We start from the raw sequence: 57,671 nt of genomic DNA on the forward strand, positions 1-57,671 counted from the left end.
AATTCTGGAGAGGTTTATCAGTGTACAGAATTAACTAATAAACAGCTTAAGATTCTTAATATGACAGGGGTTGAGAGACCTTCGAGGTTTCCAAATATTAAAGAAAAAACCTAGTAACATGCTTAAAAGTACTCTAATCCTTCGTAAACACTGCTATAATAAGTGTTTGCGTGGGGTCTGTTTACCTAGTAAGTGTCGAACTCGGGTTAAAGTGATATTTTTAGCTACTTGTTGAGAGGTAATTATATCCTGAATGTCGAAGTAGTATATAGCAAGGGGGTGTTTTGATAATGGTAAAAATCCCTATCGATAGACTAGAAGAAGTAGGTGGCTATTACGAAAATCTATTAGTAGAATCCTTAAGTGAGATTGAAAGAGTTAAGGATGTTACCGAAAAGGAAGAGCAAGAAGATAGTCCAGCCCGAAAATACTTAGATAAAGTTTCTATTTCCGAGATTGGGAAGGAGATCAGTAGTTTATATCAGCGTTTAGAAAAGCTGGGTAATGAAGAAGCCTTGCTGGGGTTTAAGCAACTGGTGGTAGATTTGGCTCAGGATGTAGATAAAAAGGAAACGGTTAATTTCTTAAAAACAGCTAAAAAATTAGCAACAGAAGATATCCAGAGTTATGAATATTTATTTGTTTTAGCTAATCGATTATATGCTGCTGACTATAATACTCGCGCTTGGTTAAGTACACTTAATAACTTAACAGTAGCAGAACAAAAGCAGTTTATGCAGCTTAGTGACTGGATTATTAGTGCTGAAGATGATGAACTGGAGGCTAGACTATGGGAAAGTTTTATGGATACTACTAAATTAGCCTTGCGAGCTGATCAGCAAGAGCGGAACTTATTGAAGCAGTTATTTACTGAGTTAAGAAGTCAGTTAAGCCTATTTGAAATGGAAGGTTTTTTAGAGAACTTTAGAGAGGAGATTTCAAGTTGAGGAGGACAATTTAATATGTTATCAGGATAAGTGGCTGGTCAAAGTTGAACAAAGACCAGCCGTTTTTTATTTATTCCCAAATATGCTTTTCAAACTCCAGTTTTTCACCTGGAGAGCTAATTAAAAAATGCTTTTCCTGTTCGGCAGTGCTTAATTCAGTAAAGCAGATTAGCTTTTCTAGAAGCTCCGTCTTTCCAGCAATTACTTTATAGTCTACTCCGCTTCCTCGTTCTTCATTTAATAGTTGATCAGTAAAGTTATATTTTGCTTCAGCATACTGGTGATGAATAGGAGCTAGATTATCATTATCGATTAAAGTAATGCTTTGATAACCCTTTAAGCATTCAAAACTGATATACTTAGCCGTTTCTTCAGGATAGGTTTTTTGGTGTTGATAGCGTTCTTTTTGGTGCCAGCTAACTCTAGTTGAATTTTCTTGTTGTTGATGTTCTAAAAATTTGTTTAACCAAACTTCAGTATTATCGGTTAAAAACAGATGCTCTTTAAAGACATCGCCACCACAGTCGATCCAACCTCGGCTGAGATAAAAGGTATTGCTATTTTCAATATTTCCCTGAGCTTCTTGATCTCCTAACAGAAGGGGGATACAGTCGTGAACAAAGGGAATTACCAAAGTGGCTCTTTTAGTGCTTAGACCTTCTACACCGCCGCTACAAAATCCATAACCTAAAAGTAGATAATCATAGTTTTTTTGAGCTTCTAATTCGTCTATTTTAGCTTGGATTACGGCTCTCATTTCTTCCTGGTTGGGCAAGTCGTGAATGCCTTGGGGTAGGAACTCAATATTTATTTCTTTATCTGCACTTAGAGTTAATATTTCCTCGTATAGTACTTCGCAAGCAATAATCGCTTCCATTTTTACCCTCCTGTTATATAGCTATTGATAGTTGAATAATTAATATCGGTCTAATGTTTCAGAGGATAGATGATAAAGGATAGATTAAGGTCAAAAGATAAAGTTCAAGATCTGTTTGACACAGACTAAAATCTGACTAAGTTCTGACTAGACATTAAAACATAAGTTCAAAAAATTATTTAAAAGTTTTTATTCAACCCAGGGCTTCACCGCAAGGGTACTAGCTCCGCGTCGCTTCTTCAAGGATTAATATCCTTTCAGGGCGCACCACAAGGGTACTAGCACCTAAAGGTATTAACTTCGTGTCACTTCGCGTCACTTTTTCAAGGATTAGCATCCCCAGAGTAATGACTAGCTAAAGTTCTAGCGTCGTTTCAGGGTATGTGGCTCCAACAGATTTTAAAGGTTTTAAGGTTTTGTCAGATTTTTGTCAGAACTTAGTCACCCCAAGGGCACTTCCCAGAGTAATGACTAGCCAAAATAATGGCGTCGCTACGGGGCGCTGTGTCAAATAAGTTTTAATGTCTTGAACTTATTTATCCTCTATCCTCTGTCCTTTATCATTTGAACTTTATAACAATTAAGCTTAACTCAATGCTCATAATAACATTATTACTTAAAAGGCAGTAAAGTTCCTTCTTAAATTAACAGTTTAAAGCAGTTTACATAGGATGGTAGTAAGGAGGAGGACTTAATGAGTGAAAAGTTTGAAATTGAAACTGATAGCTTGACTGAATTAGAAAGAAAGTTTCATCAGGTGTTAATGGTGAATGAACTCTTTGCTGGCAAAGGAGCTTATGAATTACAGCATGCTAAATTAGGCCAGAGTGGTTATAGTTTTGGCCCGATTCAATGGGATTTAAGCCAACGAACTGAGGCTAGAAGAAACTTTAAACGAATTCTATTAACTGTAGGTAGTTTTTCTAAAAATGAATTAGGGGAGATAATGAGTAAGGTTAAAAGGAGTGGAGCTAAGCTTAATAAAGAACAAATTAAAAAGATAAACGAAGCTTTAAGTAGTCCGCGGGGTAAGCAGATAATTGAGGAATTATACTTAAAGGAGTTAAAAAAGAATATTAATAGGATTGAAGAGGTAATAGAGGAAGTAGCTAAAGCTGAGTATCGTGACTTTTTGGATTCAACAGTAGCTAAACTTTTTTTATTGGACTATCATAATCAGTTCGATATTTCATCGGGAGGAGAGATGGAGAAGTTTTTAGCTGGGGAAGAAGTAACTATTGGCAAGGGAAGAAGGGTACAGGTAGAAGAAAGCTTAGGTTTAGGGGATTTGCTTAATTTTTATTTTAATACCTACTATGGTCAAAAACAGCCCCAGGACTTAATTAGACGCTTTAATAATGTCTTAGCCCAGGTAGAAGTTGAAAATTTAAAGTTGGCTGAGGATGATTTTAAACAGATTGCTAGGGTATTAAGTGATCAGCGAGAGTTAATTTTTGCTGCTGGTACTGAGCGAGCTTTAGCTTCCTTAATGCGAAGAGCTACTCGCTGGGCTTAGTGGTTAATTTTGATTTATTTGGGAAGGAGGATTATAGTTTTTGTAGTATTAGTATAAGTAAGCTAAGCTAAAATTTAAAAATGAATTATATAGAAATGGAGGTTGATTAAATTGAAAGAAAAAAAAGAGCTAGAAGTTACTCAATTGAAGGCTGATTGTCAGCTGGATAGTTTTGATTTTGAAACTACTGAAGAGATAGATCCCTTTGTTGATGAGTTAATTGGTCAGGATAGAGCTGTTAAAGCGATGGATTTAGGCTTGAGAATGGAGCAAGAAGGTTATAATGTATTTATTTCTGGAGCTACAGGAACTGGGCGGACTACTTATGCTAAGACTTTAGCTGAAAAGAAGTCTAAGACTCAGGAGGTACCTGATGACTTATGTTATGTTTATAACTTCAATGATTCTCAGCAACCAAAGGCCTTACAGTTACCAGCAGGAACTGGAGTTCATCTACAGAAGGATATGGAGCAGTTAATTAAGGAGTTGCGGGCAGAGATTCCGGAAGCTTTTGTAGGAGAGGAGTATGAAGAAAAGAAGAAGCAGATAATGAACGATTATCAGCAGCAGTCTACTGAGATAATGAATAAATTTAAAGAAGATATTAAAGAACGAGGATTTGTATTGCAGAATACGGCCCACGGATTATTGCCGGTTCCTATTAACGAAGCAGAGGAGCCTATAGATCAGGATGAATTTAAGGAGTTAGCTGAAGATAAAAAGAAAGCTATTCAAGAGGAAAGCCAAAAGATTCAGAATGAATTAGAACAGATAATGAATAAGATTCGTAATTTAAAGTCTAAGGCTCAAGAAAAGTTGGAAAGTGAGGAAAAAAAGATAGCTTTAGCGGTTATTCAGCCAATTATAGCTAATTTAGAGAATAAGTACTATGATTGTGAGCAGATTTTAGATTATTTACAAGAAGTACAGCAAGATATTATTGAGAACTTAAGTGAGTTTAAAAAGCAGCGCAAAGAAGAGCAGTCCCAAAAGATGGCTCTTTTGCAGAAAAAGAAAGATCCTGAATCCTTTTTTATTCGTTATCAGGTTAATTTATTAGTTGATAATCAGGATACTGAAGGAGCACCGGTAGTTTGTGAATCCAATCCTAGCTACTATAATCTCTTTGGTAAAATTGAAGGCAAGAGTGAACTAGGTACTATCACTACTGATTTTACTATGATTAAGCCGGGAGCTATTCATAAGGCTAACGGTGGCTATCTAATTATGAGAGCTAAGGACTTATTTACTAAAATATTTTCTTGGGAAACCTTAAAAAGAACGCTGATTAATCAAGAAGTGGTAGTCGAAAATATTGGTGAACAGTATCGAACTGTGCCTATTGCTAGTTTGAAGCCGGAAGCTATTCCTCTAGATTTAAAGGTGATTATGATTGGTAATCCGATAATTTATCAACTGCTTTATCATTATGATGAGGACTTTAAAAAATTATTTAAGATCAAGGCTGATTTTGATGTGGAAATGAAACGGGATCAGGAGAATCTACAGAAATTTGCTTCTTTTGTAACTTCGATTAGCCAACGAGAGGGGATTAGACACTTTACTTGTTCGGCTGTAGGCAGGATAGTAGAGTATAGTAGTCGTTTAACTGGAGATAGAACTAAGATATCTACTAAGTTTAATGAAATTATGGAGCTGCTTTTTGAATCCGAGGCTTGGGCTGAGGATGATAAAGAGTATATTGAGCAGGAAGATGTAGTTAAAGCAATTCAAGAAAAAGAACTTCGTTCTAACTTAGTAGAAGAAAAGTTACAAGAGATGATCGATAGAGGAAATATCTTAGTAGATGTAGCTGGGCAGGTCGAAGGGCAGATTAATGGTTTAGCAGTTTATCAAACGGGACAGTACTCTTTTGGGCGTCCAGTTAGGATTACGGCTCAGACCTTTGTAGGTAAAAAAGGAGTTATTAATATAGAAAGAGAGGTTAAGATGAGCGGTAAGATACATAATAAAGGAGTAATGATCTTATCAGGCTTTTTGGGCGGTAAGTATGCTCAGGAGAGACCTTTGAGCCTTTCAGCTTCCTTAGCTTTTGAACAGAACTATGGTGGTATTGATGGCGATAGCGCTTCCTGTGCTGAACTGATAGCCTTGTTATCCGCTATTTCTGGTCTTCCTGTTGAACAAGGATTAGCAATTACCGGTTCAATGAATCAAAAAGGGGAAGTTCAACCGATTGGAGGAGTTAATGAAAAAATAGAAGGCTTTTATGAAGTCTGTAAGCTTAAAAAACTGACGGGAGAACAAGGAGTAATAATCCCGGCTCAGAATGAGGATAATTTAATGTTAAAGGATGAAGTGGTGGAGGCTGTTGAAGCAGGTGACTTTCATATCTATTCAGTAGAGAAGATAGACGAAGCGATAGAGATTATGTTGGCTACTGAAGCTGAGGAAGTACATCAGCAAATTAGAGAGAGATTGGATGAGTTAGCTACTAAGGCTGCTGAATTTGCTAAAGGAAATCAGGAGAATGAAAAAGAGTAATAAATTCAAATTCTAAGCAGGATTTAGCAGGGAAAATATTGAAGGTAATTTATGTAAGGAATAATTATCATTTTCTGGTTTAACAGCAGATTCTATACTTAATATTTTGAGTTCTATCAAAACAAGGATTGAAATGAGGGTAAAGTCATTTAATTTTATTATTCCATCAAAATAAGGCTGTCCTGCAGGTTGCTTAAAGATATAATAAAAAAGCTGAACTGTAATTAGGGCCCGGTTAAGCTGGGCTTTTATTATTGATAGTTTTAGACTGCTGACTATATAGTCAGCAGTCTATTTATAAACCAAATTACTTATTTGGAATCCATTTCTATAATTTCTTTAGCTAAGACTAAGTATTCTTTAGCTGCTCTAATTGTATTATCGAATAAGTTAATAGGCAGCTCTTCAGTTTGGGCTTCGGGTATTTTAACGGTTTTATGAATTGCAGTTTTAAATACCTTATCGCCGAAGGTTTCGGCTAGTTCTTCCTTAAATAGATTTTCCTCTTCTCTTTTACTTTCTACTCTAGTTAATAGAGCTCCTTTGAGGTTTAAGTCCGGATTAACTCTTTTTCGAATTAACTCTATTACCTTCATTAACTGTTCTAAGCCTTCCACTAAACTTTTCTTAGCAAAAATAGAAGGTTCAACAGGAATAATTACGTCGTTGCAAGCTACAAGAGCATTAATAGTTAGTAAGCCCAGGCTAGGATGGCAGTCTATAATAACATAATCATAGTCCAAATTTTCACTTTCTTTTAACGATTCCTTGAGTAATGTTTCTCGACTGAGTTCTCCAATTAGTTCTACTTCGGCAGTAGCTAGGCTGATATTTGAGGGAACTATATTGAGATTATCAACTTTGGTGGGGTAGATTGCTTTAGTTAGAGGTAGTTTATTAACTAAGATATCATAAATAGTGTTTTCAGGTTGCTTATTGAAGCCTAAGCTTTTAGCAAGGTTGGCTTGCGGATCCATATCGATAACTAAAACTTTCTGGCCTAGTTCTACTAATGAAGAGGCTAAATTGACAGCAGTGGTAGTCTTAGCTACTCCGCCTATTTGGTTGACAATAGATATTATATTCATAATTCTTTTTCCTCCTTTGCTGATAAATTTACTGCTAATGTTCTATTTCTATATTTAAAATCAAACTCCTTTTAAAATTACTTTTTTTGATTTAGTAGGTATTTTAGCTTTTGTACTGAAGTATAGATTAAGAGTTTATATATCAATATTGTTATGAAGGAAGGAGTATAGCCGATGAACTTAGCTGCCTTAGGAATTAAAGCCTTAGCTGGAGGCTTAACCGGATATGCCACTAATACCTTTGCAATTAAGATGCTTTTTGAGAAAGTAGGTCCACTAGGAGGAGTAATTTTAGAGACTCGAAAAGAGTTTACCGAAAATACTAGCCAACTGGTAGAAAGAGATATAATTAATCATCGTACTATAGAAAAGGAGTTAAAGAAAAAAGAATTTAGAACTGTTTTCATCCAAATTATTGAAGATATCTTAAATGAATATTTAGCTGCTAATACCGAAGATACTGCTTTGGCTAAACTTCCGGCGATGGAGCAGTCGCTTAGTAACTTTTTTACTTTTTATGAAGAAGAGCAAGAGGAGTTTATAGCTAAGCTTTTAAAAAGTATAACCCCTCATTTAGCACTTGAGGACTTAATAGGAGCAGAGCAACTTGAACACTTAGCAGAAAGATTTATTCATTTTGCTTTGGAAGTGGTAAAGGAGAACAATATTATTGAAGAGCTGTTGACTGCTTTATATTATGAAAATCAGGAGCAGCAGTTAAATGACTTTATTCCTCAGTCGGTATTTGAAGAGCTAGCTAAAAATTTTGAGGTAGCTACTGAGGACTTTCATTTAAATTTGAAAGAGGACTTTGAAGCTGAAATCGACTCTACAATAGACAGGCTTTATCGAGAGTTAGAAATAAAGGATATTTTAAAACAGGTTGAAGGTAGCTTGAAGAAAAAGTCTTTAGCAGAGCTTTTAGGAAAAGAGAGTACGGCCCAGTTAGCTAATCAGTTTTTAGAGCGAGTGCTTAAGTTTTTGCAGTCAGCTGAGGGAAGAGAGCTAATAGTTAGCTTTTTAGAAGAAGTAGTGGACTTATTGAAAGGGATTGAACTTTCTATTTTAGAACTGCTCAGTACTGATTTGCGCCAGAATTTAGAGAGCTTTATGGAAAATAAACTACCGGGAATTATAGAGGATATAATTAGCTGGATTAAAAGTAATCAATTGCAGATAGAGGATTTAATTGATGAAGCTGTTAAGGAGGCTTTAAGCGGAGAATCACCGCAACTGTTGGACTGGCTCCGGCAAAAAGGTAAAAAAATTCTTTATGAGGTAGTTTATAGCGGTAATTTAGCTAAAAAAGAAGGATTAGTAGCTAAAATAATTCAGGGAATCAGAGAGGAAACAGATATTCAATTATTAAGCAAAGAGGTAACAGAGCAGCTGGTAGCTTATATCAGCACAAAGGAGATTGGGGAGATAGTAAGCGATTTAGAGGCTAAAGGTCTGCTTAAAGTAACAGAGCTGAGTAAGGTTTTGATGAGAAATTTAGCTCGCTATCTTAAAGAGGCTGATTTGAGTGTTTTTGATAATTTATTTACAGTGGCAGTAGGTCAAATTATAGAGCTAGATTTACTTGAGCATTTTGAGGAGCAGTTAAAAGAGTTTTTAGTTGATAAGTTTAAGAATGATTTTTTATTTACCGCTAATACTACTGATATTTTACAACAGAAAATAAGAACTAAGGTGTTATCTGTTGGCAAATATAGTTGGGCTGAATTGATAGATGAAGAGTCTTTAAATAATTACACAGAGTTTGCTCAACAGAGAAGTTGGAGAGTGCTTAAAGAGGAGCGGGCCCGATTAGTAGCTAAGACTACAGAGTTTAGTAAAGATTTATTGACTAAGAAAAAGTTAGCTGAACTTATAAACAGAGACATCGAAGCTAGTTTAATTAATAGTTTAGGCGAAGTATCTACTTATCATTTACAGAAATACTTGAACAAAGCAGAACAGAAAGAGATTAGTTCTTTTTATTTTTGGTTGAGCAGCCAAGAGAATCTTCCTCAAAATTTAACTGAGATAATGTTAGAGTTAATAAATAGAAATTTAGGAACTATAATAGAGGGGAGGATTGAAGAAGTAGTTGCTGATAATTTATCTAAACTGCCCGATGCTGAACTACAGAAGATGGTGGAGAACTTTATGGGCCAAGAATTGCAGCCAATTACTCTTTTTGGAGCCGGCTTAGGAACTGTAGCTGCTGTTTTAGTTGAGCTAGGACAGAGTTATTTAGGTCTAAATCACAGCTTAAGCTTGCCACTTTCACTTTTCACCTATGGATTAGTGGGTTATTTAACTAATGTAATTGCTCTGAAGATGATATTTAAGCCTTATTCTGCCAAGCGGTTACTAGGAGTTCAAATTCCTTTTACTCCAGGGGTAGTAAGCAAGCAAAAACCTAGATTTGCTAAGTCTATGAGCTGCTTTGTAGAAGAAAAACTGTTAAATAAAGAGGCAGTAGAAGAGATATTCAAAACTAAGCGCCAGTTGATAACAAGCAACTTAACAGAAACTCTTGCTAATGATGATTATCAATTAATTGTAGACTTTTTAAATGCAAATAGTGATTTTATTTCCCAGGAAATTTTGAAGCTATTGTTAAGGCTTGTCGAAAGTAATCAGCAGTACTTAGTAGAAAACTTAACTGTTCAATTGAGCAAATATGACTTAACAGAGCTTGATTTTAAATTTTGGGAAAGTAAAGTATCTAAGCAGCTACATACTTCTTTGAGCGGTCTAGAAGCTGTATTAATCGATAAATTAGAATCTTTACTTAATAGTTCTGCTTCTTTAAAAAGTATACTGCCTGATTTAGTTTTGGAGGCCTTTGCTGAGGAAATGGAACAGCAGATAGTTGAAAAAATAGCAGAACTGCTGAACTTACTTAACGATAAGCAGGGATTAAAAAAGCTAATTGGTAGCTGGGAAGAACACTTTGATATTATAATGGAACAGAGTTTGGAGCAGTTGATTTCGGCAAAGCAAAAGCAGGCTTTCAAAATAGGAATTAAAGATTATTTGTTTGAGCAACTTAACTCAACTGAAGCTAGACAGAGAATATTGGACTTAGTTGAAAATAAGCTGTTTAAGCAAGTAAATCCAGAGCAGAAGTTGGGTGATCTATTTGACGGGGTATTAATGGAGAGTTTAACCCAGGAATCTGATTATCTAATTAAGGCTATTTTAGCCAAAGGTGAAGGTTATCTGGCTGAAAATAGAGCAGAGATTAAAAGATTAATCGTACAGGAAGCTAAACAGGAGTTAGCTAAGGAAAAAAGTAGTGGTTTAGGAGGCTTTTTAAAGGGCACCTTTAAGGAATTAACCTTTAAAGGTTTAGATGTCTACAGTTCTATGCAAGAGGTAGTGGATATCTTTATCGATACTAAGTTACCGGGATTTGTGGAGGATAAAGAACGAGAGCTAATAGCTATTTTTAATAAATCATTAAATAACTTTGCTGAAACTAGGCTGAAAGAATTAGGTCTGGATCTAAATCAGGAGGGAATAAGAGAAATTGTAGATCGTTTAGTAATTGAACCGAAACTGATTCACAACTTAGAAATACTGGTGGATAGAGTGTTAGATTCAGTATTTAAAGTAAAGCTTAAGTCACTGTTGGAGATTGTTTCTGTAGATAGTATTTTTGCTGTGTTAGCTATTTTTTCTCAGGAATTGGAGTTATTGCAGTATGAATTAGCAAATAACTTAGTTCAGAAGGAATCTTTGGTAAAAAAAGATATCAGTAATCTATTGAAGAATATATTTGAAAAAGAGCTACTGAGCTTGCCGTTAGCCCAGCTGACAAGAGGCATATCTAGCCAGGAGTTATCTCAGCTAGTTAAACAGTTTTTAGCTGCTCCGGCCTTCAATGATAGTTTGGAGCTTTTAGTGAGCCAGTTACTCAATAAGCTCAAGGAACAGAAAATTGATAGTTTGGTGAATTTGGACTACTTTAAGAGTGACCTACAGCAGACTATAGATACTTTATTGCGTACTCAACAGTTTAGAGAAGATTTGAGGATGAATTTAGAGCAGCTGATAACTATAATTATTAAAAATATAAATGATATTTTGGAGCTGGAAACCAAGGAATTTGTTTTAGATATTTTAATTAATAGCAGCTTAGATGGAGTGGAGAATAACTTTTTGTCTTTAATGAATTCTGTTAATATTAGAGAAGTTACCGAAGAACAGATAAGTAATATGGACCCTAGTGAGATTGAAGAACTATTTAATTCTTTTGCTAAGAAATACTTTCGGAAACTAGAACTTTATGGCTGGATGGGGAGTTTAGTGGGATTAGTTGCTGAGTCAGCAATGTTATTATTTTAAATAGATAAGGAGAATACATAATAAAAGGAAAAGCATATTTATTTGTAATTTTGGAGGAATAGCTTTAGTTGTTTCAGCAATTATTTTAATTAATTTTGTAGATAATAAGTGACTATTTTAAGGAGAAAGAAGTAACTATCCTTCTAGCTTCTTTTAATCTTTTTTCATATTTATCTTCAGCTGCCATGAATATAATTACAAAAGGTTTACCTTCTTGTTGAGCAACTATTAAATGCCCTTTCATTTCTCCAGCATTTAAATCTATACCTTGAAAGTCTACTTCATAAGCTGCTTCTTCGTTGAGAATGATTTTTTCTTGAGTCTCAATTGTTATTTCCAAATAGTTTTCTTTGATTATAGTTAAAAAATTATTTTTAATTCCTTCTAAAGAGCCATAAGGTTCATCTCTAGGTAAAAATAGGGCTATAGCTACTTCGGAATCATCAATTGGAGAGATTGCAATTTCATTGTTATTTTCGCGAATTATTTCCCAGGTTGAAGGGAGTTCTATTGCAAAGTTACTTCGGGAGTGTTTATTCCATTCTGTTTTAGGCTCTTTTTCTTCAGAACCATTAAAACAGGCAGTAATAGTGAATAGTAAAATTAATAATATACATATATATAAGAATTTTTTAGTCTTAAACATAACTAATCCTCCCTGAAATTAAAGGTTTTAATTATTTAACTGAGCTAATTTTATAGATGATCTAAGTAATTTTCTTCTGTGCTAGCGTTTTCAAAGTCGGTACTTTGGTAGGAAATTTTAAAATTGATATTATAGTTTCTGCCATTTAATCTGGAAGTGATTTCTACGTCATTAGTAGCCCATTTACTCCAAAATTCTAAATGTCCTAAAGAAATGGCTAAACCATGGCTAGGTGGTTCATTTTCGAATAAGTTATTATGCCAGACTGTCTTATCCTCTGTAGGCGGGCCGTACTTTTCTGATAATAGATTTACTAACTTACTGTAGTCATCGATATAGTTATTAGGATTAGTATAATTATTGTTAAATCTATATTCTGCAGCAGCTAATTGATTTTCATAAAAGAAGTAAATCAGAGTAGTAGGTAGCCCAGCTACTTCAGTTTCATAGACTAAAACTTCATTCTCTTCAGCTAAAAGTTCAGCTTCTTCATTTTCTAGTACTTCTTCTAGAGTCATCTCCCAATTCACATTTCTAAAGTCTGTTATTTCCGCTTCCTGTTCTAGATCTATATTAGCTATAGCGGAGGAAGAGATTAAAATTAAAATTATAAGTAATAATCCTGATTTTTTAAGCTTGGACATTATAGACACTCCTATTTGCTTTTGTACTTTAGTATTGATAATATATTATCATATTCTTGAATGAAATACAATTAAATAAAGTTATTCAAAAGCAAAAGAAGCCAACAGTGATCTGGGCTCCGGCTACTGCAGATCTTTAAGGAACCTACAACAATCTCTCGACTGCTATAGATCCGGTTCAGACCTACAGTAACCTTTGCTTGCAGATGATAGAAGAAATCTGGGGACTAATGATAATCTCTCGACTACCATTAACCCGGTCAGCTCCTATCACCTGCTTAGCTCGATCAACCTAGACTCTTTGCCGAGCCTACAGTAGCCTCTTCGGGCTAAACTGCAGACTCTTAGAGAGCCTAGACTGATCTGCGCGCCAGCCATTACAGATCATTGACTGACCTGTAACAGCCTTTGCTCGATCGCTATAGATCCCGTTGGAACCTATAACGATCTGCTCGCGACCACTGTTGACCTCTTTCGTTTATTATAGTGTCCAGTTAGCTAAGTTTTATACATGAAAAATGAATTTTTTTGAATTCATGTGTAGCTAGTTATAGAATCTTATTATAGAAAAGGGGGTTTTTATGATTTTTATGAAGATAGATAAAGTTTATCAAAAGGAACTAGATAATCAGGATGAAGTGATTTATGAATTTGATAATGGGAATAAAATAATTATGCACAGTGATGATAATGTTAAAAAACTTAATATTGATAAATGGGAAGAAATTAACTTTATTCCTGAGAATTTCAAAGAAATTCAAAGAGAGCTTAATTTAGCAGAAAAAAAGGAGTTAAAAAGATTTTTAACTCAGCGGGATCAAGACTCTCAAAAAGATAACTCAATTTGGAGTAGAATAAAGAGTTATGGGCAAAGTATTTTTAAACGATTTAAAAAATAGACTTTTTACTTATGAAAAGCAAGTTGAGAGGTGCTAATAATGAGCTTAGCTGAAGAGATTAAAAGATATGCTAAAGGTATTGGTATAGATGAAGTGAAAATTACTACCGCTGCTTCTTTTCCAGAGTTAAAGCAGTTTTTAGAGGAAGTAGATAGCAGGGGTTATTTAAGCCGTTTTGTTAATCGCGATTTTGAGTTAATTACCGATCCTCAAAAGGTATTAGCTACAGCTAAATCGGTAATTGTCTGTGCTATTTCTTACTATGTTGAAGAAAATAATCACTTAGATGACCAGCCTAGAGGAAAGTTAGCTAGATTTGCTAGAATTAAAGATTATCATGATCTTTTAGGTGAAAAGTTGGATAGGTTAGTGGAGTTTTTGAGTAGTAAAGCTAAGGGTTTAGAGGTTAAAAGTTTTGTGGATACAGGGCCCGCAGTAGATCGAGCTTTAGCTAGAAGAGCTGGTCTTGGGTGGCAGGGTAAGAACTGTAGTATTATTCATCCAGAGTATGGTTCTTGGATTTCTATTGGCGGAATAATTAGCAATTTAGAATTAGAAGCTGATGCCCCTTTAGCTGAAAAGTGTGGAGATTGTCGCCGTTGCATTGAAGCTTGTCCTACTGGTGCTTTAAAGGATGCTTATACTTTAGATGCTAGTAGATGTTTGGGTTATCTTACTTTAAGTAAGGGTTATATACCAGAAAACTATCGTCGGCAAATGGGGGATAGAGTTTGGGGCTGTGATAGTTGTCAGGAGGTTTGTCCTTATAATCAACAGGCAAAGGAGAGCCGGGGGAGAGATTTTCAACTTCAGCACTTAGAAACTTATCCTGAGCTGAAAGATTTATTAAAGTTAAGTAATCAAGAGTTTGCAGAAAAGTTTGCTGAGACAGCTATGGATTGGCGAGGAAAGCGGCCACTTAAGCGTAATGCAGCTATAGCCTTGGGTAATTTTAAGGAGCAGGGGTCTATTCCGATTTTAACTAAGGCTTTAGATGATCCTCAGGCTGTGGTACGAGGACATGTGGCTTGGGCCCTAGGAGAGCTAGGAGTTGCTCGGGTAGTCAATTCTTTAGAACAACGCTTAGCAGTGGAAAAGGATAAGCAGGTACAAAAGGAACTAAAGAAAAGTATTAAAAGGCTTAGTTAATATTTAAAAGTTTGACTTTAGACTATAAGCATTAACTGATAACACTTTTTATAAGGGATAAGTTAATGTCGAGGGGTCTTAAATAGATAATTCTGAACATTGTAAAGATAACAACTTTTTTACAGAAAGAGGATATTAATATCAAGATAGATAATAATATTAAGTAGTTAACAAGTTATTTTCATCACAAAACTTATTTTGATGGAGGTGATATTTTTTATTTCCGTTTTGTGAAAATGATTACAAAAAAATTGTGAGGTGAGTTAAAAATTGAAAAGACGCCAATTTTTAAAGTTGATGGGTGGAGTAGGGGCTTTAAGCATAGCTGCAAGTGCAGGCTGTCTGCCTAGGCGCGGAGTTGAAGCACCAGCAGAGTTTCCAGAGGCTTCAGAGTACGGAGGACAAGAAGTGGAGGCCACAGTTGATTCTCAGACTGGTGAGGTAACTGTTAATCCCGATATTGTAATGCGCCATAGTGCTTGTGTAGGCTGTTATAGCTCTTGTGGAAATAGAGTTAAAATTAATAAGAAAACTGGAGAAATAATGCGAGTTTTAGGGAATCCTTATAGTCCTAATAATGCTGAACCTCATCTTCCTTATGAAGCTTCTTTAGAAGAAGGTTATTTAGCTTTTAGTACTTATCAAGATAAAGGGCATAAAGGGAGAGCTACCATCTGTGCTCGTGGAAGTGGAACTTTAGAATCACATTATGATCCAATGAGGATTCTTGTGCCTTTAAAAAGAACAGGAGGTCGAGGTGAAGGTAAGTGGAAGCCGATTACCTGGGAAGAAGCAGTGAATGAGACAGTAGAAGGTGGAAAGTTATTTACTGAGGCCGGGGAAGAGCAAATAGTAGAAGGGTTTCGTCAAATTAGAGACTTGAAAAGTTCTTTAGATCCTGAGCAACCTAAGTTTGGCCCTAAAGCTAATCAATTAATCTTTAATGGTGGTCGTGGTGATGGTAGAACAGCCTTTGCAACTCGTTTTATGGCAGCTTTTGGTTCTGTTAATTACTATAGCCATGCTTATTCCTGAGGTGGAGCTAAAACACCCGCGTCGCGGGTGGCGACTAATGGAAATATAGGTAAACCAGATATAAATAATTCCAAGTTTATTCTTTATTTAGGCTCTTATCCAGGTCATGCTGGTAAGCCAATGCAGGCTATTGCTCGTCAAGCAGCTATCGCTAGTACTGATGGCGATCTTAAATTTGCCGTGGTAGATCCGGTGATGGCTGGAGGTGCTGTTTCTCCTTTGGTTGATAATGGAAAATGGATACCAATTAAGCCGGCTACCGATGGAGCCTTTGTAATGGCTATGGTACGGTGGATTATTGAACATCAGAGATATAATGCTGATTTCTTAAGTTCGCCTAACTTAGAAGCTGCACAAAATAAGGGCTTCAATAGTTGGAGTAATGCAGCTCATTTAATAATTACAGATCCCGAGCATCCTAACTATCGTAAGTTGTTGAGAGCAGAAGATCTTGGTTTGGATGCACCAACGGGTGAGGATAACTTTATAGTTATAGATGAAGCTGGTAAAACTCTGCTTTATACAGAGTGCAGTACCGGTGATTTATTATTTGAAGGTAGTGTTGAAGATAAAGATGGTAATTCTATCAGTGTAGAGACTGGATTTGTAGCTTTAAAGAAGAGTGCTTTTAGTTATAAGCTTGAGACTTACTCTCAAGAATGTGGAGTACCAGTGGAAACTATTATTGAGTTAGCTAGGGAGTTTACTTCTTACGGGACTAAGGTAGCTACTGAAGGTCTGGGAGGAACTGCTGCTGCTAATGGAGTAGCGGCTGGCTTATCTCATTATGTACTCTGTGCTTTAGTAGGTGCTGATAATAAAAAGGGTGGGATTATCGCTCGGAGAATAAGTTTCAGTAAGTTTGGGCCCGGCCCGCGTTATAAAGTAAATGTAATTCCAGATGCTCCTGAAAGAAAGGGGATGGGAATTAGTCGGACTGGTATGAACTATGAGGATACGCATGAATATCAAGAAAAGATAGCTCAAGGTGAAGATCCTTATCCTGCTGAAATGCCTTGGCATCCAGTAGGTAATGTGAATGCTGATAACCAGGCTTTATTTTCTATGATTAATCGTTATCCTTATCAAGCTAAGATTTTAATCAATTGGATGGCTAATCCTTTGTTAGCTTTTCCGTCAGCTGATCAAGAAAAAGTAATCGCCGAATTAAAGAAAACAGAGAACTTACCGCTTTTTATTTCTATAGATGCTTTTATGGCTGAGACTACTTCATTAGCTGACTATGTAATTCCTGATACTACTGGCTATGAAAACTGGGGTATACCCAATATTGAAGGAAATTTCTCGGGAAGAGGTGATTCAGTTAGATGGCCGGTAGTCAAGCCTGCTACAGCGGAAATTGATGATAACCGTTATGCTTGTTTTGAGAATTTCATAATCGATGTAGCTAAAGAAATAGGAGTACCTGGATATGGTGAAGAAGGTATTTTGGATGCAAATGATAACTTATTACCTTTAGAAACTCCAGAGGATTACTTTTTAAGAGCCATAACCAATGTAGCTTATGATCAAGATCCTGTTCCTGATATTGACGATGAAGAGGCTAAGTTACAAGATTTAGTAGGAGCTAAGGCTAATTGGAAGCCTGTTGATGATATTTTGCAAGCAGACGAATGGGCTAAAGCAGCTTATGTTCTTTCACGCGGTGGACGTTTTGAGGAATACGGAGCAGGCTATGATGGAGATAATCGAATAGATGGTTATTTTGGTTGTATTAGTATCTACTCCGAATGGATGGCTAGCTCTAAGAATTCTTATAATGGTGAGTTCTTTCCAGGGGTAATTACTTGGGAGCCTGAAAAGTTTATTGATGGAACTCCAATTAGTGACTATTTTCCAATAGAAGAATGGCCTTTTAAATTAGCGAACTATAAAGCTAAGTTTAGAAGTGTAACTATGATGCCTAATAGTCCTACTCTTCAGGATTTAGGTGAAACCAACTATATTGAGATTAATCCTGAAGATGCTCAAAATCTTGGTTTTAATGATGGCGACGAAGTGAAACTGGTCTCAGCTACTGGCGGTGAGGTTACTGGTACTTTAGTAGTTAGAGCAGGAGTAGCTAAAGGTACTATTGCTTCTACTTTTGGCTATGGGCACTGGCAGTATGGAGCTGAGTCTTATTGGATAGATAATGAAAAGATTGCAGGTGATTCAGCTAGAGGAACTGGAATTAATGCTACAGGAATCGGTCTTTTCGATCCTACAGTAGATCAGCTCTTCGGTTTTAGTGAATCAGTTACTGGCACGCCAAGTCGAAATGGAGGAGCCTTCCGTTTAGAAAAACTCTAATTATTCCTTAGCTCCCTATTTTGGGAGCTGAGGTTTTAAAAACTGAAATTTATAATAGGTTGGGATGTGATTAATATGGGAGAACAGGAATTAGCTTTACTTAAAAATAGACTTCAAGTTTATGAGTTTTTTGCTAGCAGTTTATTAAATAAACCAACTGTTGAGTTATTAGAGACTTTGCAACAAGAAAATGACTTCTTTGCTTCTTTAACTGAAAAGGAGTTAGTACAACCGAAGTTATATGATCTAGAAGTATTTATTCAAGAATATTATGATCGTTTTTTTGTTCCTACTTCCGGTCTTTATGTACCTCCTTATGAATCTGCTATTAGAGGTCGTAAGGAGCAAGAAGGTGAACTTCGTTTTGGAGGTTTGAATGGAAGAGAAACTCATCATGTAAGTAGTTGTTATCAAGCTGTTTCCTTTCAACCTCAAAAGCTTAACATGTTTGCTCCTTTAGGTGATATTAGACTGGCTGACCATTTAGCTTTAGAGTTGGCTTTTCTAAATTATTTATGCCAAGGTGAAGTTATGGCTTATAAACAAGCTCAAGAAAAACAAGTCCATAATTGGCAACAATTACAGGAAGAGTTTTTAACAGAACATTTGAATTGTTGGTTGCTTGATTATACTGAATTAGTTAAGAAAAAGGGAAGTGGCTTATATAGCTATTTAATGCAATTAATTAGTGCTTGGGTAGAAATAGATTTAGCTTTCTTGGTTGAGAGCAATAAATAAGGAGAGGTGATTAAAATTGACAACTGCTGAAAAACGTTATGCAATGGTAATAGACCTAAGACGTTGTATAGGCTGTCATGCTTGTAGTGCTGCTTGTAAGATGGAAAACTCAGTACCGGAAGGAGCTTTTAGATCTTTGGTTAAGGAGTGGGATAAAGGGGTTTATCCTGAGGTAAGTAGAGTTAAACTACCTATTCTTTGTAATCATTGTGCAGACACGCCATGTATCTCTGACTGTCCTACTGAGGCTACTTATGCAGTAAGCGGAGGAGCAATTGTAGTAAATGAAGAGGACTGTATAGGTTGTGGTATTTGTATTGAACAGTGTCCTTATGAGGCTAGATATATAAATCAAGAGACTAAAAAGGCTGAAAAATGTACTTTTTGTATCCATCGGGTAGAGAAGGGATTAATGCCATCTTGTGTTAGTTCTTGTATTAGTCATGCTAGATTTTTTGGTGACTTAAATAATCCTGATAGCGAAGTAAGCAAATTATTAGCTGAACAGGACTGTCAAGTTTTGAAGGCAGACTTGGATTTGGGGTCTCAAGTTTATTATATAGGTCTTAAAAAGGCTATGGAAGGAAATAGGTTGACGGAAGTAATACCAGGTTAAAGTTAAGGAACTTTTAAAAGGTTGCTGATTTGTTAGTATTCAGCAACCTTTTTATTATGTAAAGATTATAGAATTAAAAAATAAAAGAAGCCAACAGTGATCTGGGCTCCGGCTACTGCAGATCTTTAAGGAACCCACAACAATCTCTCGACTGCTATAGATCCGGTTCAGACCTACAGTAGCCTTTGCTTGCAGATGATAGAAGAAATTTGGGGACTAATGATAATCTCCCGACTACCATTAATCCGGGCAGCTCCTATCACCTGCTTAGCTCGATCAACCTAGACCCTTTGCCGAGCCTACAGTAGCCTCTTTGGGCTAAACTGCAGACTCTTAGAGAGCCTAGACTGATCTGCGCGCCGGCTCTTACAGATCATTGACTGACCTGTAAGAGCCTTTGCCCGATCGATATAGATCCCTACTGGAACCTATACCGATCTGCTCGCGACCACCGTTGACCTCTTTCGTTTATTATAGTGTGCAATTAAGCTGCTTTTATACATTAAATGATAGATTTTTTATTTTTCAAGCTGGAACTATTGTAAAAATATATCTAATTACGGAAAGGTTTGAATGAAATTATCTAGAATAGATAAGATATAGATACCTAGAAGGAGGAAGGATTGATGGTAGAAGTAAAGCTTAGCTTAGGAGCTAAAGAAGCTGTTTTAGAAATAGAAAAGGAAACTAAACTTTTAGAGATATTACAGAAAAATAACTTTGAAATAGATGCTGACTGTGGAGGTGCTGGTAGGTGTGGAAACTGTAAAGTAGTAGTCCAGGGAGAGCTATCGCCGCTAAAAAGCAAAGAGCGAGACTTATTATCAGAACTGGAGTTAGAGCAAGGGGTTCGTTTAGCCTGCTTAACTGAGGTGGAAGGTGCAGTTGAAATAGAGCATCTCTTAGGTAATAGGACTAGCTTACAGATTTTAGATGAAGGAACTGAAGGTGAGTTAGCTTTAAAGCCGCAAGTACAAAAGCAGTACTTAGAGTTAATAGAGCCCAGTTTAGCAGATCAGGTTTCTGACTGGACTAGAGTTCTTAGAGAATTAAAGCAAAAGCCGGAGATTGAATTGGAACTGTTAAAACAGCTACCAACTATTTTGAGAGAGGCTGATTATCAGCTAACGGTGGTGCAATTAGCAGGACAGGTGATTGCTTTAGAGGCAGGAGATACTACTGCTGATATTTATGGGCTGGCCTTTGATATCGGTACTACTACCGTAGTCGGTTACTTATTAGATTTAAGTACCGGGGCTCAGTTGGGGAAGGCGGCCTTAAATAATCAACAGATGTCCTACGGAGCCGATGCTATTTCTCGGGTTAACTATACTTTGGCCGAGGAAAAAGGGGCTATCAAGTTACAGGAAAAGATAATTGAAACTATTAATCGGATTATTTCTCAATTGCTTAGCGAGCACCAAGTAAATAAAGAGCGAGTTTATGAACTAACCTTTGTAGGTAATACTATTATGAACCACTTATTATTAGGTTTAGAGACGGAGTATATAGCCAAATCTCCTTATGTTTCAGTAATTAATGAAGCTCAGTTGATTCCCGCTCATAAGCTAGGTATAGAGTTGGGAAGTAGTAGTTACTTAAGCTACCTACCTAATGTAGCTAGTTATGTAGGCTCTGATATAGTAGCTGGGGTTTTAATTTCAGAGATGGCTGAGAGCTCGGAGTTGAAATTATTAATAGATTTAGGTACTAATAGTGAGATTGTATTAGGTAATCAGGAACGGATAATTGCTTGTGCTGCGGCAGCGGGCCCGGCTTTTGAAGGAGCAGAGATCGAGTTTGGAATGCGGGGGACTGAAGGAGCTATTGAGAAATTGAGGATTACAGAAGCAGGGGTAAAGATAGAAGTGATTGGTCAACAGGCTCCCAAGGGAATCTGTGGTTCGGGAATTGTAGATTTATTGGCTGAACTATTGAAGAATGGCTTAATCGATAAAACAGGTAGACTTTTGGCTGCCCAAGATTTGGACGATGATGTAGCTGAGAGTATTAAAGAGTTGATTATAGAAGAAGATAAGAGTAGAAAGCTGATCTTAGTTGAAGCTGAGCAGAGTGCTAGTGGCGAAGCAATCACCGTTAGTCAGAAGGATATTCGAGCTATTCAGCTGGCCCAAGGAGCCATTAGAGCCGGTATTAAAATTTTAATGAAAGAGTTAGGAGTAGAGATTGCAGATATAAAAGAGGTATTGATTGCTGGTGGTTTTGGTAATTATATTGATCATCAACAAGCGGTGGAATTTGGACTTCTGCCCGCTGCTGACGAAATTGAGTATCGGGGGATTGGTAATGCGGCTGGTAGTGGAGCTAAAGCAGCAGTTTTGACTACCGATAAGCGTAAAGCGGCGGAAAAAATTGCTCAAAAAATAGAGTATTTTGAACTATCAGGACGAGCAGATTTTCAGACTGAGTTTACTGAGGCGATGACCTTTAAAAAGTTTGAATAAATATTTTAAGGGTGATATAAAATTACAGGGAGGTAGCTTCTTAGAAATGGTACTCGAAGGCGATGATATGTGTTTTGCTTGTGGAGCTAAGAATCCTATTGGTTTACAACTGGATTTTGAAACTGAAGAAGAAGTGGTTAAGGCTGAATTTATTCCCCAAGAAGTTCATCAAGGCTTTGATGGGATTATGCACGGCGGCTTGACTTCCACTTTATTGGATGAGGTGATGGCTAATACTCTTTATTTAAAAGAAGTTAAAGCTGTAACTGCTAAGTTAGAGCTTAAGTTTCGTCAGCCAGTGCCTATTGGTGAAAAATTAATAGTTAAAGGCTGGATAGAAAAAGAGAAGCGAAAAACGGTTTATACTGCTGCTGAATTGTTGAATACAGCAGGTGAAAAGTATGCCGAGGCAGAAGCAGTATTTATGAAACAAGTTGATTGAATAGTCCTAGAGAGTATAGATTAATTAATAATAGGGCACCCTATTATTAAAAGATGGGTGTTTTTTAGTTGTATTTAGGAGGAGGAAGATTAAATGAGTGCTAGAAAAAAGATACTTGATTTTATGAGGAATGAAGCTTATAAGCCTTTAAAGGCTGAAGAACTATTATCAGCTTTTGAGATTGAGCGAGAAGAAAAACAGCTTTTTTTAGAGATTGTCGATGAGTTAGAGGCTGAGGGGAAGATAGTACAGACCCGGAGAGGCAGATATGGGTTACCTGAAAAGATGAACTTAGTTGTAGGTAGACTACAAAGACATAGTAAAGGTTTTGGTTTTTTGCTTCCAGATGACTTAGAAAAGGAAGATGTCTATATCAGTGCTGAAGATGTGAATGGGGCTATGCATAATGATCGGATTATTGCCAGACTTAAAGGAACTAAGGATGGTAAAAAGCTGGCTGGAGAGATTATTAGAATCTTAGAAAGAGCTAATCAGCAAATTGTAGGTAATTTCGAAGATAGCAAACATTTTGGTTTTGTAATTCCCGATGATAGTCGAATCTATCACGATATCTTTGTACCTAAGGATGAAATTAATGGAGCTAAGCAGGACCAGAAGGTAATTGTAGAGATTACTCGTTGGCCAGCAGAGCGGAGAAATCCTGAAGGTAAGATCGTAGAGGTTCTTGGTGATCAAGGAGATCCGGGAGTAGATATTGAAGGAATTATTCGTCAATTGGGGCTTCCCCAGGAATTCCCAGCCGAGGTGAAGGATTATGTAGCCCAAATTTCAACGGAAATTCCCCAGTCAGAAGTCGAGCAAAGACAGGATTTCAGGGAACTAAAGATGGCAACTATTGATGGTGAAGATGCTAAAGACTTTGATGATGCTGTATCTATAGAGAAAATAGCTGAGGATAAGCTTAGATTGGGAGTTCATATTGCTGATGTGTCTTATTATGTAAAAGAGGAGAGTATTTTAGATTTAGAGGCTCGTTCTCGAGCTACTAGTATTTACTTAGTGGATCGGGTAATTCCTATGTTGCCGGAAAAGTTATCAAATAATCTCTGTAGTTTACGCGCTGGTGAGGATAGATTAGCTATGACAGTGATGATGACTTATAATTTGGAGACTGGCGAGTTAGTGGATTATGGGTTTTACGAAAGTATTATCAATGTTGATCATCGTTTGACCTATGATAAGGTTAATCAAATATTAGTCAATGATGACCAGCAATTAAAAGAGGAGTATAGTGACTTTATATCTGAAATAGAACTAATGGAGGAACTATGCCAGCTTTTAGGTAAAGAAAGACGCGAAATAGGAAGTATTGATTTTGACTTTCCGGAATCTAAAATAAAACTGGACGAGCAGGGTAAACCAGTAGAAATCGAGATACGAGAACGCAATGTTGCCGAAAGATTAATTGAAGAGTTTATGATAGCTACTAATCAGGTGGTAGCTGAGGAGATGTTCTGGCGGGATGTTCCTTTTATTTATCGAGTTCATGACTATCCTGATCAGAGCGATTTAGAGGAATTAAATGAGTTTATCCATAATTTTGGTTATCATATTAAGGGAGTGACAGAGGAAACTCATCCTAAAGCCCTCCAGACTGTGTTAGAAAAGGTTAAAGGCGAGCCGGAAGAGAGAATAATTAATACTGTGCTCTTGCGTTCAATGAAGCAGGCTCATTATGCTACTCAGAATATCGGTCACTTTGGTTTAGCAGCTGAATACTATTCTCACTTTACTTCTCCAATTAGACGTTATCCTGATTTAGTTATTCACCGAATTATGAAAGAAGTATTAACTGAGGGTTTTTTAAAGGAAGAAAAAAGAGAAAAGTTAGAAGAAGAACTGCCAGAAATAACTGAACACTGTTCTATTAATGAGCGCAAAGCTGCCGATGCTGAACTGGAGTCTAAGGATTTGAAAAAGGTAGAGTATATGGAAGGTAAAGAAGGGGAGACCTATACTGGAATCATTAGTGGAATGATGTCCTTTGGTTTCTTTGTAGAACTGCCAAATACTATAGAAGGCTTAGTGCACGTAAGTAATTTAACCGATGACTACTATATATACCACGAAGAGCAGCAAGCCTTCATTGGGGAAAGGACTAAAAATATTTATCGTTTAGGTGATGAAGTAGAGATAGAGGTTGATCGAGTTAATATTGTTGATAGACAGATAGATTTTATACTCAGCAATGGATAGGATAATTAAACTATAAAACTGGCTATTTTTTGTAAAATGTGATATAATATAACTACTCGGGAAGGAGTATAGGTTTTAAAATGATTTGCTAATTCCCTTGACATTGAAAATATAGATGTTATAATATCATGTGCACTGGTTAGTAGGGAGTGAATAAATATTGAGCGAAGGGATTAAGATAGTTGCTAGAAATAGAAAGGCAAGGCATGAATATCATATTGAAGAGACTTATGAGGCGGGAATAGTACTACAAGGAACTGAAGTTAAGTCTATTCGCCAAGGGAAAGCCAATCTCAAGGATAGCTTTGCTATAGTTGAAAATGGAGAAGTGTTTTTGCATAACCTCCATATTGCTCCTTATAAACAGGGAAATCGTTATAATCATGAGCCTGAACGAGTGCGTAAGTTGCTTTTGCACAAGCGACAGATTAAAAGCTTAATTGGCTTGACTAAAGAAAAGGGTTATACTTTAATTCCTTTAAAGCTTTACTTTAAGCGAGGTTTGGTTAAAGTTGAATTAGCTTTGGCTAAAGGTAAGAATCTTTATGATAAACGACAGGATATCAAAGAAAGAACTGCGCAAAGGGAGATTGAGCGAGCTTTTAAGGATAAGCAATTGAATAGATATTAATGGGGGTGTATTGGGACTCGACTTGGGAGTTGACTCCAGGACAGCGGACCGAGGACTCCTTTCACTCGTAAAACACTGGAACCTAAAATTATCTGCAAACGATAATAGTTACGCACTAGCTGCTGCATAGAGCACAGCTACGCTTAAGTAGTCCCTGTCTGTGGGATTGCTTAAGTGTCATATAAAGCAGGCTACTCATTCTCTGAAGCCTGTAGGAGAATGGGGAATTTTGCAGGCTAGTAGTTTTGAATCCAGCTTCTGGGAGTCAAAACTACGATTTTAAAGCAGGAGCTACGTTCGTAGAACCCTGAGGGGAGACTCTTAAGGACGGCGGTTCGAATCCGCCCACCTCCACCAAATATAAATTTTTATTTGCAATTTAGTTAGGAATATGTTAAAGTATTAGATGTGGAATTAATAATTGAATAAATTTTTGATGCACGGGTGTAGCTCAATTGGCAGAGCACTGGACTCCAAATCCAGGTGCTGCGGGTTCAAATCCTGCCACCCGTGCCATTTATATTACTGATATATCAGAGGTTGAGAGGGTTTTTAGATTTTAAGCGGGAAAGGGATTTAAACTGAATCCTGCCATAATCCTGCCATTTAGATGAAAATTCATATAGTTGCTTTTTAATTTCTGTATTGTAGGCCATATTATCTTACTTGATAATGTGGTGTTTTTTTATGAAATAATTGATAAAGAAGTAAGCAAGGAAAAAAAGAGGGTCAGCTAATGCTGGCCCTCTTTTTTTATCTCTCTAGTAAATTTTTAAATTTTTCAGCTGCTTCTTTCTGCATTGTAGGGATGACGTGAGAATAAGTGTTAAGGGTTGTACTTATATCAGAATGACCTAGACGCTCCTGAACTACTTTAGGATGAACTTCAGCCTGCAACATCAAAGTAGCATGGGTGTGTCTTAAGCTGTGAAAAGTAAATTGCTCTAATCCGGCTTTTTTTGCTACTCGATTAAATCTGTCAGAAGCAACTTTAGGATAAAATTTATTTCCATTATTTTTACCGAATACTAGATTATAATTGTCGATATAGTCTGATCCTAGTAGCAATTTATATTCATTTTGCTGCTTTTTACGATTCTTAAGTATTTCAATAACATCTTCAGTAATGTCTACCCCTCTAATACTGGAACTACTTTTAGGTTTTTTGAAAATAGCTCCTTTTTCTTGGCTGATTATTAATGCTTGTCGTACTCTAACTATTTTATTTTCAAACTCTACATCAGACCAACGCAATCCCATAATTTCCCCACGTCTCATACCTGTATTAACGGCAAAGTAGATTAAATCATAAATCCAGCCTTCAGCACAGTTTAATAGCTTGTGTAGCTGTTCTTTATTTAATGCTTCTATTTCTGTATCCCGTTTACTAGGCGGTGTAACAAATTCTAAAGGATTGTGGGAAATTATCTTCCACTTACGGCCGTATTTTAAAGCTTGAGATAAAACTCTATAATGCTGGAGTAAAGTAGTACTGGACAAGCCTCCTTTAACTCCATCAGCTCGTCCAGTCTTTCTCTTTTTAGAGATATATGACTTGATATGCCTTCCCTGAAGTTCATTTGCTTTTAGTGCGCCTAAAGAAGGGATGAGGTGAACATCTATAATCGTTTTATATCCTTCATAAGTAGTTGGACTTAATTCAATCTCTGCGTAATCTTCATACCATTCTAAGAGCAAGTTAGCAATAGTATATTTATTGGGATCTACAATTATCTCCTGTTTGTGTTTGAGTTCCATTTCTGCGGCCCACTTTTTACCGTCTTTTACTCGGTCAAAAGTTTTTGATTTTCTAATTCGTTTACCAGTAGCTGGATTTTTACCTATATCAACGAAAAATTCATAAGTTCCTGCATTGGTTTGACGATAGGTTGCCATGCTCTCACTTCCTTCTAAATATTAATAGTATTTTTTATGGTTTCTTAATTATTAGAGATATGAAATATTTTGCTATTTTTCAAGTCAGTTATCACCTTCTTATAAATCAAATCTAACTTCGATTGCCTTTCCAATGATTTCAACTTCATTTTGTTTAAGAACTAAAGGTTTATATTCTGGATTATCTGTTTGTAATATTAAATTATTATTGTTAATACTATACACTCTTCTTACAATTGCTTTATTAGATTTAGTCGGGATTACAATTAACATATCTCCATCTTCAAATTCTGATTGTTTACGAACTAAAACTAAATCGTCTTTTTGGATTCTATTATTCATCATAGAATTATCCTGTATTTTCAAAAAGAAGAATTGACCATCTTTTACTTTTTCATATGATACTTTTTTGTATCCTACTGTATTTTGTTGATCAAATATGGGGGAGTTTTTTAATATTAATTTTAATACAGGAATAATTTCAAACTCTTTTTGCTTGTTTACTGTTAAGCTTCCTGTTACTTCTGATTGTTCATTTAACATGCCCTTTAAATTTGTGAGGTCAATATATCCTGCTTTTTGCATTAATAATTCATAAGAAACATTCAAGGGTTCTGCTACTTTTTCCATAGTTTTTGGTTTTAATTTTCTTTGATTTCTTTCTATCTTAGAAAGATGCGAAGTGCTAACTCCAGTTTGTTCTTGTAATTCAGTTAAGGTTAATCCAGCTTCTTTTCTTAGTTTTTTTAAATATTCTCCTATATTTTCTTCCATTTGGCTACCCTCCTATTTTATTTATTAACTATAGTATATATTATTTTGATATTAATGTCAATAGTCAAAAGGATAAATTAGATATTACAACAAAAATAAAACTTGACATAAATGACAAAAGTCTATATAATTATCCTAGAAAGAATAAAAAGGTGAGGTGTAAAATGTGAAAACAAATTTTAAAAGTAAAGAATTTAAAAGAATCATGAATGAAAAGGGTTTGAATGAAGCCCAAATGGCTGATAAGTTAGGAGTTGACGTTTCTTACATCTATAGACTTTTAAATGGGGAGAGACAACCAGGGCGAAAGTTTATATTAGCGGCTGTTGATAAGCTAGATCTATCTGTTGCTGACTTATTTGAGTCATCAATTGAAGAAAATTAATTTTGGGGGTAATTATAATGAAAGAAGATATTAGTAATAGTTCTTTTGAAAATTTAATTGAGAAGAGTCGGCAAGAATTCCCCTTTTCATTGAAAGTAAAGGATTTAAAAAGACTTCTGCCTCACGGGGAGACTAAGATTTATGAAATGTTAGAACGTGAAGTTATACCAGCAAAAAAAATAGGGGGAAGGTGGGTTGTTTCTAGAGATAGATTTTTAGCGTGGTATTATGGGAGCGGTGAGTAAGTTCTGGATATAAAAAATCCCCTGTTAACGGCAGGGGGAGGGGTTGATAAATATAATAAAACTTAACTATATTATATCAGTTCAAAAGTATAGAAGCAAGCTTAGATTGGATTCAAAGATAGTTGGCGGAGTAGGTGATAGTTAAAGTGAATGTTTTTGAGATAGTTAAACAAGAGATAGATATAGTAGAGGTTTTTAATAAATATTGTAGTGGGGAGTTGGAGAAAGTTGGTCGCAGTTTACGAGCCAGCTCCTGTCCTTTTTGCGGTAGTGGTGATGGTTTTACAATTAATACAGAGGGTAATTATTATAAATGTTTTAGCCGTAAACCAGGTGGTTGTAATGGTACTGGCGGAAGTGTGATAAATTTAGTGATGAAAGTTGAAGGAATTATGGAACGCATAGAAGCTGTTAAGACTTTAGCGGTAGATTTTAATTTAGATGTGGATTTTGATAGTGAGCAGATAGAAAATTGGAAAAGAAAACGGGAGAATGAACAAAAAAGATTGCAGTTAATAGAGGAGTTTATAAATAAAGCTCAGCAAAGACTAACTTCTGAACATAGAGAAAAGCTTTTAGCACGGGGATTAAATGCTGAAATAATTGACAAGTATAGGTTTGGATATTGTCCTGAATTTAATCGAGAGCGATTAAGGCAATTAAAAGAAGATCAGCCGGGTAAGTATCAACAGTATAAAAAGATAGGCTTAATTAGTGGAAAAGGAAATTTTCTGGGTAATGATAGGATAGTAATTCCTATTTGGCAGCACAGTAGACCAGTTTACTACATACTTTGGGACTGGAACGGTACTGAAGCTAAAGACTTTAAATATCTTAATCCGGCTGGCTTAGATATACCTGATTTTATTTGCTATCAGAATGGTAACTCAGAGCTTTGGGTAGTAGAAGGTGTTTTTGATTTTTTCAGCATGATAGCAGCTAATAAAAGTGTAGCTGTTGCCTTTGGGGTGAATAATACGAGTGGAATTATTGATAGGTTGCAGAAGATTAAGGATAAGTTGGTTTATGTAGCCTTTGATAATGACGAAGCAGGACAGGCTGGAGCAGCTAAGATAGTGAAGACAGTAGGAAGAGCAGAAAAGATAGATCTGCCAGCTAAAAAAGATATAAATGACTTATTGCAAGAATGTAATGGTAACATTGATTCCTTTAACCGAAAATTAGCAGGTTTAAAATGGCCTGATCCGTTACCATTTACTAATTATAAAGTAGAGGAATTAGCTCCAGCTGTATTACCCGAGTGGTTAAGGGACTTTGTAGAAAGTGTAGCTGAGTTTACTCAAACACCGGTAAGTATGGCTATTATGTTAGTTTTATCAGCTCTAGGGACTGCTTTAGCTAATAAAGGAGAAGTTGAGATTAAGAGAGGGTACACGGAGCCACTAAATATTTGGACTTGCTCAGTTTTACCTACAGGTAGCCGGAAGAGTCCAGTATTTAGTAAGGTAACTGAGCCTATTGAAGAGTATGAGAAGCGGAAAACAGAAGAAATTGCACCTGAGAAGGAAAGTGCTGAAAGAAGGAAAGATCTTTTAAAGGAAAGGATTAAGAATTTAGAAAAGCAGGTAGTTAATACAGACGATGAAGGGCAGAGAATAAATATTTTTAATAATATAGATAATTTAGCAGATGAAGTTAGGGACTTTGAAGTGCCTAGCATACCGATATTATTTGCAGATGATGTTACTACAGAAAGCTTAGCTCAATTAATGGCTAATAATTTTGGTAGATTCGCAGTTTTAAGTCCAGAAGGAGATATATTTAAGATAATGGGCGGATTGTATAGTAGAAAGGTTAATCTTAATAACTATAAGAAGGGCTGGACTGGTAAAGAAACAATTAAAGAAGGAAGAATGGGCCGTAAAGGAGTGAGAATTAGCAAGCCTGCTTTGACTATGGGCTTGACGGTACAACCTACAACAATTAGGGATTTAGAGAGCAAAAATATATTTAGAGGTGAAGGATTACTGGCTCGCTTTCTCTACATTATGCCTGATAGTTTAATAGGGAATAGGAAGTCTGTATTTGATGTAGCTGAGTTAGATAAGTTAGCAGAGAGTAGATATAAGAAAGGAATGCAAGCTCTACTTAATAGCAAACCTGAAAAAGAAGAAGGTGAAGAATGGGAACAACATAAAATTAAACTAAGCACTGAAGCTAAAACACTATTACATAAATTTAGCATTGAAGTTGAAAAAGAACTTAGAGAAGATGGCAGGCTTTATAATATAAGAGATTGGGGTAATAAGCTTACAGGTAATGTAGTAAGAATAGCTGGATTATTACATTTAGCCGCTCAAGTAGACGCTAAAAAGGGGGAAGTTAAAGAACTATGGGATAAACCTTTAAGTGGTGAAGCAATGCTGGCAGCAGTTAGTTTAGGCAGAAAATTAATGCAGCACGCTTTAAAGGTATTTAGCTTATTAGATGTAGATCCGGAGATTGAATTAGCTAGGTATGTATTGAAAAGGATTAAAGATGGAAAGGAAAAAGAGGCAGTTGGAGAATTGCCAAAAAATAAAGATGAACTAGATAGAGCTGCTCTATATAAGCTAACTAGAGATAAGAAAGATATTAAAAAACCTGATGACTTAGAAAAGCCATTAAAATTATTAACGGAACTAAATTATATCAGACTTCAAGAAAGAAAAGGGAGGCTTACAGATCTGATAAAATTAAATCCTAAGTCTAGCACACTTAACGCACTTAGCGCACTTAAGGGAAAAGAAACAGAAATTATAGAAGTATAATATACAGTATAGTGGCGCATTTTTAAAAAATAGTTTATAAGCAAAGTGCGTAAAGTGCGTTAAATGCGTATATATTTAGGCTGAAAATAAGGCGGTGATTACAATTAAAGCTCAGCAGATTATTCAACAGGCAGATAGTAAAGGGATAAAACTCCAACTTAATAACGGCAATATCAAGTGTGAAGCTCCCAAAGAATTTATAACACAGGAATTTATATCTGCTTTAAAAGAAAATAAAGCTGAGGTTATAGAGGTATTGAAGCAGCTACAAGATCCGCGGTCAGACTTAGAGGAAGATTCTAAGTTGTGGGCCTTATTACTAAAAACAGCTTACGCTTATGATGAAATGACTCACGGTACCTTGCACGGCTTTAGATGTGGTGGTGCAAAATTGGAGCTGGAAAAGGGGAGATTAGAGTTAAAGCCTAGATATGGCCCAGATACTGATTACAGCTGGCAGACTGAAAAGGGATGGTTTAGAGATCGCAAAGAATGGTTACTACCTTTAGCTGAGGAGATTAAAGAAGTATTCACCAAGACTAGTAAGGAGTTGAAGCAAAATGTTAGCAGTACAGAACAAACTACCTTACCGCTATATGAAAACAGAACTTAGGCAACTACTTAAGTCTATGACTATATTGGTAGATACTCAGGAACAAAAAAATAAACATATTACACTTTATTTAAGTAAGCATAATACTCCTTTTAAGAGCAAGAAGTTAGAGTTTGGAGATTATTCAATGATGTTACCAGCTAACGAAGAATTGGGGATAATTAGGGATATTTATTTTGACAATCAAATTGCAATAGAACGTAAATCTAATTTAGAAGAGCTAAGCAATAATCTGACCCAGGGAAGAACTCAGTTTGAAAATGAGCTAATCCGGGCCAGCAACTCAAAACTTATTCTTTTAATTGAAGATGCCCGAGCTTATGAAAAAATACTAAATCATAACTATAACACTAAGTACAAACCTAAAAGCTTTCTGGGTAGTCTTATGGCTTTTCAAGCTAGATATGACATAGATATTCAATTTCTGAACTCCAGTTATTCCGGTAATTTTATCAGGTGGACTTTTTATTATTGGCTTAGAGAGTTTTTGAAATAGCTTGTCTAGGTTAAAAATGCTAAAGATCAGGAGGTGATTAGCTTGTCCAAATATAATTGGAATGAGATAAAAGCAAAGTACGAAACTGGAAATTATAGTATGGAGCAATTAGCAAATAACTATGGTTTTAACAGAGATTATGGTTATCAAAAAGCAAATAAAGAGAATTGGAAAAAAGGAAAAACTAAGAAAAAACTAAGGAAAAAAACTACTAAAAAGATTTTAGATCAGGAAGCAGACCGGGAAGTGAAACTTAGGAATATATATAATGATGTATTAAATAGTATTCGTGATGAATTGGTAGAGGAGTTATTTAGTGAAAACTGTAGCTTTGATAGATTGAAGCAGCTTAAAATTAGTAGTGAAACTTTAAGGAATTGCCGGAAAGAGCAGTGGGAAGTTAACGAAGTTAAGGAAGTTGCGAAGAAAGTCAAACAAGAAATTGAAGTTGATAATGGACTTGCAGGTGATAAATCAGCGAAAGAAATACTTGCGGAGAAGTTAGGACAAATGGGCGAAAGACAAAATAACAGTATTAGTTAATACACTAATCTTAATTTTATAATAAAAGCCAGATTTTAAATAAAATTGGCCTGCATTATTTTTAGATCAGATCTTATTTACAACCTGCTAAAAAAGTAAAACTTCTTAATATTTTTCTTTGAAAAGCTCTAAAACACTTTGAAATACTAAAGTCCGGCCAGATCCTTGATCGGACTTCTTTCATTATGTTTTATGATAATACCATCCATTTTATTTTTTAGTATAATAGCTTGTCTAATATAATATCAGCATATTATATAATAAATAAAAAAATGAAAAATATTTGTTATTTTTGCCTCTGTATAAAGGATAATATATCTATTTGAAGAAATTAATATTAAGAAACCTATATTAATGGGATTAGAATGTATTAATTGGATAGAAAATTAATGATTAATTATTTAAGTGGACATTACATGTCTGGATGTTTATGTTATTATTTATTTAAGATTCTTTAGTAAAGGAGAATTCAAATGGCTTATATAGCTCATTCTGAAAATAACCAAGGTGAATTTCATTTACTAAAAGATCATCTTCATAAAACAGCTAAAATGGTAGAGAAGTTTACTAGTAAATGGAATGCTGGTGATTTAGGATATGCTTTAGGATTAATCCATGATATTGGAAAATATAGTGATGATTTTCAAGATTATTTATTAAATGATGATAAAAAAAGTGCTGAACATAAATATTTGGGAACTATGATAGTGTTTAATCATTTTCAATTACTCTCTTTTATAGTAGCTGGTCATCATGGTGGGCTCCATAATTTTGTTGATTTAAAAAATATCAGTAAGGATTATAAAAATATTTTAGATAAGAAGAAAGAGGTTATTAAGCGATTTGAAAATGAAATTGATAAATTGCAAAATATTGACTTTAACTTGCCTAAAAAGCAGTTTGAAGATGACAAATTAAAATATGAATTTTTTTTAAGAATGATGTATTCTGCTTTAGTTGATGCTGATTTTTTAGATACAGAGAGTCATTTTGATCCAAATAAGGCTAATTTAAGACCCCAAAAAAGCATTAGTATTAAAAAACTTTGGGGATTATTTAAGAAAGATCAACTTCAATTAATTAACTCAGCTGAAAATACAAAAGTAAATAGAATACGTGATGATATATATAGGCAAGTTATAGCTAAAAGTAATGAAGATGAAGGCTTTTTTAGTATGACAGTCCCAACAGGCGGAGGAAAGACAAGAACCGGATTAGGATTTGCTCTTAAACATGGAGCTCTCAATAATATGGATAGGATTATAGTAGTTATTCCTTATACAAATATAATCGAACAGACTGCTAAAGAATATAAAGAGATTTTAGGAAAGGATAATGTTATTGAGCATCATTCTTCAATTGAAATAGAAGATGATTCAGAAAAGCATCGTTTAGCAGCAGAGAATTGGGATTTACCTATAGTTGTAACTACTTCAGTACAGTTTTTTGAAAGTTTATTTGCCTATAAACCGAGCCGTTGTCGAAAGTTACATAATTTAGCTAATTCAGTTATTATTTTTGATGAAGTACAGACCCTGCCGCCTGAATTACTTGAACCAATCATTTGGGTATTAAAAGAACTCGTTAATCAGTATAGTTGCAGTATAGTATTTTCTACGGCTACTCAACCTGCTTTTCAAAAAAGATCTGGATTTAATGGGATAGAATCTATAGAAGAGTTAGTTGATAATCCACCTGAATTATTTTCAAAAATGAGCCGAGTAGAATATTGTGCTGAGCAGTTTGTTGAAATAATGAACTGGCAACAGGTAGCAGGTATAATGTTAGAAGAAAAACAATCTTTAGTCGTGGTTAATACTAAAGATCAAGCTGCTGAATTATATCAAGAACTAATAAATTCTACTTCAGAAGATAAAGTTTTTCATCTTTCTAATAGTATGTGTGCAGTTCATAGAAAGGATATTCTGGATAAAGTTCGCGATAGGCTTAAATTAGGACAAGCCTGTTACTTAGTTTCTACTCAGTTAATAGAGGCAGGGGTTGATATAGATTTTCCGCTTGTGCTTAGAGCAATATCTCCTCTAGACAGTATTGTGCAGGCTGCTGGTCGTTGTAATAGAGAAGGAAAATTAGATAAAGGTAGGGTTATTATATTTGAACCAGAAGAAAATGTATTACCTAAAGGTATATATAAGACAGCTACAGCTAGAACAGATTCTTTTCTTAAAGAGTTAAACAAAACAGATAAAAGTGATCTTTTTAAAAGATATTTTAATTCTCTTTATCGCGATATAGATTTGGATAGTAAAAATATTAATAAAGAAAGGGAATCATTTAATTATAGAGAAGTGGCACGTAGTTTCAAAATTATTCCTGATGATAGTTTTAATGTAATAATTGAAAATTATCAAGAAATAGAGGGCTATAATCCTGCTGTGATCAGAAAAAAGGGTTTTATTAGTCGAGAAGAATGGCGACTATTACAACCCTATACAGTTTCTTTAAAGAAATACCGCTTGAATGAATATTTGAAAGAGGGTTATATTTCTGAACTAATTGAGGGGGTGTATATTTGGGGAGCAAAGTATGATCAAGACTTAGGGATTAAAGTTGATAATTATGAGGCAGATAGTTTAACGGTATAATATTAGCAATTACAGGAGGTGGTTTTGAATGTCTAATCATTTTTCATTTCCTCCTTTGGAAGTGAAGGTTTGGGGTGATTTAGCCTGTTTTACTAGACCGGATATGAAGGTGGAAAGAATGTCTTATCGAGTTATGACTCCTTCGGCAGCTAGAGGTATTCTGGAGTCTATTTTTTGGAAGCCGGAATTTAGGTGGGTAATCAGAGAGATCAAAGTTTTGAATCCAATTAGGCATATTTCTATTAGAAGGAATGAAATAAAAAGAAAAATTCCAGCTGACTCTGCAAAAAGCTGGATGAAAAATAACGAAAGAACAGATAGATATTTTGCAGATGTTGATAGAACGCAGCGTAATACTTTAGGTTTAAAAAATGTTGCCTATATTATTTCGGCTAATCTAAAGCTTAAAGACTATGCTAGCAATGAACATCCTGCTAAATACAGGGATCAATTTAGGCGTAGAGTAAAAAAAGGTGAGTGTTATAGCAGGCCTTATCTGGGTTGTCGAGAGTTTGTGGCTTATTTTGCTTCGCCTGATGGAACCGAAAAAACTATTAATTTAAGTGAAGATATAGGACGAATGTTATTTGATATTGATTTTGAAAATGAAGATAAGAAAGTGCCACATTTTTTTCAAGGCAGAATTGAGAATGGAGTATTAAAGGTTCCTTTACAAAAGTATGAAGAGGTCTGGGGGATTTCATTATGATTTTAGAAGAATTATGTAAGTATGCTGCAAGAATCAAAGATTTTCCGCCACTCCATTTTGAACGTAAAGAACTGGATTGGATATTAGAAATTGATAGCAGAGAAGATTATAAATTTATTCCCCTTGATAATGAGACCAGTAAAGAGTTTTTAATGGCTGCTAATCTAATTACTCGTTCTGGAAGAGCAGTAAGACCAAGATTATTAGCAGATAAAGTTGGTTATGTATTAGGTGATATAGAAAATAGTCAAGATGAAATGAGTTCTTTTAGTAAGAAGAAATTAAACTCTTTCATAAAAATAATGGAAGAATGTTATGATGAAACTGGAGAAAAATTGTTTAAAGTATATCTAGACTTCATAGAACAGAGAGAGGAAATTGAATTTCCAGAGGAGCTTGATAATAATGATTGGATTGGAGTTAGAATTAAAGGAGAGGATCTATTAGAAAAAAGAAGCATCCAAAATTTTTGGCAGAATAAGCAAGAAAAACAAGCGACTGAGAGAACGGATTTGGTTAGTGAATGTATGGTTTGTGGTAAAGAAAAAGCTATAGCAGATAGGCATCCTGAAAAATTAAAAATCCCAGGTGGTCATGGAAGTGGTAATCCCTTAATATCTGCTAATGAAGATGGTTTTGAATCTTATGGTTTGGAAGCTTCTTTTATTGCACCGGTTTGTTTTGATTGTGCTATGCTTTATGGAAAAGGTGGGAATAAGCTATTAAAAGATAAACAACATCGTCTTTTTGTAGGTAATGTAATTTATTTATTTTGGACAAAAAATGATGTAGAGTCAAGTATAGCTTCTATCATTAGTGATCCTGCCCCAGAAGAGGTTAGAAGCTATATTAACTCTTATCGAAGAGGTAAATATAATGAATTAGATAAAGAAGAGTTTTATTTACTTGCTTTGAGTGCTAATCAAAGTCGAGTAGTAATTAGAGATTGGTTAGTTTCAACTCTGGAAAATATTAGTCAAAATATAGTTAATTATTTTTCAGAAATGAGAATATTTAATCCTAACTATGAAGAAAAAACTAGATATTATAGTTTGAATTATCTTAGTTCTGTTACTGCTTTTAAAAATGATGATGTGATACCGATAGTTGCTGAGTCATTGGCTGCGTTTGCTCTTAAAGGTAGTCCGATATTGCCTGCTGTACTTTATAAGACTTTAGAAAGAGTTAAGGCTGAGGGAGTGAATACTCCTCGGGCCTCATTACTTAAAATGTTTTTTAATTCTCAACCAGGAGGTGAAATTAAAGTGGAGGAAAAGCTAGATAAAACTCAGAAAAACCATGCTTACTTATGTGGAAGGTTATTTGCGGTGATTGAGCAGATTCAAAAAAAAGCTTTACCAGGTATCAAGTCTACTATAGTTGACCGCTTCTATGGAACAGCTTCAGCTTCACCAGCAGCTGTTTTTGGAAATTTAATTAGAAAGGCTCAACATCACTTAGCTAAGTTAAGAAAGGATAGTAATAAACGAGGTATCTATGTTAATTTGCAAAAAGAGATGGAAGAAATAATGATGGAACTTTCAGACTTTCCAAATGTACTTAGTTTGAAGGAGCAGGGATTATTTGCCCTTGGTTATTATCAGCAAAAGGCTTATAGACCAGAAAAGAAATCTGATAAGGAGGAGTAATTTATGAAATATAATGATGTTAATAAAAGACATGACTTTGTATTTCTTTTTGACGTGACAGATGGAAACCCCAACGGAGATCCTGATGCGGGAAATTTACCACGAATTGATCCCGAAACGATGCAGGGTTTAGTCTCAGATGTCTGCATTAAGAGAAAGGTTCGGAACTGGGTGAGCATGACAAGTGAGCAAAAAATATATGTGGAAGAGCAAGGAATACTCTATAACAAGCAGCAAAAGGCTTTTGAAGCATTAGAAATAGACGAAGATAATAACGATAGAGAATCAATTGAAAAAGCTAGACAGTGGATGTGCAAAAACTATTATGATGTACGTATGTTTGGAGCAGTTATGAGTACCAGTAAGTTTAATTCAGGTCAGGTAAGAGGGCCAATGCAAGTTACATTTTCACGTTCAGTTGATCCAGTAGTGCCGATGGATCTTTCTATTACTCGGGTAGCTGTTACGAAACCTGAAGATGCTAGACAACAGACCAGTGAGGAAGAGGGAGAAAGTTCAGATAAAGTAACTGAGATGGGAAGAAAATCTATTATACCTTATGGATTGTATATAGGTCATGGTTTTTTTAATCCATTTTTTGCTGAAGATACTGGAGTTGAACAAAAAGATCTTGAGCTTTTTTGGGAAGCTATTGAAAAAATGTGGGATATTGATCGTTCTGCTAGTAAAGGATTTATGGCCTGTAGAGGTTTATATGTTTTTAGTCATGATAAAAAAACAGGTAATGCACCCGCTCATAAGTTAGTAGACTTAATAAATGTATCTAAGAAGGACAATGTGCAGGCTCCAAGATCATTTAATGATTATGAAGTTGAAGTAGAGGAAAGCAAAATACCTGAAGGTGTAGAATTAAATATTTTAGGTGGTTGATTCTTATGTTTGAGTATGATCATTTTGCCTGGAGAAAAGAATATTCAATTCCTATATCTGCTCTTCAGCATTATGCTTATTGTTCTAGACAGTCAGCTCTTATTCATGTAGAAGAAATATATGAAGAAAATATTTTTACTTTAGAAGGTAATGCTGTTCATGAAAGAGTTGATAATGCAAGTAATTATTATAATAAGGATAAGGAGTGTGAAAATTCTGTACCTGTCTGGTCAGATACTTATGGCTTATATGGAGTGATAGATTTAGTGGAATTTTCTTCAGGCAATCCTTATCCTGTAGAATTTAAAAGAGGAAAAAAGAAGGCCAAAGTTGCAGATAAAGTTCAATTATGCGCTCAAGTAATATGCTTAGAAGAGATGTATCAAATTGAAATTGATTTAGGCTATATATATTATAATAAATCAAGACAGAGAGTTAAAGTTGATATAAAAAAGGAGCTGCGAGAAAAAACTATAGATGTTATAGCTGGAGTTAGAGAACAGATTGAAAAACAATTAGTACCAGCTCCAAACTACTCTAAAAAATGTAAAAACTGTTCTTTGAAGGAACTATGCCTTCCAGATTTAAATGAAAGATTAGTTAAGTATAAAAAGTTATTAGAGGTAGGTAATTAAATTGACTCGAAAATTAGAGAATACCTTGTATGTAACCAATGAGGAGGCTTATTTAAGAAAAAGACAGGATATTATTTTAGTCTTTATTGATGATGAAGAAGTGCTTAGAGTTCCTGGTTTGCATTTAGGTGGTATAGTTTTATTAGGTAGAGCGGGAATTAGTTATCAAGCCTTAGATTGGTGTGCCAGAAATGATGTAACGGTAACCAGGCTTGATCGGAATGGACGTTTTATAGGTAATTGGATTGGCCCTGTTTCTGGAAATGTTAAATTGAGAGTTGATCAATATAAAAAACTGGATAAAGAAGAACAAGTTCTAGGACTAAGTATTGATTTTTTAAAAGGCAAAATTTTTAATTGTCGTTCTAACTTGCTTCGTTCAGCTAGAGATATAGATGATGTAGAAAAAGAGGAGTTACTTAGGAAAAATTCTTCCCAATTACAAAAGTTAATTAATTTGCTTGATGGTGGAGAAAGTTTAGAAGAAATTAGAGGATTTGAAGGTAGAGCTGCTAAAGTATATTTTTCATCGTTTAATGCTATGATTCTTGATAAAAGCTCTTCTTTTGAGTTTACTGGCAGGAAAAAGCGTCCTCCACGGGATAATGTTAATGCTATGTTATCATATCTTTATGTACTATTATGCCATGACTGTAGATCAGGATTAGAAGGAGTGGGGCTTGATCCTCAAGTTGGCTATCTTCATGCTATTAGGCCTGGTAAACCAGCATTAGCTCTTGATTTAATGGAAGAATTACGTCCAATTTTAGTAGAAAGATCTGTTATTACATTGATTAATCGTGAACAAGTAAAGGAGAAAGATTTTAATAAAAAACCTGGTGGAGCAATTGAAATGACAGAGGAATGTCGCAAAACTATAATTAAGCATTATCAACAGAAGAAATTAGAAGAAGTCTATCATCCTGTTTTAGAGAAAAAGGTTCCTTATGGTCTGATACCCCATATTCAAGCTAGATTTTTAGCGAGAGCAATAAGGGGAGATATTGATTATTACCCAGCATTTTTATATCAATAAAGTGAGGTTATTTTATGTTATTTGTTTTAACTTATGATGTGTGTACTGAAGATAAAGCTGGTAGAAGAAGATTGCGTAAAATAGCTAAAGCTTGTGAGAATTATGGACAAAGAGTACAAAAATCTGTTTTTGAATTTCAATTAGATAAGAAAAAGTATTTTTTATTAAAGAAGGAAATAATGAAGATAATGAATAAAAAAGAAGATAGTATCAGGATATATAGGATAGTTGAGCCAAAAGAGCAGTATGTTGAAGAATATGGTAACTTTGAAGCGATTGATTATGAGAATGATACTTTAATGGTATAGGTTGCGAAGGTGTGGTGTTTGAAAATATCAAGTATTTTCGCAAAAAGCTTATAATTATTAGCAATTCAATATTTCGAAGGGGGGAGATTAATTTGAAAAATTTTATTTTGGGAGGTGATGAAAGGAATTTCGCAATTTGGGTCTTAAGAATGGTTGATATGTTGGGCAAGAAATTAGGTGCTGTTGCACCCAGCCTAACCGCTGGGTGAGGATTGAAACGTATAGTCTGCCATCAGTCGGCAGTATCTCCCTTATGTTGCACCCAGCCTAACCGCTGGGTGAGGATTGAAACAGATGACCCTGATGGTAAGTTAGAAAGTATAGAATGTTGCACCCAGCCTAACCGCTGGGTGAGGATTGAAACCGCTATAAAACTGAATGTATATTTATTATTTGAGGTTGCACCCAGCCTAACCGCTGGGTGAGGATTGAAACAATAAAAAGGAGTGGTTAAATTATGAATAAGTTTATGTTGCACCCAGCCTAACCGCTGGGTGAGGATTGAAACAACTACTAAACTTCTTAACTTTCCCCAATTGAGGTTGCACCCAGCCTAACCGCTGGGTGAGGATTGAAACCATCCCTGCTAACCTTCCCAGATTAGCAAGAATTGTTGCACCCAGCCTAACCGCTGGGTGAGGATTGAAACAGTAGAAATGATAAAGATTATGATAATGGTGTGTGTTGCACCCAGCCTAACCGCTGGGTGAGGATTGAAACGAGCACTTGGAATCAATATTATTTGCGCAGCTAGTTGCACCCAGCCTAACCGCTGGGTGAGGATTGAAACAGGAATCACCATAAGAGGCGAAATTAAGCGCGAAGTTGCACCCAGCCTAACCGCTGGGTGAGGATTGAAACAGATTGTGACGATGTACGAAAATGGAGATGGTGCGTTGCACCCAGCCTAACCGCTGGGTGAGGATTGAAACTATTTTAACTGACCTCCAACAATGGCAATATATTTTGTTGCACCCAGCCTAACCGCTGGGTGAGGATTGAAACTTCTACTGTCTCTAATTTCTTAATTAAGTTAGTCAGTTGCACCCAGCCTAACCGCTGGGTGAGGATTGAAACAATAAAAGGAGATGAATAAAAATGACTAAATTTAGTTGCACCCAGCCTAACCGCTGGGTGAGGATTGAAACTTCATACCTTGTCAAAAATCAGAGAGGGGGGGAGTTGCACCCAGCCTAACCGCTGGGTGAGGATTGAAACTACTGTTTCCACGCTAAAGTTTGCTCTTATATCTGTTGCACCCAGCCTAACCGCTGGGTGAGGATTGAAACATATCCTGAATTAACGTGAATATCTAATATGTCGTTGCACCCAGCCTAACCGCTGGGTGAGGATTGAAATCATGTGGAAAGCGAAACTGATTTGACAGACGATGTTGCACCCAGCCTAACCGCTGGGTGAGGATTGAAACAGTCAAGGTGCTAATGTAGGTGGGGTGGCTGAGCAGTTGCACCCAGCTTAACCGCTGGGTGAGGATTGAAACATGAAGGTAAAGTCACAGTTATAGAAAAGTTAGGTTGCACCCAGCTTAACCGCTGGGTGAGGATTGAGGTTCCCTCATTAAATTAGACACATAGTGTAGTGGTTTTGCTCTCGTTTTCGTACTCTTCCGGACTTTTATAGTCTAGAGTTGAATGTAAGCGAATTCTGATATAGAAAATTTCTATGTATTCAAGTATATTTTGCTTAGCTTGATGCTTAGTTTGATACTTATTTTTGATAATTTAATTAGTACTTAGGATAGTTTTTGTTTATTTTCGTTTTAAAATCCTGCCATAATCCTGCCAAAAAGGCTGATAAAGAGTGATAATGTATAAAAATCAGCATTGTAGTGATTGCTCCTGAACCTTGTTATAGCGGGGAGTATGGGGAACTATGATAAAATATAAAAAGGCACTATAGGGACTCCAAATCCAGGTGCTGCGGGTTCAAATCCTGCCACCCGTGCCATTTATATTACTGATATATCAGAGGTTGAGAGGGTTTTTAGATTTTAAGCGGGAAAGGGATTTGAACTGAATCCTGCCATAATTATGCTATTTACATAAAAATTTATATAGTTGTTCAATTTCTGTATTGTAGGCCATATTATCTTATCTGATAATATGGTATTTTTTATGAGGTTGAAAAAATCTCTAAAATGACTATAGCTAAAAGAATTTTGAATGTTTATCTATAAATTTAGCTTAATTTGTTTTTTAGTAGTTGCTTTGATAATATAGATGATAGCGCTGAATATATAATATAAAAATTTCCCCTAAAGAAAGGAGTAAGTAAATGTTATCTAAAAAATATATTGTTTTAATAATAGTAGCAGTATTACTAATATTAGTTTCAGTGATGGGAGTTAACTTTTTACCAGCTATGTATTATGAAAGTAATCTAGAGGGTGCGGGAACAGCAGCAGATCCGTTTATTATTAATGATTTCGAGGATCTGGAGAAATTATCAAGTAAGCATTTCTGGAGTCAAGATTATAAGTTGGAGGCTCATTATAAATTAGGTGCTGATATAGATGCCAGTGTAACTAGAAATAATTATAATGAAGGAAAGGGTTGGAAGCCTATAGCTTCACAGGAAGATAAGTTTGTAGGAGAGTTTGATGGTAATGGATATAAGATAAAGAACCTTTATATTAACAGAAAGGATGAGGATCACATAGGTTTATTTGCTTCCAGTACGGGAGTGATTAAAGATTTAGAGCTGGTTAATGTTGAGATTGAAGGTGGTAATTCGGTAGGGGGATTGATTGGCAGTAGCAGAATACCCTCTAGTAGTGCGGAAGAAGAGTGGAAGATAGTTAATTCAGCTGTGGAAGGAACGGTCAAGGGAAAAGATCTTGTAGGAGGTCTGGCCGGGAATATTGATCATTATGGTCTAGTAAAGGATTCACATTTCAGTGGTAGTGTTACTGGACAAGGAGTAGGAGGATTAGTTTATTATAATGAAGGTGTAATATATAATTCATACTTCGAAGGTCAGGTTAAGGGTAATAATAGTTGGACAGTAGGGGGATTGGCTAATGCTAATAGTGGCTTAATAGAAGCTTGTTATACTTTAGGTAAGATCAGCGGTGAGAATGAAGTGGGAGGTTTAGTTGGTAATAATCGTTATTTAATAGTAGATTCATATAGTAAAATGGATGTTCAGGGAGAAGAGAGAGTAGGAGGCTTAGTTGGATTTAATGAGTCTGGGAGTCTGTCTGGTTCTTATGCTCAGGGGGAAGTTAGAGGTAAGAATAAGGTAGGCGGTCTGGTTGGCTATGGTATGTCTTATGGATCTGCTGAGTCTTCAAAAATATCAGCTTCATCTGCTGAAAATGCTAAAGCAGGAGTTATCGGTGAAGATAAGGTGGGAGGTCTGATAGGTCATAGCGAAGGGATGAAAATAAAAAATTCCTTTGCTAAAAGAGATGTGCAAGGTAAAGAGTTTGTAGGAGGATTAGCAGGCGGCAACGAAAAGGGGAAGATTCTAGATTCTTATGCTGAAGGTAGTGTTAGTGGTCAATACTTTACTGGTGGTTTAGTTGGTGGTGATCAGGAGGGGTTAATTAAGAACTCTTATGCTACAGGTAGTACATCTGGGGATGAGTATGCAGGTGGATTAATCGGCACTAATGCCTACGGAACGGTTAAAGAGTCCTATGCTACAGGTAAGGTTACTGGCTATAATTGTGTAGGAGGCTTAGCAGGGATTAATGGCGGTGATATAAGGGATAGTCATGCTAAAGGAGATGTTGATGGTGTTGAGTTAGCCGGGGGATTAGTAGGTTATAATAATGAAGGACTGATAGATGCTTCCCATGCTTTGGGAGATGTTGATAGTATTGAATTATCTGGAGGATTGGTGGGGCATAATGATGAGGGTTCGATCAAAGACTCTTATGCCCAGAGTACTGTTAAAGGAAGAGAGAGAATTGGAGGATTAGTAGGTAAGAGTACTGGCAGAATAGAAGATTCTTTTGTTTCAGGGGAAGTATTTGGTCTTCAAGAGAGCGGCAGAATTGATCAGCAAATGGGTGGTTTAGTAGGCTATAATGGCGATGAAATAGAGTCTTCTTATGCTGAAACTGATACTGTAGGAGATGAAAAAGTGGGAGGACTTGTTGGTTATAATCATGGGGGAAGAGTAAAGTATTCATACGCTAAAGGAACCCTCCAGGGCAAAGAAGAAGTGGGAGGATTAGTTGCTAATAATACTCATGAGAGACTAGAGACGCATGTTGCTCGTGCCATGATAAGACTATCCTATTCTAGAGTTGATGTAGAGGGGGAACGGAAAGTAGGAGGAGTGGCTGGAACTACTTCTTACTATGTTAGTATTACCCAATCTTATAGTAGTGGTAGAGTTAGAGGAGAGGATAAAGTAGCTGGTTTAATTGCGGTAGATGAGATGGAGGCTCATCCGCATCATAACTGTTATTGGGCATTAGATAGGACTGAAGAGCGTAATGCTCCTAATATAGAAAATGTTATTGCTACAAGTACTGAAAAAATGAAGAGGAAAGAAACTTATGAAGATTGGGACTTTGATTCTGTCTGGACTATTGATGAAGGGAGAAGTTTTCCTTATTTTCAATGGGAAAATAGCAACTAAATTATTTGGCAGAGAATATAAAAGTCTTTTCTAACAGGAAGTTAATTTAAGTAAATTGATGCTGAAGGACTTTTAATCAAGTCTAAACTAGTATATAATTAATTAGATTATAAATAATGGCTAACCATTTTAATTTGCTAATAGATTAAATTTTAAGAAGGATGAATAGATTATGGGTTGAGGGTATAATTTCTCTCAGCCTTTTTTAATTTAATAGAGGAAGACTGTTATTAAGGTTAGGTGGGTTAAAACTACTATGGAATCTTATTTAATTGAAGAAGAGATTACTACTACTCGGTTTTTAAAAAATATTATTGTTTTAGCCGGGCCCGCAATTATAGAGATGCTTTTGAATACTGTATTGGGATTAGCAGATACTATTATGGTAGGCAGGGGAATTGGAGCTGCTGGTTTAGCGGCCGTTAATTTAGCTAATCAGATTGCTTTTCCGATTGTCTTTATTTTTTCAGCCTTTAATATTGGTACTACAGCTATTGTTTCTCGTTACTTTGGGGCCCGGTGTGATAGTAGAGCCCAAAGGACAGCTAGCCAGTCTTATATGTTAAATGTTATTGTAGGTCTATTTTTAACTGTCTTGATCTTTTCAACTTATGAACAACTGCTTAGTCTATTTCCAGCTGAAGCTGAAGTAGTGAAGATAACCATGGAGTATTTAGAGATTATAATCTTTAGTCAATTTTTTATGTTGATTACTATTTCTTTAAGTAGTTCCTTTCGCGGGGCAGGTGATACCACTACTCCAATGCTGATTAATGGTACTATTAATCTACTTAATATTCTTGGTAATTGGCTGTTGATTTTCGGGATCGGTTTTTTTCCTGAATGGGGGATTCGGGGAGCAGCTATTGCTACTACTTTATCTAGGATTATCGGTGCCCTAGTCTTCACTATCATTGCTGCCCGAGGTAATAAAAAGATTAGCTTAATCTATAGATGGTTTAAGATTAATTTTAAACAGATTAAAAAGATTTGGCGTATTAGCTGGTCGGCAGCCCTAGAACAGTTGATTATGCAGAGCTCTATGGTGATTTTGAATTACTTAACTTTGAAGTTAGGTACTATCGATTATTCTGCTTATAATATCATAGTTAGATTAGAATCTATTTCTTTTATGCCTATTTTTGGGATTTCTATTGCTACGACTACTTTGGTAGGTCAATACTTAGGAGCGCAGGATCAGCAAAATGCTTTAAAAAGCGGTAATCTATCGGCTCTTTTAGGAATAGGACTATCTTTTTTATTAGGGATTTTATTTATTCTCTTTCCTGGGTTTTTAGCTGGAATTTTTATTAATGATCCGGAGGTAGTTAGTTCTACAGTACTGCCTTTGAGATTGGCAGGTATCCAGCAGATTCCTATTGCAGTAATGATTATCTATTCCGGTGCTTTGCGAGGGGCTGGCGATACTTTGCGAGTGATGTGGATTACTATCATTCGCATGTGGGGTTTAGCAATTCCGATTACCTATTTTGTAGTTAATTATACAGATACCGCCTTGCTAGGAATCTTCATTGGTCAAAATATCACTTTTGCTGTAGCAGCTTTGATCTTTTATCTTTATTTTAGGACGGAAAAGTGGGCCCGGATAGAAATATAATGCTGATTTGGTCTTGCTTGACAAAGTTCAGCTTTTCTGTTAAACTTAGATGTGGTTTTAGGAGCCGATTAACTTAAGGAAGGGGGGGAGAAATATGGATGAGGATTTATGTGACTTTAGCAATAAAATTGTTAAAGTAGGAGTCAATTTTATTACTAAAGTTACATTACTTTCATTGGTGAAAGTTAGACTTTTAGAATAACTGTCTAAATTAGGAGGGATAAAAATGAAGGATAAAAAGAAATCTAAAAACTTTATACTATTACTAAAGAAGTACTTAAAGAATGAAAAGAAAGAAGAGTTAAATGATTTAATTGAAGAGATGCATTATAGTGATTTAGCCGATATAATTAGAAGCTTTGAGATAGACATTCAGTTACGTTTTTTTAAATTAGTGGTTAGTCAACACTCAGCACAGATTTTAATGGAGCTAGATCAAGGAATTAGACGGGAGATAATAAATAGCTTGAAATTGGAAGAGCTAACCGATTTCTTTGAAGAGCTTCCTTTAGATGATAAATTGGAGATGCTTAATAACTTAGATGATCAATATCGAGAAAAAGTATTGAACTCCTTAGAGGATAAAGAAGAAATTCTTAAATTTTTAAACTTTGATCCTGATTCTACAGCTAATCGAATGAGCAGCGAATTTATTAAGGTCCCTGCGGAGAGCACTGTAGAAGAAGTAATTGAAATGATTCGTCGACAGGGTGAATCTGCAGAGATAATTTACTATATTTATGTAGTTGATGAGCAGGCTAAGCTAAAAGGAGTACTTTCTTTAAGAGAGTTACTTTTAGCTGATCATAAAAGCAAAATAACTGGAATTATGAATACTAAGGTGATTTCTATTGAACCCGGTTCTGACCAGGAAAGAGCAGCTCATTTGATGGCTAAGTACGATTTAATCTCTTTACCGGTGGTGGATTTAGATAATCATATCTTAGGTATAATTACTATCGATGATATAGTTGATGTTATTCACGAAGAAGGAACTGAGGATATATTTAAAAAGTCAGGAATTACTCAATTTGAACAGCAGGAGACTGACTTTAGCAGTAACTTAGTCTACGGGAGTGTAGCTAAGGTAGTTAAAACTAGAATGCCTTGGTTATTATTTGTATTATTAGGGGGCTTATTTGCTGGAGGAGTAATAGAAGCCTTTGAAGAAACTTTAGAGTCCATTGTTGCTTTAGCCTTCTTTATTCCGGTAATTATGGATATGGGAGGTAATGTAGGTACGCAGTCTTCTACTATTTTTGTGCGGGGTGTGGTTTTAGGCCATATTGATATTAAAGACTTCACTAAGTATTTCGTTAAAGAGCTTGCTACTGGGGCCTCTATAGGCTTGATTAGTGCTCTTGCTTTAGGAATTAGTACTTATTTTTGGCAACAGGAGCTATTATTATCTTTAACGACTTCCTTAGCGTTGTTTTTTACTATTATTCTAGCTTCCGCTTTGGGATTTGTTATCCCTTGGCTCTTAATTAAGCTTGGTTTTGATTCAGCTTCTGCTTCAGATCCTTTGATTACTACCCTTAAGGATATTACCGGTTTATTGATTTATTTCGGGATAGCTAATTTATTAATGGGACATCTATTATAAGCAAATATTTGGCGATGAAGCTCGCCGTGATATCTATAGATATCAGAACCGCCGTATAGGCTGATGGCTTCTACTCTGCATAGGGGTAGGAGCCATTTTTATTTTAATAAATTTGAGGAGGGGGATAGATTATGTTATATAGTATTGTTTTAATTTTAACTGTAGGCTTGATACTGGGCTTTGTATTTAGTAGGTTCAGGCTGCCGGGGTTATTGGGGATGCTTTTGGCGGGAATTTTATTAGGGCCCTCGGGCTTTGATCTCTTAGCTGAAAGCATGTTGGATATTTCTCAGGATATTCGAGAATTAGCTTTAATTATTATTCTGTTGCGGGCTGGCTTAGGAATTAGCAAGGAGACTTTAAAAAGGATTGGTAATACAGCATTGAAATTAAGTTTTATTCCGGTGATATTTGAAGGTGCTGCCGTAACTCTTTTAGCTCGATATATCTTTGCTTTTTCCTGGCTACAGGCTGCTATTTTGGCCTTTATTATAGCTGCTGTTTCTCCGGCAGTAGTAGTGCCTTCTATGTTAAAGTTGAAGCAGGCTCAGTACGGTAAAGAAAAGGAGATTCCTACTTTGGTTTTAGCTAGTGCCTCTATTGATGATGTTTTTGCTATTACTATGTTCAGCATATTTATGGGGATCTTTAGGAGTGGGGAAGTAGCGGTAGCAGCTAACTTGAGCCAAATTCCTATTAAAATTATAGGCGGAATTGCTTTAGGAGCTATTTTAGGCTATCTCTTAGTTAAGTTTTTTAATAGATATACAAAGTTAAACTTAACTTATCAGACTTTAGCTTTGCTGATTGCAGCTATTTTTGCTAATGTATTAGGAGACTATTTAGGTTTGGCTAGCTTATTAGCAGTGATGACTATCGGTTATTTGCTGTTGGAGAAAAGTAAAGGATTGGCTGAGGATCTGTCGGCGGTATTGAATAAGCTCTGGATTCCAGCGGAGGTCTTTCTTTTTGTTTTGATTGGAGCAGCAGTGCAGATTGAAGTTGCTTATCAGGCTGGACTGTTAGGGGTACTGTTAATTGCTGGTGGTTTAGTATTTCGTAGTTGTGGGGTGTTGATAGCTACGGCAGGTAGTTATCTTAACTTCAAAGAACGAATCTTTGTTTTGATTTCCTATTTGCCTAAGGCTACAGTTCAGGCAGCTATTGGAGCTGTGCCTTTAGCAGCAGGAGTGGCAGATGGTGAACTGATCTTAGCTTTAGCAGTAATGTCGATTATCTTAACTGCTCCTTTAGGAGCTATAGGGATTGAGCTTTTTGCGCCTAAGCTATTAACGGTTCCTGAATCTACTCCATTAGAGCAGAAATAGAGTTCTTTTATAGAAATTTATAAATAAACCCCGGTTAATAATTTTTTAAATTACACTAACCGGGGTAACATAAGTAATCTTTTTAGCTTAGAAAACCGAAAATTACTCTTCTTCTTCGTATATAGCTTCTATAGGACATACTTCAGCGCAGTTACCACAGTCTACACATTCTTCTTCGTCTACATCGTACTTCTCTTCTCCTTCTACAATTGCTTCTACTGGGCATTCCTGTAAACATTCTGCGCAAGCCACACATTCATCATTAATAACGTGAGTCATTCTTATATTCAGCTCCTTTCTTTAATATATGTTAATATTAATACAGCTTTTCCTAATTATAATAACATGTTAAACTGTTTAAGTCAATATAATTAGAATAAAATTTACTTGAATTCACTATAATAACATATTAATTTATTTGAGTCAACCTTCCATTGTGATTTTGTTTAAGAAAGGAGGCCACTGTTTAAAATTTCAGTAGTTAAACGCTGCATTAACTGTTGCTCTGCCATTTCTCGTAATGGACTCCAGTCTTGATTGATTATTGCATTAATAGAGCCCATAGGTATTCCGGTTTGAATGGAGATAGCTTCCATTAATCTTAACTTACCGGTAGTCTGCAAATGATTCCAATCGGTGTTCAATACTGCTTCAGCTTCTGAGTAACTTAAGCCTTGCTCAACTAGTGCTTCTTTTAATTGTGATTTTAATTTAGGTTCTAGCATTTGAAAGTTACCTTGAGATAAAGCAGCGATTTCATCGGGAGCTAAGATTCCATTAGTCATTGTACTTAACTCTGTTTTTAATTCTTCTTCTATTTTAGGGATAGCAGCTTCAAAATTACCTTTAGATAGTTCAATTATATCTTCAGTATCAAGTAACCCTTGAGTTAGGTTGCTGACTTCGGTGATTATATCATCTTGAGTGATTACTCCGTAAGCTTTTAAATATTTGATTTCATCTTGAGAGTCTAGGATAAGATGTACTTGATCTCCATTTTGTAAAGTATCTAACTCAATTATCTGGTTATTTCTACCTAATAAAGCATCAGGCTTTAAGTCTAAAATCATACTTTGACCGGTATTAGTGGCAACTCTGATTTTTTTTGCTAAAGAATATTTTTCTGTTAAACTACCTGAGACTACTTTTAAATTAGCAAATTCATTTAAAATTGTGGCTATTTCAGCTCTAGTAACGTAATTATCTGGCTTAAAGTTATCACCTGAGTAATCAGTAAAGAGTCCTAATTTGCTAATTAAGTTAATTGAGTTTTTAGCTGAATGTCTTACTATATCTTGATAAATATTTTCTCTTAACCTTATTTTAGTTTCAGTTCTGTCTATTTCTAAAGCTCTACTGAGGATTTCAGCTAATTGGGCCCTAGTAACTTCATTATTGGGCTTGAATTTATCTTCTGCTAGAGTAGACATAATATCTGCTTCTACTAGCGCCGTTATATATTCAGCCTGTTCGTGACCTTTAAGATCTTCAATTTCAATGTTGCTTACTCCCTCTAAGTCCATAAGTTTTGCTAAGCTGGCAGCAAGCTCTCCCCGTTTGATTAAAGCATCGGGTTTAAACTCATCAGCAGAGTAATTGCTAAGAACATTGGTGCTTAATAGCTTATTGATTTCTGTTACTGCTTGATGCGTGCTAATATCAGTAGCTTGATTAGCATCTACTAAAGGTAAATTGATTCCTACAATGAATGTGATTACTAAGATTAAACAGATAATGCTTTTCTTCATTTAAATTACTCCTTCCGTTTGGGTGGTAACATTTGCCTTGATATGGTATTAAGTTGCATGTTGTATTCAATTAGAATTCTATCATAAGTTATTTATAATATCTACTTTAGAGGTGATGTAAGTTTTGATAACAGAGGCAAATTTTAAATTATTACTTTGATTTAACAGGGATTATTAAGTTTTTAAGGAAATATTAAAAGAGGTTGTATTGGGAATAATAAACTACTATAGATTAACAGTGGATAAGTTAAAAGGAAGGGATAATTATGGGAGATAATAAAGATTTATTTTTACTGGATGGTAATAGTCTACTTCACCGAGCATTTTATGCTTTGCCTGAAAGCTTAGAGACTTCTCAGGGACAGTGTACTAATGCAGTTTTTGGCTTTACTAAGATGTTATTGCGTTTGATAGAGGAACAAGATCCAAATGCTTTAGCCGTAGCTTTTGATTTGAAGGGCCCGACTTTTCGTCACGAGGAGTATCAGCAATATAAGGCCCAGCGAAAGGAAACGCCTGATAAGTTAAAACCTCAGTTTGCAATGGTTAAAGAGGTCTTAGCTGCCTTTAAGATTCCAGTATTGGAGTTGGAGGGCTATGAAGCTGACGATATTATTGGTACCTTAGCCCGAGTTGGTGAGAAAGAAGGTTATGCGGTGACCATTGTTACTGGAGATCGTGATGCTTTACAGCTAGTTACGGAGCAGACGGAAATAATGTATACTAAACGAGGGATTAGCAATATAATTAATTATGACTTAGCAGCGGTACGAGAGGAGTATGAGTTAGAGCCGCAGCAGTTAATAGATCTTAAGGGCTTGATGGGCGATAAGTCCGATAATATCCCCGGTGTGGATGGAATTGGGATTAAAACGGCAACTAAGCTGTTACATGAGTTTGATAGTTTAGAGGAAGTTTTAGCTAATATAGATCAGGTTTCGGGTAAGAAGCGCAAGGAAAATTTGACTAAGCAGGCGGAGCAAGCGCGGATGAGCAAAAGCTTAGCTAGAATTGAGCTTGAAGTGCCTCTGGACTATGATTTGCAGAACTTCACCTTAACTGAGCCCGATCAAGAGCAGTTAATTGAGGTTTTGGGTAAGCTAGAATTTAATAGTCTCTTACAGGAGTTAGGTGGCTATGAAACTTTGAGTTTTAGTGATCAGGGCCAGTTAATCACTGAGTTAACAGAAGTGGAGGATTTGGTGACTAAGTTAAAACAGGTAGCTAAGTTTAGCTTTAACTTTAACTTCAGTAATACTGAACTATATCGACAGGAGGTAGAGGGCTTAGCTATAGCATGTAGTGCTGAAGAAGCTTATTACCTGGATTTTAATGAGTTAGCTACCACTAAAGTTTTAGCACTTTTAAAGGAGTGCTTTAAGCAGGAAGAAATTGCTAAGCTTTCTCCGGGAGCTAAGGAAAATGTACTCTTTTTAAAAGAGTCGGGAATAGAGTTGGCTGGCTTGAGTTTTGATCCTCTGTTAGCTGATTACTTGCTTCAACCTTCAGCTAAAGAGTATAGTTTAGCTGAATTGGTGCAGACTCATTTACAGCATGAGTTAGCGGAAGATTATTCTTTAGTTCAAGAAGAGACTGCGGCTGTGCGAGTACTTTTTGAATTAGAGGAGATTTTGGAGGAAGAGTTGGTTCAGCGGGATTTATTGGAGCTGTTTAAGGAAATGGAAGTACCTTTAGTAGCTATTTTAGCTGAATTAGAGTTAAATGGAATTATGGTAGATCGCCTAGAGCTGGAGAGATTATCTGCTGCTTTGGCCGAAAAATTGGAGGAGATTTCAGAGCAGGTTTATGAACTAGCAGATGAGGAGTTTAATCTTAACTCTCCTCAGCAACTAGGGGATATTTTATTTGAAAAATTAGGTTTGCCGGTGATCAAGAAGACTAAGACTGGTTATTCTACTAGTGCTTCTGTTTTAGAAAAATTAAAAGATCAACATGAAATTATACCTCTAGTTTTAGAGTATAGAGAGTATCAAAAGTTGAAGTCTACCTATGTAGACCCCCTAGCTGATTTGATTAATCCTCAGACTCAGCGAATACATAGCTCCTTTAATCAGTTAGTGACGGCTACAGGTAGATTGAGTAGTACAGATCCTAACTTGCAAAATATTCCGATTCGTACTGAGGCAGGGAGGGAGATTCGAAAGGTCTTTGTAGCTGAAGAAGGACATCAATTATTAGCAGCCGACTACTCACAGATAGAACTAAGGGTTTTGGCTCACATTTCCGGAGATGAGAGTTTAATTCAAACCTTTATTGAAGAAGAAGATGTTCATACTAGAACAGCTAGCGAGGTCTTTGGGGTAGCGCCAGCAGAGGTAAGTTATCAACAGCGGCGCAGAGCTAAGGCCATCAATTTTGGAATTGCCTATGGTATAAGTCCTTGGGGTTTAGCAAAAGATATTGATGTAAGCCAAAAAGAAGCTGAGGACTATATAAATCAGTACTTTGAGCGTTATCCGCGAGTAAAAGACTATATGGATCAAAGCATAGAACAGGCTAAGGAAGAGGGTTATGTAACTACTTTACTTAATCGGCGTCGTTACTTGCCTGAAATTAAAAGCAGTAATTACCATCGCCGTAGCTTTGCTGAAAGGATGGCTGTTAATACTCCAATTCAGGGTAGCGCAGCCGATATTATGAAATTGGCTATGTTAGCTGTAGCTGAAGAGTTAAAGCAAGAACAGTTGCAGACCAAGATTTTATTACAGGTTCATGATGAGTTAGTTTTTGAAGTGCCTAAGTCAGAGTTAGGAGAAGTTGAAGAGATGATTAAGGCTAAAATGGAGGGAGTAATAGATTTAGCTACTCCCCTAGTGATTGATTTAAAAATAGGTGCTAACTGGCGGGATATGGAAGAATTAGCTTTGGAATAAGAGGAGGTTAAGGATAATGTTAAGTGAGGAAAAAATAGATAAGGTGTTAAAGGCAGCTTTGGATAAAGGGGGAGAGTTTGCGGAACTCTTTGCTGAGAAAAAGGTTAATAATTATTTAAGTATGGAAGATGCTAAAATAGAAAGGGTTAAGACTGGTTATGACTTAGGAGTAGGAATCAGGGTTATTAATGGTGAGCAGGTTTCTTATGCCTATACCGATGAACTTAGTTTGGAGAATCTTTTAGAGACAGCGCGAGTAGCTGGAGCGGCCAGCAAGTATCAGCCAGGGCATAGTCTTAATAATCTACAGAGAGAAAGACAGGAGTTAAGGCATAAAATTGATATTGAGCCGCACGGAATAGAAAAGTTCAAGAAACGAGAACTTTTGGAGGCGGCTAATGAGAGTGCCCGGGCCGTAGATGAACGGATTCGTCAGGTGGCAGTCAACTATTTGGACTATGAACAGGAGGTACTGATTGCTAATTCTCGCGGTTTATTAGTTGAGGATAAAAGAATCAGAACAAGATTTATGGTTAATGCTGTGGCTGGCCAAGGAGAAATTATTCAGACCGGTCGCGAAACTATCGGTCAGCATGCTGGTTTTGAACTTTTTGAGCAGTATCAGCCAGCCGAATTAGGAAGGCTAGCAGCTCAGAAGGCGGTGACTATGTTAGAAGCTAGACCGGCTCCTTCGGCTAAACTGCCGGTAGTGGTGAATAACGGTTTTGGGGGAGTTTTATTTCACGAAGCCTGTGGTCACGGCTTAGAAGCCGATGCTATCCAGAAAAACTCCTCAGTCTATACGGGGCGGATAGGAGAACAGGTAGCTACCGATAAGGTAACAGCTATTGATGATGCTACGGTTAGTAATGAATGGGGTTCTTCAGTAGTCGATGATGAGGGAGCGCCGGCTCAGGAAACGGTATTGATTAAAGATGGAGAGTTAACAGATTATATGCATAGCTTAAAGACGGCCCGGAAGGCAGAACGAGAATCCACGGGAAATGGACGTCGTCAGTCCTATCGCCATCCGCCTTTACCGCGAATGAGTAATACCTTTATTGCTGCTGGAGACTCCACTCCGGAAGAGATAATCGGCAGTGTAGATAAAGGACTCTATGCTAAAAGTCTTAGTGGAGGTCAGGTAGATCCAGCTACTGGTGACTATACCTTTACAGTAGCCGAGGGTTACTTAATTGAAAAAGGTGAAGTGACGGAAGCTGTACGCGGGGCTACCTTAGTGGGTAACGGCCCGGAAAGTTTACACCGAATTTCTATGGTAGGGAATGATTTAGAGCATGCGCCGGGAATGTGTGGCAAAGATGGTCAGAGCGTGCCAGCAGCCGTAGGTCAGCCTACTCTGTTAATAGATGAAGTCACTGTAGGCGGTACAGAAAGGGAAGGTGAATAGATATGTTAGCTAAGTTGGATTTAAAGCAGATAATTACTCAAGGACAGGAGTTAGGAGCAGCAGAGGTAGAGTTATTTTATCAGGAATCCAAGGAAAATGAACTAGAAATCTATGAAGGCGAAGTCGAATCCTTAAACTCAGCTCATACCAAAGGTTTAGGAATTAGGGTTTTCAAAGATAATCAGATGGGCTTTGCTTATACTTCTCAGTTTGAGCAGGATGAATTGGAAAGAACTCTCAAGGAAGCTATAGCTAATGCTCAAGTAGCTAGTACAGATGAATATCGAACTTTACCAGAGTTGAGCAGTGAAGTTAAGCAGTTAGATTTATATAATGACCAGTTAGCAGCTACTCCAATAGAGGATAAGATTAATCTAGCCCTAGAGATGGAAGAGGTAGCTTTGGACTATGATCAGCGAGTGGATTCGGTAAATAAAGTAGGTTATGGAGATAACGAAGTACAGGTGCGCTTAGTTAATTCTAAGGGTTTTGATGAAAGTTATCGTCATAATTACTGCTATGCTTATCTATATGTAATTGCTCGTCAAGATGAAGATATAGAAACGGGAACGGCCGTTACTTATGGTGACTGCTTAGCCGAATTAACTCCTCAGCAAACAGGCGTTAAAGCAGCTGAAGATGCTGTTAGTTTATTAGGAGGGGAGCAGGTGGAGTCACAGGAAGCACCAGTTGTTTTGCCACCTAAGGTAGGTAGTATGTTTATGTATGTCTTAGCTCAGACTTTGACTGCGGAAGCAGTGCAAAAAGGACGTTCTGTTTTTGCAGAAAAATTGGGAGAAAGTATAGCTGCTGAACAGGTGAATATTATTGATAATGGTTTATTGGAGGAAGGATTGCTTACGGCTCCTTTTGATGGCGAAGGTGTAGCCTGTAGTGAAACTGAGTTAATTAAGAATGGGGTTTTAAAGAACTTTATTTACGATACTTATACGGCTAATCAGGCTGAAGCTGAGTCTACCGGCAATGCTAGTCGCGGCTCTTATCAAGGGATTCCTAGTGTAGCTCCTAGTAACTTTTATTTAGCACCTGGAGAGCAGACTGCTGAGCAGGTGATAGATTCTGTAGAAGAAGGATTTTACGTGATGAAGGTTTCGGGTCTGGTAACTGGAGGAGCTAATCCTATTTCTGGTGAATTTTCGGTAGGAGCTACTGGGCGCTGGATTAAAGATGGAGAGCTAACTAAGCCGGTGCGGGAAGTGACTATTGCTGGTAATTTGATAGACTTCTTACAGGATATTGATTTATTAGCTGATGATTTAGAGTTTAATCCGATGATTGGAGCTTATGCTACCCCTACTTTTAGAGTTAAAAAATTAGCGATTAGCGGTTATTAATTGTAGTATCCCTTCACAAATTGTTTGTTATTGAGTATAATATTAATTGAGCAATATTGTTATAAAGTTCAGATGATAAAGGACAGATGATAGAGGATAGATAAAGTTCAAAAAATTAAAACCTTTTTGACACAGCGCCCCGTAGGAAGTGCCCTTGGGGTGACTAAGTTCTGACAAAAATCTGACAAAACCTTAAAAATTTTAAATGATTTTTTGAACTTATATTTTAATGTTTAGTCAGAACTTAGTCAGATTTTAGTCTGTGTCAAATAGATCTTGAACTTTATTTTTTGATCTTAATTTATCCTTTATCCTCTATCATCTATCCTCTGAAACAATAGAACGAGTTTGTTTCATTGATGATTATACAAAAAGTGAGGAGATACTAATGAAGCTTGAATCTAGATATAATCAAGGTCAGCGAGCAGGAATTATAACTCTAATAGCTAATATAGCCTTAGGTATTATAAA

General features: G+C 36.0%; 43 protein-coding genes, 1 tRNA gene, 1 other RNA gene, 1 pseudogene, 1 CRISPR repeat array and 1 riboswitch (1 of these 48 running past the window's edge). Of the genes and pseudogenes, 37 read left to right on the top strand and 9 right to left on the bottom strand.

Annotated features, from left to right (window positions below; translation table 11 throughout):
- Positions 1-290 precede the first annotated feature (290 nt).
- Positions 291-947, top strand: coding sequence for a hypothetical protein (locus MWH30_RS02760; protein ID WP_248662520.1), 657 nt, complete (start codon positions 291-293; stop codon positions 945-947).
- A gap of 70 nt (positions 948-1,017) precedes the next feature.
- On the opposite strand, the gene MWH30_RS02765 is transcribed toward MWH30_RS02760, so the two are convergent.
- Complete coding sequence (locus tag MWH30_RS02765; protein WP_248662521.1) at positions 1,018-1,824, bottom strand: DUF1638 domain-containing protein; 807 nt, start codon at positions 1,822-1,824, stop codon at positions 1,018-1,020.
- Positions 1,825-2,518: 694 nt separating this feature from the next.
- On the opposite strand from MWH30_RS02765, the gene MWH30_RS02770 reads away from it, so the two are divergent.
- Positions 2,519-3,340: a hypothetical protein gene (locus MWH30_RS02770; RefSeq protein WP_248662522.1), complete on the top strand. Its 822-nt coding sequence runs from the start codon at positions 2,519-2,521 to the stop codon at positions 3,338-3,340.
- Between the two features lie 111 nt (positions 3,341-3,451).
- Positions 3,452-5,845, top strand: coding sequence for a Lon protease family protein (locus MWH30_RS02775; RefSeq protein ID WP_248662523.1), 2,394 nt, complete (start codon positions 3,452-3,454; stop codon positions 5,843-5,845).
- Positions 5,846-6,156: 311 nt separating this feature from the next.
- On the opposite strand, the gene MWH30_RS02780 is transcribed toward MWH30_RS02775, so the two are convergent.
- Positions 6,157-6,933 carry a ParA family protein gene (locus tag MWH30_RS02780; RefSeq protein WP_248662524.1) on the bottom strand — a complete coding sequence of 259 codons (777 nt, stop codon included), beginning with the start codon at positions 6,931-6,933 and terminating at the stop codon, positions 6,157-6,159.
- Between the two features lie 174 nt (positions 6,934-7,107).
- Here MWH30_RS02780 and MWH30_RS02785 point away from each other — a divergent pair, with 174 nt between their 5' ends.
- Entirely contained in the window at positions 7,108-11,274 is a 4,167-nt protein-coding gene (locus MWH30_RS02785) for a DUF445 family protein (RefSeq protein WP_248662525.1), read from the top strand.
- Positions 11,275-11,386: 112 nt separating this feature from the next.
- Here MWH30_RS02785 and MWH30_RS02790 read toward each other — a convergent pair whose 3' ends face one another.
- Together MWH30_RS02790 and MWH30_RS02795 are read right to left on the bottom strand one after the other, a co-directional pair.
- A complete protein-coding gene (locus MWH30_RS02790; RefSeq protein WP_248662526.1) occupies positions 11,387-11,920 on the bottom strand; it encodes a hypothetical protein in 534 nt (177 codons plus the stop codon).
- 50 nt (positions 11,921-11,970) lie between these two features.
- Complete coding sequence (locus MWH30_RS02795; RefSeq protein WP_248662527.1) at positions 11,971-12,564, bottom strand: hypothetical protein; 594 nt, start codon at positions 12,562-12,564, stop codon at positions 11,971-11,973.
- A 590-nt stretch (positions 12,565-13,154) separates the two neighbouring features.
- On the opposite strand from MWH30_RS02795, the gene MWH30_RS02800 reads away from it, so the two are divergent.
- The 12 genes from MWH30_RS02800 (at position 13,155) to MWH30_RS02855 (ending at position 25,585) form a co-directional block, all read left to right on the top strand.
- Positions 13,155-13,463 carry a hypothetical protein gene (locus MWH30_RS02800; RefSeq protein WP_248662528.1) on the top strand — a complete coding sequence of 103 codons (309 nt, stop codon included), beginning with the start codon at positions 13,155-13,157 and terminating at the stop codon, positions 13,461-13,463.
- A 39-nt stretch (positions 13,464-13,502) separates the two neighbouring features.
- Entirely contained in the window at positions 13,503-14,612 is a 1,110-nt protein-coding gene (gene queG / locus MWH30_RS02805) for a tRNA epoxyqueuosine(34) reductase QueG (protein WP_248662529.1), read from the top strand.
- A gap of 270 nt (positions 14,613-14,882) precedes the next feature.
- Positions 14,883-15,647 carry a molybdopterin-binding domain-containing protein gene (locus MWH30_RS02810; RefSeq protein ID WP_248662530.1) on the top strand — a complete coding sequence of 255 codons (765 nt, stop codon included), beginning with the start codon at positions 14,883-14,885 and terminating at the stop codon, positions 15,645-15,647.
- A 27-nt stretch (positions 15,648-15,674) separates the two neighbouring features.
- Entirely contained in the window at positions 15,675-17,960 is a 2,286-nt protein-coding gene (locus MWH30_RS13905) for a molybdopterin-dependent oxidoreductase (RefSeq protein ID WP_248662531.1), read from the top strand.
- 75 nt (positions 17,961-18,035) lie between these two features.
- Positions 18,036-18,698 (top strand): TorD/DmsD family molecular chaperone, encoded by a 663-nt coding sequence (locus tag MWH30_RS02820; protein ID WP_248662532.1) that lies wholly within the window; start codon positions 18,036-18,038, stop codon positions 18,696-18,698.
- Between the two features lie 16 nt (positions 18,699-18,714).
- A complete protein-coding gene (locus tag MWH30_RS02825) occupies positions 18,715-19,314 on the top strand; it encodes a 4Fe-4S dicluster domain-containing protein (protein WP_248662533.1) in 600 nt (199 codons plus the stop codon).
- A gap of 626 nt (positions 19,315-19,940) precedes the next feature.
- Complete coding sequence (locus MWH30_RS02830) at positions 19,941-21,779, top strand: ASKHA domain-containing protein (protein ID WP_248662534.1); 1,839 nt, start codon at positions 19,941-19,943, stop codon at positions 21,777-21,779.
- 46 nt (positions 21,780-21,825) lie between these two features.
- Positions 21,826-22,221: a PaaI family thioesterase gene (locus MWH30_RS02835; protein ID WP_248662535.1), complete on the top strand. Its 396-nt coding sequence runs from the start codon at positions 21,826-21,828 to the stop codon at positions 22,219-22,221.
- Between the two features lie 93 nt (positions 22,222-22,314).
- Positions 22,315-24,438 (top strand): ribonuclease R, encoded by a 2,124-nt coding sequence (rnr, locus tag MWH30_RS02840; protein WP_248662536.1) that lies wholly within the window; start codon positions 22,315-22,317, stop codon positions 24,436-24,438.
- Positions 24,439-24,595: 157 nt separating this feature from the next.
- Positions 24,596-25,069, top strand: coding sequence for an SsrA-binding protein SmpB (smpB, locus tag MWH30_RS02845; RefSeq protein ID WP_308221597.1), 474 nt, complete (start codon positions 24,596-24,598; stop codon positions 25,067-25,069).
- Position 25,070: 1 nt separating this feature from the next.
- Positions 25,071-25,426: a transfer-messenger RNA gene (ssrA, locus tag MWH30_RS02850) on the top strand.
- A gap of 83 nt (positions 25,427-25,509) precedes the next feature.
- Positions 25,510-25,585 (top strand) — tRNA-Trp (locus MWH30_RS02855).
- A gap of 237 nt (positions 25,586-25,822) precedes the next feature.
- Here the strand turns inward: MWH30_RS02855 and MWH30_RS02860 are convergent.
- Together MWH30_RS02860 and MWH30_RS02865 are read right to left on the bottom strand one after the other, a co-directional pair.
- On the bottom strand, positions 25,823-26,965 hold the full coding sequence (locus MWH30_RS02860; protein WP_248662538.1) for a tyrosine-type recombinase/integrase: 1,143 nt from the start codon (positions 26,963-26,965) through the stop codon (positions 25,823-25,825).
- Positions 26,966-27,064: 99 nt separating this feature from the next.
- Positions 27,065-27,739 carry a LexA family protein gene (locus MWH30_RS02865; RefSeq protein ID WP_248662539.1) on the bottom strand — a complete coding sequence of 225 codons (675 nt, stop codon included), beginning with the start codon at positions 27,737-27,739 and terminating at the stop codon, positions 27,065-27,067.
- 166 nt (positions 27,740-27,905) lie between these two features.
- Between MWH30_RS02865 and MWH30_RS02870 the strand changes: the two genes are divergently transcribed.
- From MWH30_RS02870 to cas2, 13 genes are all read left to right on the top strand, one after another.
- Entirely contained in the window at positions 27,906-28,124 is a 219-nt protein-coding gene (locus MWH30_RS02870; protein ID WP_248662540.1) for a helix-turn-helix domain-containing protein, read from the top strand.
- Positions 28,125-28,141: 17 nt separating this feature from the next.
- Positions 28,142-28,369 (top strand): helix-turn-helix domain-containing protein, encoded by a 228-nt coding sequence (locus MWH30_RS02875; RefSeq protein WP_248662541.1) that lies wholly within the window; start codon positions 28,142-28,144, stop codon positions 28,367-28,369.
- Between the two features lie 134 nt (positions 28,370-28,503).
- Positions 28,504-31,140 carry a DUF3987 domain-containing protein gene (locus MWH30_RS13910; protein ID WP_248662542.1) on the top strand — a complete coding sequence of 879 codons (2,637 nt, stop codon included), beginning with the start codon at positions 28,504-28,506 and terminating at the stop codon, positions 31,138-31,140.
- A 94-nt stretch (positions 31,141-31,234) separates the two neighbouring features.
- The gene (locus tag MWH30_RS02885) at positions 31,235-31,753 is read left to right on the top strand and encodes a TubC N-terminal docking domain-related protein (RefSeq protein WP_248662543.1); all 519 of its coding nucleotides are present in this window, start codon (positions 31,235-31,237) and stop codon (positions 31,751-31,753) included.
- Positions 31,701-32,249, top strand: a complete 549-nt coding sequence (locus MWH30_RS02890) for an ERCC4 domain-containing protein (RefSeq protein WP_248662544.1) — start codon at positions 31,701-31,703, stop codon at positions 32,247-32,249. The genes MWH30_RS02885 and MWH30_RS02890 overlap by 53 nt, the downstream gene beginning before the upstream one ends.
- Positions 32,250-32,291: 42 nt before the next feature.
- Entirely contained in the window at positions 32,292-32,792 is a 501-nt protein-coding gene (locus MWH30_RS02895; protein WP_248662545.1) for a hypothetical protein, read from the top strand.
- 473 nt (positions 32,793-33,265) lie between these two features.
- On the top strand, positions 33,266-35,398 hold the full coding sequence (gene cas3, locus MWH30_RS02900; RefSeq protein ID WP_248662546.1) for a CRISPR-associated helicase Cas3': 2,133 nt from the start codon (positions 33,266-33,268) through the stop codon (positions 35,396-35,398).
- Positions 35,399-35,426: 28 nt separating this feature from the next.
- A complete protein-coding gene (gene cas5c, locus MWH30_RS02905; RefSeq protein WP_248662547.1) occupies positions 35,427-36,107 on the top strand; it encodes a type I-C CRISPR-associated protein Cas5c in 681 nt (226 codons plus the stop codon).
- Entirely contained in the window at positions 36,104-37,756 is a 1,653-nt protein-coding gene (gene cas8c, locus MWH30_RS02910; RefSeq protein ID WP_248662548.1) for a type I-C CRISPR-associated protein Cas8c/Csd1, read from the top strand. The genes cas5c and cas8c overlap by 4 nt, the downstream gene beginning before the upstream one ends.
- Positions 37,757-37,759: 3 nt before the next feature.
- Positions 37,760-38,647 carry a type I-C CRISPR-associated protein Cas7/Csd2 gene (gene cas7c, locus MWH30_RS02915; RefSeq protein WP_248662549.1) on the top strand — a complete coding sequence of 296 codons (888 nt, stop codon included), beginning with the start codon at positions 37,760-37,762 and terminating at the stop codon, positions 38,645-38,647.
- Positions 38,648-38,652: 5 nt separating this feature from the next.
- Positions 38,653-39,282, top strand: coding sequence for a CRISPR-associated protein Cas4 (gene cas4, locus MWH30_RS02920; protein ID WP_248662550.1), 630 nt, complete (start codon positions 38,653-38,655; stop codon positions 39,280-39,282).
- A 1-nt stretch (position 39,283) separates the two neighbouring features.
- Positions 39,284-40,318: a type I-C CRISPR-associated endonuclease Cas1c gene (cas1c, locus tag MWH30_RS02925; RefSeq protein WP_248662551.1), complete on the top strand. Its 1,035-nt coding sequence runs from the start codon at positions 39,284-39,286 to the stop codon at positions 40,316-40,318.
- A gap of 14 nt (positions 40,319-40,332) precedes the next feature.
- Complete coding sequence (cas2, locus tag MWH30_RS02930) at positions 40,333-40,626, top strand: CRISPR-associated endonuclease Cas2 (protein ID WP_248662552.1); 294 nt, start codon at positions 40,333-40,335, stop codon at positions 40,624-40,626.
- 182 nt (positions 40,627-40,808) lie between these two features.
- A CRISPR array of direct repeats spans positions 40,809-42,197; the repeat unit is 37 nt; unit sequence GTTGCACCCAGCCTAACCGCTGGGTGAGGATTGAAAC.
- Between the two features lie 12 nt (positions 42,198-42,209).
- On the opposite strand, the pseudogene MWH30_RS02935 reads toward cas2, so the two are convergent.
- Positions 42,210-42,353, bottom strand: a pseudogene (locus MWH30_RS02935) (IS3 family transposase); the annotation flags it as partial.
- 568 nt (positions 42,354-42,921) lie between these two features.
- Here MWH30_RS02935 and MWH30_RS02940 point away from each other — a divergent pair.
- From MWH30_RS02940 to MWH30_RS02955, 4 genes are all read left to right on the top strand, one after another.
- Positions 42,922-45,240 carry a GLUG motif-containing protein gene (locus tag MWH30_RS02940; protein ID WP_248662553.1) on the top strand — a complete coding sequence of 773 codons (2,319 nt, stop codon included), beginning with the start codon at positions 42,922-42,924 and terminating at the stop codon, positions 45,238-45,240.
- A 256-nt stretch (positions 45,241-45,496) separates the two neighbouring features.
- A complete protein-coding gene (locus MWH30_RS02945) occupies positions 45,497-46,858 on the top strand; it encodes an MATE family efflux transporter (RefSeq protein ID WP_248662554.1) in 1,362 nt (453 codons plus the stop codon).
- Between the two features lie 226 nt (positions 46,859-47,084).
- Complete coding sequence (mgtE, locus tag MWH30_RS02950) at positions 47,085-48,464, top strand: magnesium transporter (protein ID WP_248662555.1); 1,380 nt, start codon at positions 47,085-47,087, stop codon at positions 48,462-48,464.
- A 1-nt stretch (position 48,465) separates the two neighbouring features.
- A riboswitch (Fluoride riboswitch) is annotated at positions 48,466-48,544 on the top strand.
- Positions 48,545-48,595: 51 nt separating this feature from the next.
- Positions 48,596-49,792 (top strand): cation:proton antiporter, encoded by a 1,197-nt coding sequence (locus MWH30_RS02955; protein ID WP_248662556.1) that lies wholly within the window; start codon positions 48,596-48,598, stop codon positions 49,790-49,792.
- 102 nt (positions 49,793-49,894) lie between these two features.
- On the opposite strand, the gene fdxA is transcribed toward MWH30_RS02955, so the two are convergent.
- Together fdxA and MWH30_RS02965 are read right to left on the bottom strand one after the other, a co-directional pair.
- Positions 49,895-50,071, bottom strand: coding sequence for a 4Fe-4S ferredoxin (fdxA, locus tag MWH30_RS02960; protein ID WP_248662557.1), 177 nt, complete (start codon positions 50,069-50,071; stop codon positions 49,895-49,897).
- 167 nt (positions 50,072-50,238) lie between these two features.
- Positions 50,239-51,540 carry an S-layer homology domain-containing protein gene (locus MWH30_RS02965; RefSeq protein WP_248662558.1) on the bottom strand — a complete coding sequence of 434 codons (1,302 nt, stop codon included), beginning with the start codon at positions 51,538-51,540 and terminating at the stop codon, positions 50,239-50,241.
- Positions 51,541-51,806: 266 nt separating this feature from the next.
- On the opposite strand from MWH30_RS02965, the gene polA reads away from it, so the two are divergent.
- The 4 genes from polA to MWH30_RS02985 form a co-directional block, all read left to right on the top strand.
- A complete protein-coding gene (gene polA, locus MWH30_RS02970) occupies positions 51,807-54,434 on the top strand; it encodes a DNA polymerase I (protein WP_248662559.1) in 2,628 nt (875 codons plus the stop codon).
- A gap of 16 nt (positions 54,435-54,450) precedes the next feature.
- Positions 54,451-55,845 (top strand): TldD/PmbA family protein, encoded by a 1,395-nt coding sequence (locus MWH30_RS02975; protein WP_248662560.1) that lies wholly within the window; start codon positions 54,451-54,453, stop codon positions 55,843-55,845.
- Between the two features lie 2 nt (positions 55,846-55,847).
- Positions 55,848-57,200 carry a TldD/PmbA family protein gene (locus tag MWH30_RS02980; RefSeq protein ID WP_248662561.1) on the top strand — a complete coding sequence of 451 codons (1,353 nt, stop codon included), beginning with the start codon at positions 55,848-55,850 and terminating at the stop codon, positions 57,198-57,200.
- Positions 57,201-57,588: 388 nt separating this feature from the next.
- A protein-coding gene (locus MWH30_RS02985; protein WP_248662562.1) for a cation diffusion facilitator family transporter crosses the window boundary here: on the top strand, positions 57,589-57,671 show its 5' portion. The gene runs 817 nt beyond the window's last position; only the first 83 of its 900 coding nucleotides appear in the window; its start codon is at positions 57,589-57,591; its stop codon lies off the right edge, out of view.

This window comes from Fuchsiella alkaliacetigena (assembly GCF_023227765.1).
In the GTDB taxonomy this organism is placed as follows: Bacteria; Bacillota; Halanaerobiia; order Halobacteroidales; family Acetohalobiaceae; genus Fuchsiella; species Fuchsiella alkaliacetigena.

Excerpts from the sequence above, each read along its gene's own strand:
- MWH30_RS02760 (WP_248662520.1), top strand. The coding sequence starts at position 291 with ATGGTAAAAATCCCTATCGATAGACTAGAAGAAGTAGGTGGCTATTAC.
- MWH30_RS02765 (WP_248662521.1), bottom strand. The coding sequence starts at position 1,824 with ATGGAAGCGATTATTGCTTGCGAAGTACTATACGAGGAAATATTAACT.
- MWH30_RS02770 (WP_248662522.1), top strand. The coding sequence starts at position 2,519 with ATGAGTGAAAAGTTTGAAATTGAAACTGATAGCTTGACTGAATTAGAA.
- MWH30_RS02780 (WP_248662524.1), bottom strand. The coding sequence starts at position 6,933 with ATGAATATAATATCTATTGTCAACCAAATAGGCGGAGTAGCTAAGACT.
- MWH30_RS02785 (WP_248662525.1), top strand. The coding sequence starts at position 7,108 with ATGAACTTAGCTGCCTTAGGAATTAAAGCCTTAGCTGGAGGCTTAACC.
- MWH30_RS02790 (WP_248662526.1), bottom strand. The coding sequence starts at position 11,920 with ATGTTTAAGACTAAAAAATTCTTATATATATGTATATTATTAATTTTA.
- MWH30_RS02795 (WP_248662527.1), bottom strand. The coding sequence starts at position 12,564 with ATGTCCAAGCTTAAAAAATCAGGATTATTACTTATAATTTTAATTTTA.
- MWH30_RS02800 (WP_248662528.1), top strand. The coding sequence starts at position 13,155 with ATGAAGATAGATAAAGTTTATCAAAAGGAACTAGATAATCAGGATGAA.
- queG (WP_248662529.1), top strand. The coding sequence starts at position 13,503 with ATGAGCTTAGCTGAAGAGATTAAAAGATATGCTAAAGGTATTGGTATA.
- MWH30_RS02820 (WP_248662532.1), top strand. The coding sequence starts at position 18,036 with ATGGGAGAACAGGAATTAGCTTTACTTAAAAATAGACTTCAAGTTTAT.
- MWH30_RS02830 (WP_248662534.1), top strand. The coding sequence starts at position 19,941 with ATGGTAGAAGTAAAGCTTAGCTTAGGAGCTAAAGAAGCTGTTTTAGAA.
- MWH30_RS02835 (WP_248662535.1), top strand. The coding sequence starts at position 21,826 with ATGGTACTCGAAGGCGATGATATGTGTTTTGCTTGTGGAGCTAAGAAT.
- rnr (WP_248662536.1), top strand. The coding sequence starts at position 22,315 with ATGAGTGCTAGAAAAAAGATACTTGATTTTATGAGGAATGAAGCTTAT.
- MWH30_RS02860 (WP_248662538.1), bottom strand. The coding sequence starts at position 26,965 with ATGGCAACCTATCGTCAAACCAATGCAGGAACTTATGAATTTTTCGTT.
- MWH30_RS02865 (WP_248662539.1), bottom strand. The coding sequence starts at position 27,739 with ATGGAAGAAAATATAGGAGAATATTTAAAAAAACTAAGAAAAGAAGCT.
- MWH30_RS02875 (WP_248662541.1), top strand. The coding sequence starts at position 28,142 with ATGAAAGAAGATATTAGTAATAGTTCTTTTGAAAATTTAATTGAGAAG.
- MWH30_RS02890 (WP_248662544.1), top strand. The coding sequence starts at position 31,701 with ATGTTAGCAGTACAGAACAAACTACCTTACCGCTATATGAAAACAGAA.
- cas3 (WP_248662546.1), top strand. The coding sequence starts at position 33,266 with ATGGCTTATATAGCTCATTCTGAAAATAACCAAGGTGAATTTCATTTA.
- cas5c (WP_248662547.1), top strand. The coding sequence starts at position 35,427 with ATGTCTAATCATTTTTCATTTCCTCCTTTGGAAGTGAAGGTTTGGGGT.
- cas8c (WP_248662548.1), top strand. The coding sequence starts at position 36,104 with ATGATTTTAGAAGAATTATGTAAGTATGCTGCAAGAATCAAAGATTTT.
- cas7c (WP_248662549.1), top strand. The coding sequence starts at position 37,760 with ATGAAATATAATGATGTTAATAAAAGACATGACTTTGTATTTCTTTTT.
- cas4 (WP_248662550.1), top strand. The coding sequence starts at position 38,653 with ATGTTTGAGTATGATCATTTTGCCTGGAGAAAAGAATATTCAATTCCT.
- cas2 (WP_248662552.1), top strand. The coding sequence starts at position 40,333 with ATGTTATTTGTTTTAACTTATGATGTGTGTACTGAAGATAAAGCTGGT.
- MWH30_RS02940 (WP_248662553.1), top strand. The coding sequence starts at position 42,922 with ATGTTATCTAAAAAATATATTGTTTTAATAATAGTAGCAGTATTACTA.
- MWH30_RS02945 (WP_248662554.1), top strand. The coding sequence starts at position 45,497 with ATGGAATCTTATTTAATTGAAGAAGAGATTACTACTACTCGGTTTTTA.
- mgtE (WP_248662555.1), top strand. The coding sequence starts at position 47,085 with ATGAAGGATAAAAAGAAATCTAAAAACTTTATACTATTACTAAAGAAG.
- MWH30_RS02955 (WP_248662556.1), top strand. The coding sequence starts at position 48,596 with ATGTTATATAGTATTGTTTTAATTTTAACTGTAGGCTTGATACTGGGC.
- fdxA (WP_248662557.1), bottom strand. The coding sequence starts at position 50,071 with ATGACTCACGTTATTAATGATGAATGTGTGGCTTGCGCAGAATGTTTA.
- MWH30_RS02965 (WP_248662558.1), bottom strand. The coding sequence starts at position 51,540 with ATGAAGAAAAGCATTATCTGTTTAATCTTAGTAATCACATTCATTGTA.
- polA (WP_248662559.1), top strand. The coding sequence starts at position 51,807 with ATGGGAGATAATAAAGATTTATTTTTACTGGATGGTAATAGTCTACTT.
- MWH30_RS02975 (WP_248662560.1), top strand. The coding sequence starts at position 54,451 with ATGTTAAGTGAGGAAAAAATAGATAAGGTGTTAAAGGCAGCTTTGGAT.
- MWH30_RS02980 (WP_248662561.1), top strand. The coding sequence starts at position 55,848 with ATGTTAGCTAAGTTGGATTTAAAGCAGATAATTACTCAAGGACAGGAG.